The organism is Microbacterium sp. B19(2022) (assembly GCF_012030385.1).
Lineage (GTDB): Bacteria > Actinomycetota > Actinomycetes > Actinomycetales > Microbacteriaceae > Microbacterium > Microbacterium oxydans_B.
This window is the reverse complement of sequence record NZ_JAAUVO010000005.1, coordinates 170,273-227,943: the sequence shown is the minus strand read 5'-3', so window position 1 is coordinate 227,943 and position 57,671 is coordinate 170,273. Positions and strand designations below refer to the sequence as shown.

Here is a 57,671-nt window from a genome sequence, read left to right as displayed (position 1 = left end):
GTTGTTCGCGAGCATGTCATCCTTGATGTCCGTCACGCGGATGAACCAGCTCGACACCGCCTTGTAGATCAGCGGGTTCCGGCAGCGCCAGCAGTGCGGGTACGAGTGCTCGTAGCTCTGCAGACGGATCAGTCGGCCGTTCTCGCGGATCATGCGCACGAGCGGCGTGTTCGCGTCCATCCAGAGCTGGCCGGCGACGTCGGTGACGTTCGGGAGGAACTTCCCCCCGTCGTCGAGCGACAGGATCGTGGGGATGCCGGCGGCGCCCGCGACCCGCTGGTCGTCTTCACCGTAGGCCGGAGCCTGGTGGACGATGCCGGTGCCGTCGCTGACCGTGACATAGTCGTCGACCAGGATGCGCCAGGCGTTCTCGGTGCCGTAGGTCTCGGTGTCGGCGTAGTAGTCGAACAGGCGGTCGTAGGTGACGTCCTGCAGCTCGGCGCCGCGGACGGTGGCGTCGATCGCGGCGAGCGCATCCTCTGCACTCTCGTAGCCGAGGTCCTTGGCATAGCCGCCGACGAGCTCGCGGGCGAGCAGGTAGCGGTGTGCGGACGACTCGATCGCCGCATCCGTGGTTCCGGCGACCTGATGCACGTCGGCCGCGCCGAGGGGACCGGCGGGCAGCACGACGTACTCGATCTCCGGCCCCACGGCGAGCGCGAGGTTGGTCGGCAGGGTCCAGGGCGTGGTCGTCCAGGCGAGGGCGCGCACTCCCGTGAGACCGAGCGACTCGGCCTTGGCCCCGGTCAACGGGAAGGTCACCGTGACGGAGGGGTCCTGACGCATCTGGTACACGTCGTCGTCCATGCGCAGCTCGTGGGCGCTGAGGGGGGTCTCGTCGCGCCAGCAGTACGGCAGGACGCGGTAGCCCTCGTAGGCGAGGCCCTTGTCGTACAGGGTCTTGAACGCCCAGAGCACACTCTCCATGTACCCGAGGTCGAGCGTCTTGTAGCCGCGATCGAAGTCGACCCATCGCGCCTGACGGGTGACGTAGTCCTGCCATTCATGCGTGTAGGCGAGCACCGAGCTCTTCGCCTTCGCATTGAAGACGTCGATTCCCATCTCCTCGATCTCGGCCTTCTCGGTGATGCCGAGCTGCTTCATCGCCTCGAGCTCGGCCGGGAGACCGTGGGTGTCCCAGCCGAAGACCCGGTCGACCTTGTGGCCGGTCATGGTCTGGAAGCGCGGGAACACGTCCTTGGCGTAACCGGTGAGCAGGTGGCCGTAGTGGGGAAGGCCGTTCGCGAACGGCGGACCGTCGTAGAACACCCACTCCGGCGATCCCTCGCGCTGCTCGATCGAGGCGCGGAAGGTGTCGTCGTCCTTCCAGAACGCGAGCACCTCCTCCTCGATCTGCGGGAAGCGGGGGCTGGGCGCGACGGAATCGGCGGCGGGGCCGAAGGAGGAACGGGGGTAGGTCATCGTGTCTCGCAGTGGTCGTCGTGGCGGATGCTCCTGCGAGGACGACCCTCACGGACCGCGGTACCACCTCGCGTGCCACGCCTTGCGACGCGACCACTCTCACTGCGGCTGTGACGGGCCTGCCCCGCTCGGTTCTACTGAGCACTCCCCGAAGGATGCGCCGTTCTTCCGAGAGCTCCCCGGTGATGCCGGATCGATGCTCGTCCCTCCAGTGTACGCGGGTCCCGTGCGGTGGGCGGTCGCGCCGTTATGCGCTTGCTTCGGCCTTTCGCGCCTACCGCGGCCGAAATCGAAGGAATAGGCCGCGCGGAGCGCAGAAGGCCGCGGCAACAGCTATCCGGAAGAGACCGAGTCAACGGAGAGCCACGCGTTTGCGGGACGATTCGGCCTCGTGCAGCCCCTGCGCCACCGCACGCATGATCAGGTCCTGCACCATGGGCCAGTCGAACATCATCTGCGCGTACGAGACCCGGATGACGTGGTAACCCCTGAGCTTCAGCACCGCGTCGTGTCGGATGTCTTCGCTGCGTTGAGCACCGACATGATGCCCACCGTCGATCTGGATGACGAGGCGGCTGCCGATCAGAGCATCGACGCGATGCCCCGCGATCCAGATCTGAGCGCGCACCGGCACCCGGAGCCAGCGGATCCGCTCGCGGAGATACGTCTCCAACCCTGCATCCGAGAAAGGCACGGCGGTCGCGAGTATTCGACGTGCGGCCGGTCGCCAGGGGAGACCGTGGAGTTCCTCGATCGTCACGAGCGATCTGTTCAACGCGGACTCCCACGTGGCGAGCGCCTGTTCGAACGGTTCGCACTCCGCGATGTGCGCGAGCACGTTCTCGACCGGATCGACCAACGCGTCAGGGTGACGCTGGATGACCGGCGCTCCCCAGTGCACTTTGGCGCGGAGACCGCGTCGACTCGCAGAGTTCGTCCCGACCGCGACGTGCGGGATACCGCTCGGGTCATGCACCCAGAGCCCGAGGCGGTCGGCCTGCGTCCGACAGGTGAGCACCACCCCGTGTCGGGCTGCGCCCAGCAGGAGCGAGTCGGCCGTGGGCGAGGCGAGCCATCCACGGCGAGGGCGGGTGATGGTCCCGGCTCTGAGTGCAGCATCCACTGCCGTCCTACCGAACCCGAGATCAGCGACGCGAGCGGATCGCACGACACCACCGAGGTCGACGATTCGCTCCGTGAGTCCCTCTGCTGTTCGCCGCACCCGTCCAGTGTGAAGTTGATGACGCTCACTCTCCGAGCGCGAAAACGGCATCCGTGTACGACTTTGTGCTCTCGGGGCGGGTGGAGGAAGAGTAGAGCTCGCAGTTCCCCCGGCAATTCGCGCTCCCCTCGGCCGAGATCCTTGCGGGCGGCCGCACGGAGCGCAGAAGGCCGCGGCAACTGCGAGTCGAGAGCCGTCGGCGGTCCGTGGAAGACGGCCGAAGTGTGCGACTCGGGTGCGAATCTGCGATGCCGATGCCGATGCCGATGCCGGGGCTGTGTCGGTGCCAGGCCATAGCCTCGAGGGATGGCCCGCACCGCAGAGTCCCCCGCACCGCCCCGCATCAGCGATCCCGACCTGCCCCGGGAGTTCGAGCCCGCATCCCCCGCGCGCAGCGCCGACATCGTCGCCGCGAGTCTCGATCTCCACGGAACAGTCGACCTCGCCTACGCCACACTCGAGCAGTGCACCGTGTCGGCAGATGCCGAGGCGGTCGACCTCACCGGCGCGACGGTGGTCGACGTCGAGATGTCCGGGGCACGGGTCGCCTCCCTGCGTATGCGTGACGCCGGGGTACGAAGACTGCGGATCAGCGGCGGCCGCATCGGCACCCTCGACCTCAGCGAGGCGCGCATCTCGGAACTCGAGCTGCGCGATGTGCGGATCGACTACCTCAATCTCGGCGCCGCGAAGGTGACTGACCTCGAGATCTCCGGCTGCGCGATCCGCACGATCGACATGCCCCAGGCCGAGCTCACCCGCGTCCGGTTCAGCGCCACGACCAGCGATGAGGTCGACCCGCGGGGCATGCGCGCCAAAGACGTCGACCTGCGCGGCCTCGATGCGATGACCTACCTCGACACCAACAGCCTCCGCGGGACCACGCTCTCGTCGTTCCAGGTGCAGCAGCTGGCACCGGTGATCGCGGCGGGTCTGGGCATCCAGATCAAGGACTGACGGGACCGCTCGCCGCCAGCAGCTCCTGTGTGAACGGATGCTGCGGCGCCGCGAACACGTCGGCGGTCGCGCCCTGCTCGACGATCCGGCCGTCCTGCATGACGAGCACCTCGTCGGCGACGGCCCCGACCACATCGAGATCGTGCGAGACGAGGATCATCGTCAGCTGCCGCTCGCGCTGCAGTCGGGCCAGCAGCTGCAGCACGCGTTCACGTACCGAGGGATCGAGCGCTGAGACGGGTTCGTCGAGGACCAGCACCTCGGGATCGGCGGCGAGCGCCCTGGCGATCGCCGCACGCTGACGCTGTCCGCCGGAGAATGCACGGGGACGACGGTCGGCGAGCTCGGCTGCAAGGCCGACCTCAGCCATCAGTTCGACGACTCGCTCGGCCCTTCTGCCCCGTGGCACGCCGGCCGCCTCGAGCCCCTCGCGCAGGGAGCGGCCGATCGTCCATCGAGGGTCGAATGCGCCGAGCGGATTCTGATGCACGAGCTGCACCCGCGGCGCGCCGATCCAGCGCAGCGAGCCGGTGTCCGGCTGCTCGACACCGACGATCATTCGTGCCAGAGTCGTCTTCCCCGATCCGGACTCCCCCACGACGCCGAGCGTCTGCCCTGCCGTAACGGTGAAGGAGGCGCCTGTGACCGCCGGCACCGCGTCGAAGCTCTTCGAGAGTCCGTCCGCGACCAGCACCGGCAGGGAGTCCGACTCCACGGCCGCACGAGGTTCGTGGATTGTCGCCGCGATCAGCTGACGCGTGTACTCGTGCTGCGGGTTCTCCAGCACCTCGGCCACCGTGCCGGACTCGACCACCCGACCGCCCTTCATGACCAGCACCCGATCCGCGAGTCGTCGGACGGCCGCGAAGTCGTGGCTGATGAAGACGAGCGCCGTCCCCGCATCCGTGATCTCGCGCAACAGAGCGAGGATCCGTGCCTGCACGGTGGCATCGAGCGCGGTCGTCGGCTCGTCGGCCACCAGGACCACGGGGGCCGCGGCGATCGCGGAGGCGATCAGCGCCCGCTGCCGGAGCCCACCCGAGAGCTCGTGCGCATACTGCCGGGCGCGACGCTCCGCATCGGGCATCCACACGCGCCGCAGCAGTTCCCGCACCCGGGAATCGAGCGCCGCCCTGCCCCGCGCGAGGTCGTGCAGGCGCAAGGGCTCCGCCACCTCCGCACCGATGCGGCGGAGCGGGTCGAGCGAGACCAGGGCATCCTGCGAGACGAGGCCGATGCCGGAGCCGCGGAGTCCCCGCCAGCCGTGCTCGGAGAGCGTCGCCGCATCCCGCCCGTCGACGGTGAGGGTGTCGACCGTCACCGTCGCCTCCGACGGCGTGAGCCCGAGGAGTGCGCGCGCGGTGAGGGTCTTGCCCGCACCCGACTCCCCGACGATCGCGACGCACTCCCCCGGCTCGACCGCGAACCCGACGCCGTCGACCACCGGCTCCGCGCCGAACGCGATCCGCAGTCCCCGCACCTCCAGCGCACTCACGACGTCCGCCCTTCTGCGCGTGCCCGCAGGATGCGCCCGATGACGGTCGCCGAGATGACGGTGAGGGTGATGGCGATTCCGGGGAAGACCGCGATCCACCATGCCTGTCCGAGCACGTTGCGTCCTCCGGCGAGCATCAGCCCCCATTCGGGCGTCGGCTCGGACGGCCCGAGGCCGAGGAAGCTGAGGCCCGCTGCGGCCAGGATGCTCGACCCGATGCCGATCGTCGCGAGCACGCTCAGCGCTCCGAGCACACCGGGGACGACGTGACGTGTGAACGCTGTCACCCTCGGCACGCCCAGGATGCGCGCGGCTTCGACGTGCTCGGCGACCCGCAGCGTCTGCGTCTGCACGCGGGCGAGCCGGATGTACACGGGCACCGCGGCGAGCGTGATCGCGATCGCGATGTTCACCGGCCCCGGTCCGAGCACCGCGACCACTACCAGAGCGACGAGGAACTCGGGAAAAGCCATCAGCACGTCGTTCACCCGCATCACGGTGGTGTCGACCGCCCGGGGCGCGACCCCGGCGAGAGCACCGACGACGAGGCCGACCGCCAGCGCGACCGCCGTGGCGAGAAACCCGATTCCCAGCGAGCGCCCAGCCCCGTAGATGACGCGTGAGTAGACGTCGCGCCCGCTCTGGTCGGTGCCGAAGAGGTGCTCGGCACTCGGCGGGAGCAGCGCCGAGCGCACGTCGGTCTGCAGCGGATCGTGGGTCGCGAGCACGCCGGGGAAGACGGCGGCGAAGACGATCACGGCGAGCACTGCCGCGGCCGCCCACAGCAGCGCGCGCTGTGCGCGCTTCATCGGACGCCTCCGGATCGGGCCGCTCGGACGCGCGGATCGATCAGCGGGTGCACGAGCTCGACGACGAGGTTCACGACGACGAATACGAGTGCACTCAGGAGGATGATGCCGGTGATGACCGGAAGGTCCCGGTCGCTGATCGCGGCGAGCGTGACGCGACCGAGTCCCGGCCGGGCGAAGACGGTCTCGACGAGCACGGCCCCACCGAGCACGGAACCGGTGAGGTACGCGGCGAGCGTGATCGCGGAGGCCGCGCCATGACGCAGTCCATGCCGCACGGTGAACCACGAGGGGCTCGCGCCCCGCGCACGCACGGTCTCGGCGAACGGCATCCGCTCCGCCTGTATCAGGCCGTCCCGCAGCACCTGACTCAGCAACGCCGCGACCGGAAGGGCGAGGGTGATCGCCGGCAGCACGAGAGTGGCCGGATTCCGCGCCCCCGAGACCGGGAACCAGCCCAAGCCGAAGGCGAAGACGCTGAGCAGGATGAGCCCGATCCAGAACACGGGCGACGACAGCACGACCAGTTCGATGCCCGCGGCGACGGTCCGAGCCACCTGGCCGCGCACGAGCACCGCGACGGCGAGCGCCAGCACCAGGGCGATGAGGAGCGCGAGCACCGAGAGCTGCAGGGTCGCGCCGAGCTGCCGGCCGATGACCTCGGACACCGGCATCCGCAGCTGGTACGACTCGCCCAGGTCTCCGCGGGCCAGCTGCCCGATGAAGCCGAGGTACTGCTCGAACGGCGGCCGATCCAGCCCGAGGTCGGCGCGGATCCCGTCTTTCACCGCCTCGCTGACCTGCGCCTGGGGACCGAGCATCACCGACACGGGATCACCCGGGATCACCCGGAACGCGAGGAAAGCGACGGTCGCGGCACCCCACAGCACGATGACGACGGATGCAGCGAGGCCGACGATGCGGACGAGAGCAGCCTTCACCACCCCTGCCCTCCGCTCAGCCGGCGGTTCAGCCGACGGTCACATCGTAGAACAGCGGCCGACCGTAGAGGTCGTACTGCAGTCCCTCGACGCGCTCGCCGACGGCGGTGATCGCCGACGGGCTGTACAGCGGCACGATGGCGGTGTGCTTGGCGTTCCACTGCTGCAGCTGCGCGTAGAGCTCGTCGCGCTCGCCCTGGTCGCTGCTGGCCACAGCCTGCTCCAGGAGTGCGTCGATCTCGGGGTCGCTCACCTGCGACGCGTTCTGGACGCCGTCCGTGTGCAGGTGGCTGCGCAGCAGATCGGGGTCGACTCCCGAGAAGCCCCAGTCGGTGAGGTCGAACGTCTTGGGCTCGTACTGCTCGTTGTAGGCGCCCGGCTCGAGCACCTCGCGCTTCACCTCGAAGCCGATCCCCTTGAGGTCGGACTGGATCGCGTTGGCGAGCGCCGCGCGGTCGTCGGGAACCGGGGTCCAGGCGATCCAGCGCACCGACAGCCGCTCGCCGTCCTTCATGCGGATGCCGTCGGCGTCGCGCTCGGTCCATCCGGCTTCGTCGAGCAGCGCATTCGCGGCGTCCTGATCGAACGGCCAGCTGCCCTCGAGCGAGGCGTCATAACCCGGGGTCGTCGAGCCGAGGATGCTCCATGCACGCGGGAACTGTCCGAAGTAGATCTCCTCGACCGCCGCGTCGATGTCGATGCCGCGGGCGAAAGCCTGACGCACCTTCTCATCGGCGAAGACGCCGTACTTCTCGTTGAGGTACAGCGAGTACGGCAGGCCGGGGTACTCGATCGAGTCGACCGTGACGCCGTCGCCAAGGTCCTTCGCGAGGTTCGGCGGGATGTTGCTGGCGAGATCGGCCTCACCGCTGGTCACCACGCCCGTGCGCACCGACGCCTCGGGCTGGATCTCGACGCGCAGCGTCTCGAACTTCGGAGCCTTCGTGTCGTGCGGGCCCCAGGCGTAGTCATCGTTGCGGGTGTACACGAGCTCCTGGTCGGGCGTGTACTCGGTCAGCTCGAACGGACCGGTGCCCACGGTGATGCCGGGGCCGCCCGCCTTGAGCTTGTCGCCCGACTCCTCGAGCACGGCGGGCGAGTAGAACCCGAGCTGCGGCGTGCTGGCCGCCTGCAGGAAGGGTGCGTACGGCTGGGTGAAGGAGACCTTCACCGTGTGGTCGTCGATGACCTCGGTGCCCTCGTAGAAGGCCGCACCGAGCATGCTGGCCGCCTGGGCCGAGACCGTCGCGGGGTCGACGATGCGGTCGAAGTTCGCCTTGACCGCCGCCGCGTCGAAGGGCTCGCCGTCGGTGAACGTCACGTCATCGCGAAGGGTGAAGGTGTACTCGGTGCTGTCCGGCGAGACCTCCCACTCCTTCGCGAGCCACGGTGTGAACGTGCCGTCGTTCTCCTGGAAGACGAGCGAGTCGAGCACCGCCCGCTGCACCATGCCCGAGACATCGAGCTGGCTGATCTGCGGGTCCATGTGCCCGGCCGACAGGTTCGCGCCCTCGATCGACCACACGAGTTCTCCGTCACCCTCCCCCTCCGAGGCAGGAGCAGCGCAGGCGCTCAGCACCAGGGCGGTGGCGGCGGCGAGCGCGGCGAAGGGCAGGAGACGACGCACGGGGTTTGCGGGCATGACGATCCTCAGAACGAACGGGGCGGGATGCGTCCATTCTACGGCGGATTGTTGGACTGGGTCGATCTGTGTGTCCCCGCGGCTCTCGGGCTCCTCACTCCCCGTCGAACACAATGCGATGCCGGTCGGCGGGCGAGACGATCTCGTCCTCTGTACGCGTCTCATCGTGCGCGATGACGGTGAGACTCAGGCTCTGCACGCGAGGCCGGGGCACACCCACCAGGCGTGCTTCCACGCGCAGGTCCGCACTCGCTCCGGCGATCCGCCAGCGCAGCTCGGCCTCGGTGGCGGCTGCGATCACCCGCTCGGCGAACGGCTTCTGAACGGGGTGCATGCCGCCGATCGTGGCGATGTGCGCCGCGAGGCGGGAATCGCGGATGTCCGGCGGCACATCGTCGAGGACGTGGTCGGCCAGGCCCGGATACTCGGCGGCGGATCGGCCCTCTCGGATGGCGGCATCGATCGCCCGGGCCGCGGTCACGGTCTCCGGCCACGGGCGCACCACGGCCGACGGCGCGTCGGCCGTGTCGAGCGCGTCCTGCAGTGCGGCACCGGCCACACGCCGCGCACCGAACTCGTCCGAGTTCCCGAACGCCACCACGCCGATGCCGGTCGCCGCATGCCAGCGCATGTGGGCGGAGAAGCCCGGAAGGCCCCCGGAGTGCTGCACGATGCGGCCGAACCGCCGGTCCTGCTCCACGAAGAGTCCGTACCCGTAGCCGGCGCCGGCGAGGTCGCGTCCGTCGAACATCCCCGATGGCACGTCGATGGGTGTCCGCGGCTGCTGCATCTCCCTCCGCGAGGAGGGAGCGAGCACGTGCGGCGCGTGCGGATCGTCGGTGAAGGCCGAACCGAGGAACCACATCCAGGTGGCGATGTCGTCCACGGTGCTGAACATGCTTCCGATGCAGCCGAGAGCGCCGGTGCGCACGTAGGGCTCGGGGTGGAAGGTCGCGCCGTCGTCGAAGGTGCGGAAGCCACCGGCGAGGGTGTCGCGCGCATAGCCGTCGGCCGAATGGGCGGTGCGCGTCAGTCCCAGCGGCTCCAGCAGGGTCTCCCGCACCACGTCCTCGACAGCTCGTCCGGTGACGGCCTCGACCGCCGCGCCGACCAGCGACTGCCCGAGATTGGAGTACTGGTATGTGGTTCCGGGCGCGGCGGCGAGCAGCATCCCTTCGGAGAACAGCGCGGCGATCTCCGAACGGGAGTCCCCCAGGTGGCGGTCGACCCAGGCGTTGTCCTCGCCGAGCCCCGATCTGTTGGACAGCAGCATGTCTCCGGTGAGCACGGCATCGGCGCCCCTGTGCCTGGCGCGCACGGCGGGGAGATACTCCGTGATCGGGGCATGGAGATCGAGGGCACCGCTGTCGCGCAGCGCGAGTGCTGTCGCGGCGAGAAAGCTCTTCGACATCGAGGCGATCCGGAACACGGTGCCCCGACTCGTCGTCGAGTCGTCGGCGCGCGGGTGTCCGTGAGTGCGGACACCTCGCACCTCCCCGCGCTCGCACAGGGCGACGATCGATGCCGGGGCGGTCCGACGCGCCCTCTCGTCCCGCCCGTGCCGGAGGGCACGGGCTACCGCCGTCGCCGTCACCGGCGTCGTCGCGAGCGGAGGGGTCGCCCTGTTCACGCGCGCCCTCCGACCAGGACCTCGTCCGCGAACGCCTCGACGAGAGCACGGCTGACCTCGGTGTTGTGCGCGTCGACCTCCTCGGCGGAGGCGATGAGGCGCGCCAACGATCGTCCTTCTCCGCGCAGGGCGGCGTCGTCCCAGCGGGCGAGATCGGCAGCCGAGGCCTCGGGGTGGAACTGCACACCGCGCACGTGCCGCCCCAGGCGGAAGGCCTGGATCTCGATCGCGTCGCTGGATGCGAGCAGCACCGCCCGCGGAGGCAGACGGGTGATCATGTCCTGGTGGTTCTCGATCATCGGGGCACCGTCGCCGAGCGTCGCGATCACCGCATCCTCCCGGCCGGACGGGGTCGGACGGATGGGCGTCGCCCCGCGCTCGACGGGACCGGTCTTCGCCTTCACCTCGCCGCCGGCGACGTACGCGAGCACCTGCGCGCCCAGACAGATGCCGAACGTCGGGAGGTCGCGGTCGATGGCCTCGGCGGCGAGCGCGCGCTCGGCCACGAGCCAGGGTGCACGATCGTCCTCGTCCGGCATCAGTCCGCCGCCGAGGAGCACCAGCCCGGAATAGCCGTCGAGAGTGACGGGGAGCTCCTCCTCGGCGCCCACCACGGCGTCGATCGCGATGCCGCGATCGACGAGCCAGTCCCCGAGGCGTCGTGGTCCGGAACTCGCCGAGTTGATGACGACGAGCACGCGCGGGCTCACAGCGCTCCCTCCCGCGTCGACACATCGACGGCGGGCACCAGCGCGACGGTGGCGGGCGGTGCCGCCCGCCCCGCCAGGAAGGGCTCGTGGTCGCGATCGGAAGCCTCGAGGACCCGGAGCACGTTCTCGTGCGCGAGGGCGGCGAGGTCGGCCTCCGACCATCCCCGCGCTCGCAGCTCTGCGAACAGCGCCGGGTAGCCGGAGACGTCGGCGAGCCCGTCCGGCATCACGTCGGTGCCGTCGTAGTCCGCGCCGATGCCGACGGCGTGCGGTCCGGCGACCCGTCGGATGTGGTCGAGGTGATCGGCGACGTCGCCGACGCCCACGACCGGCGCATCACCCTCGCCGCCGGCCTCCCACCAGTCGCGGCGGGCCTGCGAGACGAACGTGGGCACGAAAGCGACCATCACCACTCCGCCCTGGGCTCCGATCGTGGCGAGCACGTCGTCGGGGACGTTGCGCGGGTGATCGCAGAGGGCGAGAGCACCGGAGTGGCTCACCATCACGGGGCGGGTGGTCTCCTCGAGGGCGTGACGCATGGTGGTCGGGGCCACGTGGGAGAGATCGATGAGGACACCGATGCGGTTCATCTCGCGCACCACCTCGCGGCCCCATGCACTGAGACCGTCGTGATGCGCGTCGTCGGTCGCGGAGTCGGCCCAGGCGGTCGTCCGCGACCAGGTGAGCGTCATGTACCTCGCGCCCAGACGGGCGTACTGGCGCAGCACCGCGAGCGAACCGCCGAGCTGGCCGCCGCCTTCGATGCCGATGAGCGAGGCGATCCGTCCCTCCGCCATCGCCTGGCGCACATCCGCAGCGGTCCGCGCGAAGGCGAGGCGCTCGGGATGCGCGTCGACCAGGCGGTGCACGAAGTCGATCTGCTCCAGCGTTCCGACGACCTGTTCTGCGCCCTGCAGCACCGGATCGACCCATACCGACCAGAACTGTCCGGCCACCCCGCCGATCGCGAGCCGGGGAAGGTCGGTCTGCGTCGACGGCACGCCGTCCGCGAGCTCCTCCACCCCGTACCCGAGCAGGGTCCTGCTCGCCCATGCCAGGTCGTTGTGTCCGTCGATCACCCTGTCGAGCATCCGCCGTGCCCCTCTCTCAATCCTCGCGCGCGTCAAGCGCCGCGTTCATCCGCGCGGTCAGGTCATGGTCGATGGCCCGCTCCGCGCCGTCGAGCTGCGCCACCGGCACCGCGCCGCGCGTGCTGGAGCACAGCCACAGCGCATCCGCCCGATCCAGATCGTCGCGTATGAGCACCCCGATCCGCGTCGGGACGTCGGTGATTCCCGAGAATGCATCGGCCTGGGTCGTTCCGGGGAGGACGCCGAGCTCGGCGGGTGGTGTGACGAGCTCGCCGTCGATGCGGGCGATCAGCGTCGAGCGCGGGCCTTCGAGCACGAATCCGTCTCCGCTCACGAAGATCACGTCATCGGCGCCGCGCCGGGCCGCCTCCCGGAGAGCGGCCTGATTCACCGCGTAGGCGAGCGACTTCGCTCCCTGCAGCAGCCAGGGAGCGGTCTGCATCGCATCGTGCCGGTAGCCGCGATCCAGCACGACGGCGCGGACGCCGCGGACCCGCACGCCGGAGGGGTCGCTGCCGGCGAACCCGAGCACCCATCCGGTCGGCCCTGCCGGGTCGAATTCGTCGCCCCGGGTCATGACGAACTTGACGGACGCGATCTCCCCCTCCTCCAGCGCTCCGGGAAGGGACACCTCCGCGGCCGCCCGCAGCACGGCGGCTCGCCACAGGTCGCGCCGGGGCGCGGGCAGCTCCATCAACGCCGCCGAGCGTTCGAGCCGCGTCAGATGGGCTTCGAGCGCCTGCGGCCTGCCGCCGCGGACCACGGCCGTCTCGAACACGCCGTCGCCGCGATTGACGCCGAGGTCGGTCGCCCTGACGATCGGCTCACGCGGGTCGATCGGGTGGATGCTCTCCTCGACGGCGGACGTGCCCGACAGGTCGAGGCGAAACAGCAGCAGCGCACGCATGATGGTCCTCTCCGGGACGGGCGTCTCACCCATGCGTGAGCGCGGGGTCACGGACGGCGGATTCGGCGGAATCCCAGGTGCGAGAAGCGGCCCGCTCGATCCGCTCCACGAGCACGTCGTGGCCGATGCCCGCTCCGCGAGGAACCTGCACCCTGCCCTCCACCGCGGTGACGGGTGGGGCGATGATGTCGTCGACGTAGTACTTGTCGGAGCCGGAGACATCCGACGGGAGCAGGAACCCGGGCAGTGCCGAGATCGCGACGTTCGCCGCTCGACCGATCCCGAACTCGTGCATGCCCCCGCACCAGACGGGGACGCCGGCGTCGACGGCGAGGTCGTGCGCCGCCTTCGCGACGGTGAGTCCCCCCATCCGCGACACCTTGATGTTGAGGATGCGCGCGGCGGAGAGCCTGATCATCGTGCGCAGATCGCCGAGCCCGACGACGGACTCGTCCAGACACACCGCCGTTCCGATGCGGGCCTGGAGCGTCGCGTGCGCCACCATCTCCCGCGGGGCGAACGGCTGCTCGATCATCGTCAGACCGAGCGCGTCGAGCTGTGTGAACACGGCGGCGGAGTCGTCGTCGTCGGGATACGCGCCGTTCGCGTCGACGTGGAGGTCGAGGTCGGGGTGCGCGTCGCGTACCGCTCGCACCGGCTCCACGTCCCACCCGGGGGCGATCTTGAGCTTCACGCGCGGATAACCGGCTGCACGCTGCAGCTCCACCTGGGCCAGGAGCTCGTCGATCGACGGCTCGATGCCGAGCGAGACTCCCGCCACGACCTCGTCGCGGGTGCCGCCCAGCGCCGTCGCGAGGGCGATTCCCCGGCGGCGGGCGAAGAGATCCCACACCGCGCCGGAGAAGCCGGCTCTGGCGAACTCGTTGCCGCGCACCCGCGCCCACGTCCTCTCCAGGTCGGCGGGCTCCTCGCCCTCTGCACCGACGAGGGCCGGTACGAGGTAGCGGGTGGCGATCTCCCACGCCGTCGTGGTCGTCTCCGCGCCGAAGTACGGGTCGCTGGGCGCGGCGATCTCTCCCCAGCCACGGCGGCCTTCCTCGTCGGTGGCCTCGACGAGGATGTGCTCGATTCCCGACTTGCGATGCGAGCTGGTCTCGAAGCTGTGCCGCAGTTCCTGCCGCAGCGCGAACAGACGGATGCGGGTGATCCTCACGCCTCCGCCTCCTCGTCGACCTCGGGTCGCGAGGGATCCGAGCTGTAGAGGCCCAGTCGCGCGACGAGCCGATCGCGCTCAGCCAGGCGGCGGCGGGCTCCCTTCGCGCTCGCCGTCGTGAGCGCACTCAACAGGTGGCAGACGGCCGCGACCGGGGTGGGCGAGTCCGCGTAGGACGCCGACCCGGTGCGCACGCGGATGAGCGACGTCGCGAGCGGTGCCAGCGGGGCGTCCTCGCTGTCGGTGATCACCACGAGCTGCCCGCCCGCCTCCCGGAACAGCTGGCCGAGCCGCACGGTCTCCTCCCGGTAGCGCCGGAGGGAGAAAGCGATGAGCACGTCCGAGGCCCGCACATCGGTCAGCACGGTCAACGGCTGCAGCGCATGCCCGTCGACGAGGAAGACGTTGGACAGCGTCGCGGACAGGTCGGCGTTGAGCAGCTGCGCGTAGGCGGCCGCCTTTCCCTCACCGGCGACGTAGCGTCGTCGTGCGCCCAGCAGCAGCGCCGCGGCCTGCGGCACCTGGGCCGAGGTGCTCAACTCTTCGAAAGTGAGCGCGAGCGTGCGCAACTCGGTCTCGATGATGCGCGCCTGGATGCTCTCCGCCGAGAGATTGGTCCGGATGCGCTCGCCGAAGCGGTCCCGCGGCGAGACGAGCTCGCGATCCTCGTGCTGCTGGTCGCTCATGCGATGGCCTCCCCTGATGTCGCGCGGTAGACCGCGGTGTGCTCGTCGACGCGGGAGGCCGCGACGAGCACGTCGCCTCGCCGGAACACCTCCGTCATCGCACTCTCCAGCTGCCGACGCAGCGCCGACCGCTCGCCGGGCACGAGCTCATCCGCACGCGCGGGGATCGCGATCCAGTCGGCGTCGCCGGCGTGCACGACGCGCCCCCAGTCCTCCCTGCCCAGTCCTGTCGGAACGCCCGATCGCGGCACCCGGGGCACGGTCGCGGTCAGATCCCAGGAGACCACGAGCCGGTCGGTGTCGGGCCGGGCGTAGTAGTCGCGTTCGAACGCGATGCCGACCGCACCGAGGGAGCTGAGGTTGAAGTGCGCGTTCCGCGCCAGCAGCGGATCGAAGGTCCAGCGCATGGACTGCTGCCCCCACCGGAGCGCGACGTCGCGTTGGGCGAGCTTGAGTGCCTGACCGACCCCGCGGCCCTGCTGCGCGGCATCGACCGCGGCGGCCTGCGAGTAGTGGAAGTGGGTCCCGCTCGCATCGCAGCCCGCGAAGCCGTAGGCGAAGCCGATGAGCCCACCATCGTCAGCGAAGGCCCCCACCGCGGATCCCCCGTTACGGGCGAGCGCGGTGAGCAGATTGGCGTTGAGCGCGTACTCCTGCTCGGTGTACGCGAAGACGCGCGCGTAGAGTGCCGCCGCCTCACGGAACTCGGAGTACTGGGTCAGTTCGCGGCAGTCGTAACCGACGCCCGCGTCGGCGGCCACCGAAGAGTGAGGCACGATACGTTTCCTAAGATCGAACGAGTGATGCAGCTGGGAGCGATGTTATCGGCGGGTTGCACGTCAATCAAGAGGCAGATACGGTTCGTAACTGTGACCACTTTCCCGGCAGCTCCCGGAGCGGACCACCCTTCAGACGACATCATCGCACTCGTGCGCGAACTTGTGACCTGCGAGTCGCCCACCCGCGATGTCGTCGCGAGCCGCACCATCGCCGATCTCCTGACCGGATGGTTCGAGGGCGTCGGCGGGGAGGTCCGTCAGGAGCCGACCGCCGCGGGAACGGATCTCGTCATCGACGTCGCCGGAGCCGGCGATCCGTACCTCCTCATCGGTCACACCGACACCGTGTGGCCGGAGGGCACCCTCGACGGCACACTGCCCTGGTCCCAGCAGGGCGACATCGTGCGCGGGCCCGGCGCCTACGACATGAAGGCCGGGATCGTGGTCATGCTCGAGGCCTTGCGGCGACTTCAGCCGCTCCCCCGCGAACGCCGGAGAGCCGTGCGCATCGTCCTGGTCGCCGACGAGGAGGTCGGCTCGCCCGAGTCCGGCCCCCTGCTCACCGAACGCGCACGCGGAGCCGTCGCCGCCATCGGATTCGAATCGCCGCATCCGGACGGCGCCCTCAAGGTCGGCAGGCGCGGGAGTGCACGGCTCAGGATCGCGGTCACCGGGCGCGCCGCACACGCCGCCCTCGACCCCGAGCACGGCGTGTCCGCCGTGGACGAGCTCGTCGATCAGTTGCTGCGCGTGCGGGAGATCGTCGCGGATCCCGCCTTGCCGGGGCCCGTGCTCTGCAATGTCGGGACGATCTCCGGCGGGGCTCGCGCCAATGTGATCCCCGCGCAGGCGCAGGCGGAGATCGGTCTCCGCTTCACCGATCCGGTCACCGAGGAGCGCGTGATGCGGGCACTCGCCGCGCTGCCGCCCGTCCGCACCGGTGCGGAGATCGTCGTCGAGACCCTGAGCTCCCGCCCTGCCTGGGCCGCCTCCGCGCAGGACGCCGCGCTGGTGGCGGCCATCGAGCGGTCCGCCGCCGGCGTCGGGCAGCACGTCGAGGGACGTCCGGCGGCCGGCGCGGGGGACACCAATCTTCTCGGCGCCCTCGGGCTGCCGACGGTCGACGGATTCGGACCCCGCGGGGGCGGCGCGCATGCGGAGGACGAGCACTTCCTGCGCTCCTCCCTCGGCGAGCGCATCGAGCTCCTGCGTGCCGTACTCACCCTGCCCGCGGAGTGAGGATACGATTCCCGTTTGTGCCCTGATCACGATGATCCGAGGGATACGTTCCGGATCTCGGGACGGGAATACTGCCTCATCGAACCCCCTTCGCGTGGGGCGCATCCTTGCATCCGCATGTTTCCGCGCTGTTACACGCGGAAAGCAACCTGCGCCCAGATGCCGACTTGCGAAAAATCTTCGACGATACGCAACGAATCCCTTGACCCAGGGGCAGACTTCCGCTTGCATGGTCTCCACCGACCCGGCTTCATCGTGGATCCGGGCGGCGCCCGAAGGGACTTCTTCTATGCGTCTTGCCCCCCGCTCCAGAACAGCACGAAGTCTGACCGCCGCTGCGATCGCCTCCGCGCTGCTCATCGCTGCTCCCGCCGGTGCCGCTCAGGCGCAGTCCGTGAGTGCCGCGACCGAATCCCCCGCCTCCGAGACCACGTTGCGCATCGCGACGTCGGGCTTCGTCGACACGTTCAACCCGTTCATCTCGATCTACCTGACGCCGACGAACATCATCCGCTACGTGTACGAGTCCCTCGTGCAGAACGACGCCGAAGACGGCTCCCCCACCAAGGGCCTCGCCGACTCCTGGGATGCCACCGACGGCGGTCAGACCTGGACCTTCACCCTGCAGGATGACCTGAAGTGGTCGGACGGCGAGCCGATCACCTCGGCCGACGTGAAGTACACCTACGACCAGATGATGACCGTGCCGGCCCTCGGAACCGCGAACGGCAACCTCGTCTCCAACTTCGACTCGGTCGAGACCCCCGATGACAAGACCGTGGTGATCTCGCTCAAGACGCCGCAGGCACCCAACCCCGGCTCCGAGATCCCGATCGTCCCGCAGCACATCTGGGAGGCGGTCGACGACCCGACCACGTTCGCGAACGACTCCGAGGTGGTCGGCTCCGGCCCCTTCGTCCTGGACAGCTACTCGGCGAACCAGTCGATCGTGCTCAAGGCGAACAAGAACTTCTGGCGCGGCGCCCCCAAGATCGACGCGATCCAGTACGTGTACTACACGAACTCGGACGCCCAGGTGCAGGCGCTGAAGGCCGGTGACGTCGACCTCGTCTCGGGTCTCACCCCGACGCAGTTCGAGGCGCTCGACGGCGTCGAGGGCATCACGACCCATTCCGGGATCGGCCGCCGCTATCACTCGATCAGCATCAACCTGGGCCAGCAGACCCGCGAGAACGTGCCCTACGGCACCGGCAACGCGGCGCTGAAGGACCTCGAGGTCCGCCAGGCGATCCGCCTCGGCACCGACACGGAGACGCTGCTCGACAAGGTGCTCTCCGGCGAGGGCGTGCAGGCCACCAGCTTCATCCCCGCGTCCTTCCCGAAGTGGCACCTGTCGGACGACGACGAGGTGATCGTCGGATTCGCCCCCGACTCAGCGAAGGCGAAGCTCGACGACGCAGGGTGGGTGCCTGCTGCCGACGGCATCCGGGAGAAGGACGGACAGCGTCTGAGCCTGCGCCTCCTCACGGACGCAGACGACTCGAACGAGCAGTCCATCGCCGAGTTCTTCGTCCCGTGGATGAAGGACATCGGGATCGAGATCGCCGTCGAGTCGACCGACTCGGACACCATCAGCGCGAAGGCCACGTCAGGCGACTACGACCTGTACTTCAGCGGATGGTCGGTCAACCCCGACCCCGACTACCAGCTCGGCATCAACACCTGCATGAACCTGCCCACGGCGACCGACGGCACCGGCGGCACCACACAGGACGGCTACTGCAACCCCGAGTTCGACGAGCTGTACGCTCAGCAGCGCTCGGAGACCGACGAGGAGAAGCGCCAGGAGATCGTGCACGACATGCTGGCGCTGAACTACACCGACACGGCACAGGTCGCCACCTGGTACGCCAACTCGCTCGAGGCCTACCGCTCCGACCGCTTCACCGGCTTCACCCTGCAGCCCAAGGACGGCGGCATCATCGCGAACCAGGCCGGCTACTGGGGCTACCTCACGGTCGAGCCCGTCGAGGGCGCGACCGCCAGCGGCACCGGCACGAACACCGGACTCATCATCGGAGGCATCGTGGTGGGAGTGGTCCTCATCGGAGGGCTCGTCTTCTTCCTGATCCGTCGTCGCAACATCGCCGACGTCGAATGAGCCCAGCGAGACGCCGCGGGCGGCGGACGTCCGTCCCCGCGGCGTCTCCCGGTCCGCTGTAAGGAGACTCCATGTCGAACGCGGTTCCCCCATCCACATCCGCCATCGCCACCAGCGCCGCAGCCGAGGAGCAGCCGCGCGGCCTCGGCGGCCTCCGCTACTTCCTGGTCAAGCTGGGCGGCGCGGCCATCAGCATGGCGATGGTCATCCTCCTCGGATTCTTCGCCTTCAAGATCCTGCCGGGAGACCCGGTCGCATCGATCGCGCGCGAGCGCGGCATGAGTGCCGAGCAGGTAGCGCAGCTGCGCGAGCAGCTCGGCCTGAACAAGCCCCTGTGGCAGCAGTTCTTCGACTACCTCGGCAACGTCTTCACCCTGAACTTCGGGACGAGCTACGTCTACCGCACCTCGGTCTCCGAACTCATCGGCATGTACTTCTGGAACACGATCCTCCTCACCGGTACCGCGGCGATCATCGCCATCGCCCTCGGCCTGTGGCTCGGGCAGAAGGCCGCGTGGAAGCACGGCTCCACGTTCGACCGCATCGTCTCGGGCACCTCGCTGGTGTTCTGGTCGGTCCCGACGTTCTGGCTCGCCCTGTTGCTGCTGATGATCTTCGGCGGCACGCTGCACTGGTTCCCCACCGGCGGGATGGTCTCCCCCAACCCGCCCACCGACCCCGTCGGCGCCGTCCTCGACGTGATCTCGCACATGGTCCTGCCCGTGATAACCATGGTCGCCGTCGTCTATGCGCAGTATCTGATGGTGATGCGCAGCTCGCTCCTGGAGGAGATGGGCGCCGACTACCTCACGACCGCGCGGGCGAAGGGGTTGCGGGAAGACCTCGTGCGTCGCCGCCACGCCGTCCCCAACGCCCTGCTCCCGACCGTCACGCTCGTCTTCATGCATATCGGCGGGCTGATCGCCGGTGCGGTGACGGTGGAGACCGTGTTCTCTTGGCCCGGTCTGGGCAAGCTCACCTTCGAGGCCATCTCCGGTCCCGATCTCCCCCTCCTGCAGGGGACCTTCGTGGTGTTCTCCACGATCATCATCGTGATGAACCTCATCGCGGACCTCATCTACCGTCAGCTCGACCCGAGGGTGAGGCGCGCATGAGCACGGCATCCACTTCCATCCGCTCGCCTCGCGCGCTCGCCTGGCACCGTCGCGGCGCGGCGTTCGCCGACTTCTGCCGCCAGTTCGTGCACTACCGCGCGGGCATGGTCGGTCTGATCTTCCTGATCATCGTCGCGGCGGTGGCCATCCTGGCGCCGGTGATCGCTCCGTCGAGCATGCTCGACGTCACCAAGCTCGTCGACCCGGAGCGGTTCGCGCCGCCCTCGTGGCAGCATCCGCTCGGCACCGATCAGCAGGGCCGGGAGATCTGGGTCCGTATGGTGTGGGGGGCGCGCGTCTCCCTTCTGGTCGGACTCGCTGCCACCGCCATGTCGATGGTCATCGGCACACTGGTCGGGCTCTCCGCCGGTCACTTCACCGGCTTCTTCGGCGGCCTGATGATGCGCATCATCGACTTCTTCCTCGTGCTGCCCTCGCTCATCCTCGCGATCGTGCTCTCCTCGGTGCTCAGCCGCGGTGTCTGGACGATCATCATCGCGATCGGGCTCACCTCCTGGGCGGGCACGGCGCGCGTGGTCCGGGCGCAGACCCTGTCGATCGAATCGCGCGACTACATCGAGCGCTCGCGGGCTCTCGGCGCCGGTCATTGGCACATCATCATCAAGCACCTCCTCCCCGGCGTGCTGCCTCTGGTGCTCGCCAACACCACACTCACGGTGGGTTCGGCGATCATCTCCGAGTCCACGCTGGCGTTCCTCGGGCTCGGCGACACCACGTTGCAGTCCTGGGGCTCGATCCTGAAGAACGCGATGGACGTGTCCGCGGCGACCAGCGGCTACTGGTGGTACGTGCTCGTACCCGGTATCGCGATCGTCCTGGTGGTGCTGTCGTTCACCCTGATGGGCCGCGCCGTCGAGAACATCACGAACCCGACGCTGAGGAGCCGATGACATGCCCGATCTGATCTTCGACGACGTCTCGATCACCTACCGCACCGCCGGGCGCGCAGGCCGGGACGAGGTCGCCGCCGTCCGCAACGTCTCGCTGACGCTACCGGCGGGCCAGACGCTCGGCATCGCCGGGGAGTCGGGTTCCGGCAAGTCGACACTGGCGATGAGCGTGCTGCGCCTGCTCCCCCACAACGCACGTCTGAGCGGCCGCGTGCTCCTGGGCGACCAGGACGTCGCCGAGTTCTCCTTCGGCCAGCTGCGCGCGGTGCGCTGGGCACAGACCTCCATCGTGTTCCAGGGGGCGATGCACTCGCTGAACCCGGTGCGCACGGTGGGCTGGCAGCTGCTCGAGGCCCTGGAGCTGCATGCGTCGGATCGCTGGAAGTCCGAGAAGGGCCGCAAGCAGCGTATGGCGGAGCTGCTGGATGTCGTCGACCTCCCGCAGCAGAAGTCCGAGTCGTACCCGCATGAGCTCTCCGGCGGCCAGAAGCAGCGGGTGATGATCGCGATGGCACTCGCGTGCGACCCCGAGATCATCATCGCCGACGAGCCGACGACCGCTCTCGATGTCATCGTGCAGAAGCAGATCCTCGACATGATCTCGCGGCTCGTCTCTGAGCGCGGCATCTCGATGCTCATGATCAGCCACGACCTGTCGGTCCTCGCGACGGCGTGCCAGCGCATCGCCATCATGCGCGACGGCGAGCTCGTCGAGGTCGGTGAGAGCTATGCCGTCTGCACGCGTCCGACGCAGGACTACACCCGACAGCTGGCCGACGCCTTCCCCACCATCGGCGATCCGGCCTCCCGCCTGGCGCCGGTCACCCGGCACGGGCAGGGTGCCGACGAGGTGCCGGACATCGCCCATGGCGACGAAGTGCTGCTGGAGGCCCGTGGGGTCAACGTCACCTATCGCTCGGGCAGTCGTCCCGTGCACGCCGTGCGCGACGTCGACCTCACCGTGCGTCGGGGCGAGATCGTCGCGCTGGTCGGCCAATCCGGATCAGGCAAGTCGACGCTCGCCCGGGCGCTCATGGGTCTGCAGCCCGCCGACCCCGGCTCCCGGATCCTGTTCGACGGAGCCGAGATGCCGACGAAGGGCCGCGACCTCGCGCACTTCCGCTCCCAGGTGCAGCTCGTGCTCCAGGACCCCTGGGCCGCGCTCAACCCGAAGCACAGCGTGTACGAGTCGGTCGCCGAAGGTCTGCGAGTGCAGCGCTTCACGGGCGACGAACGCGCGCGCGTGGCTCAGAGCCTCACGGATGCGGAGATGACCCCGCCGGAGAGATTCTTCAGCGCCATCCCGCAGGAGCTCAGCGGCGGGCAGCGCCAACGCGTGGTGATCGCCGGGGCCCTCGCCGTGCAGCCCCAGATGCTCATCGCCGACGAACCCGTCGCTTCGCTCGACGCCTCGGTGCGCGGCGAGATCCTCGGGCTGCTGCTCGACCTGCGCCGGCGGCTCGGACTCTCCGCGCTCGTCATCACGCACGACCTGGGCCTCGCCTGGAACATCGCCCACAGCGTCGCCGTGATGTACCGCGGCGAGATCGTCGAACGGGGCACGACCGAGGAGGTCCTGTTGAATCCGCAGCACGAGTACACGCGGCATCTGCTCTCCGCCGCACCGCGCATCGAGGAGCAGCCGGCGTGACCCGCACGACCTCTCCCTACCTCGACTCCGCCCCGCTGCACCCCGGAGACACGGTGGCGATCGTCTCGCCGTCAGGGCCGGGCAACGAGGAGAACACACAGCGCGCCGTCGACTACTACGAATCGTGGGGTCTGCGGGTACGGGTGGGCGATCACGTGCTCACCCCGCATCCGCGCGCGTCGTACCTCGCCGGTCCCGACGATGTGCGCCGTTCGGATCTCGTCGATGCGTGGATGGACCCGGACGTGGACGCCGTCGTGGCCGCCCGGGGCGGGTACGGGGCGCTGCGGCTGCTCGACGGCATCGACTGGGCGGAGATGCGCCGCGGAGCGTTGCGGCGCGACGGTCGTCCGAAGCTTCTCACCGGCTCCTCCGACATCACCGCGCTGCACGAGACCGTACGCGCGCACCTGGACCTGGCAACGCTGTTCTGCCCGATGGCCGGCAACAACGTCTTCCGCGACTCCGAACAGGTGCGCGACGACGTGCAGCGGTGGTTGTTCGAGCCCTGGCGCGGACGCGAACTGATCGGCCCGAAGACCGAGGTGATGAGACCGGGGCGTGCGTTCGGGCGGTTCACCGGCGGCAACCTGAGCCTGCTCGCCGCCGGGCTCGGCGCCCCCGAGGCGGCCGTGCCCGCTCCCGGCATCCTGTTCCTCGAGGACATCACCGAGGAGCCGTACCGTCTGGACGGCTTCGTGACGCAGCTGCGGAGGGCGGGGCGGCTCGCGCAGGCGAACGGCATTGTGCTGGGCTCCTGGCACGAATGCGGCGACCTCGAGCTCGTGCACGCCCTCATGCGCGACGAGTTCCAGGATGCGGGCGTGCCCGTGCTGTGGGAGCAAGGCTTCGGACACGACCCGCACGCCCTGACGATCCCCCTCGGCGTCGACGGCGTCCTCGATGCGATGGCGGACGAACCGCGACTCACGGTGGGAGTGCCCGGATGATCGCCGTGCCGACGCTCGATCCCCGCGTCACCTGGTCGGTGCGGGTGATCGATGCCGACAGCGGCGCCACCGTCGCCGAGCACGAACCGCACGTGCAGTGCGAGACCGCCAGCATCGGCAAGGTCTTCCTCCTGCTCGAAGTCGCGCGCCGACTCGAAGACGGCACGCTCGATCCGGATCAGCCGGTCGCCATCCCGGAGGAGCACCGGGTGGAGGACTCCGGCTTGCTCTACCGGATGCGGGGCCAGCGCATCGGGGTGCACGACGCCGCCCTCCTCGTCGGCGCGGTGAGCGACAACCTCGCCACGAACGCCCTCATCCACCTGTGCGGCCTCGAGTCCGTGCGCGCCGTCGCGCCGGCCCTCGGATACACGCAGACCTCGCTGCACGACTACATCCGCAACGAGCGCACACCCGACCTGCCCTGGACGCCGTCGTACGGCACCGCGGCGGAGCTGGCCGACCTGATGCGCCGCCTCGGTACCGGTGAGGCCTTCTCCCCCGCGGTGAGCGCACGCGTGCTCGACTGGCTGGCCGCCGACACCGACACGTCCATGACCGCCGATGCCTTCCTGCTCGACCCGCTCGCCCACGTGGACGCCGAGTACCAGGGCATGGTCTTGCGGCACAAGACCGGCAGCGTCGGATTCGCCCGCGTCGATGCCGGCCTGCTCCGCGGCCCCGTCGCCGCCGTCGCCTACGCGGTGGCCGCGAACTGGAAGCACAGCCCGACCGATCTGCGAGCACCCGTCATCGACGGCATGCGAGACATCGGAGAACGGATCCGGCTGCACGTCACCGGACTCGCGCGTCATGAGGGGCTCGCATGAGCGTCATCGGCACAGAGCTGCCCGCCGACCACGGCGCGGTGTGGTCGGTCCTGGTGAAGGACATCGACTCCGGCGAGGTGCTGCTCGAGCATGCGCCCGAGACGGTGCTCGACACCGCGAGCGTCGGCAAGATCTTCCTCCTGCATCGGCTGCTCACCGAGGTCGATGCAGGCACACGGAGCCTGGAGGAGCGCGTGACGCGCCGCCCCGTGGAGTCCATCGATGACTCCGGGCTCTGGTATCTGCTGCAGGCGGCCGAGCTGTCGCTCTACGACGTGGCCGCACTCATCGGCGCGGTCAGCGACAACGCCGCGACGAACACGCTGGGTCGGGTGATCGGGATCCCCGTGGTCCAGGAGCACACGCGCGCCCTCGGCTACACGTCCTCCGCGCTGGACGACATCGTGCGATGGCCGATCCCGCCCGGCGCTCCGACGACGCTGTCGCATGCGAGCGCCACCGAGCTGGTGCGATTCATGACCCGTCTCGCCGACGGGACCGACCTGACTCCGGCATCAGCCGACACCCTCCGACGCTGGCTCGGCGCGGGGATGGACCTGTCGATGGTCGCGTCCGCCTTCGACCTCGACCCCCTCGCACACTGGGGCTTCGACCGTGGCATCTGGCTGCTCAACAAGACCGGCACGATCTCGCGGGTACGCGCCGACACGGGCATCGTGATGTCCCCGGATCGCCGGATCGCCTATGCAGTGCTGGCCAACTGGGACCACGGCGCGGACGGGAGAGGGCCGGTGCTGGGCGCGATGCGCAGGATCGGCGAGGGCATCCGCAGCGCGCTCGCCGGGTGAGTTCAGAGCTCAGGAATTCCGCGTGTGGTCGGGGCGAAACGCCGCCCCGACGCGAATCGGCGCTGCGTTCTTCCTGAGTTGCGCACGCGGGTCAGACGGCCCCGGCGCGGGTGAGTCGCGCCCGGACCCCGTCGATGGGCACCGCACGCGCGGTCCGCCCCTCGGGGCCGACGGTCGTCTCGGCAGCGAGCACGGAGTTGATCAGGGCCTCCTCCACGGCATCCATCGTGGCGGCGAACAGCGGCGACAGTACATCGTCGGCCACCGGCCCGCCGAGCGCCGGGTCGTGCACCGAGAACGCGATCGCGTAGTCGCCGCTGCCCTGCGCGTAGTCGGCGCCGACGCCCCGCATCGCGAACACCGCGCGATTGGCGACTCGCCCGAGCTGCCGACCATCCATGGCCGCATCCGTCGCGACGACGATCATGCACGAGTTGCCGACGGGCTGAGCTGCGGCCCCGGACAGCAGCTCCTCCGCGGGAAGCGGCACTCCCGCGATCCGCAGCGTCCCGCTGAAGTTGGTCTGCACCAGGGCACCGACCGTACGCGTCTGTCCCGCGACGTCGACGAGCCGGGATGACGTGCCGATGCCGCCCTTGTAGCCGAGAGCGACCGTCCCCGCGCCGGCCCCGACACACCCCTCCACGACGGGACCGGCGGCCGCCGCCTCCAACGCCTGGACCACCTGCTCCTCGCCGACGGCCCGGCGTCGGATGTCGGAGAGGAAGCCGTCGTTCGTCTCCCCGACGACCGGGTTCAGCGTCGTCGTCCGCGCGTGCGCCGGGGTCGCCAGCAGGTGTCCGAGCAGCGCGTCGGCGACGCGGAAGACCGACAGGGTCGAGGTGAGGAGGATCGGGGTCTCCAGCGCGGCGAGCTCACGAAGTTGCGTGGCGCCGACGAGCTTGCCGTAGCCGTTGCCGACCGAGAGGTTCGCGGGGAGGCTGCGGCGCTCCCCGGTCAGGGTATCGGGCACGATCGCGGTGACCCCGGTGTGGAGACCGTCGCCGTGCAACGTGGCATGCCCGATCCGGACACCGCCGACATCGGTGATCGCGTTCTCCGCACCGCGCGCGAACGCCCCCGACGGGACGCCGAGGTCGGCGAGGCGGGGACGGGAGGAGGCGGACGACAGCGGTGTCATGCTCCGATCCTTCCAGGGGCGGAGGAGCGGACATCCGCGCCGCGCCGGGCGACTCCGCCGTGTCCAGCCGGCCTTCCGCTCGCTCGATAGACTGGTGCGCACACCCACACTCAGGCACGCTCACACAGTGCCGCATACATCGCTCGAGGAGATCCCCATGCCTGCTTCCGAATCGATTCCCACCGGGATTCCCGACAAGCCCGCACTCGAAGGTCTCGAAGCGAAGTGGGACGCCGCCTGGGCGGATCAGGGCACCTATCTGTTCGACCGTCTGCGCGCGGCACAGTCCGGCCGCGAGGGCGTGTACTCCATCGACACCCCGCCGCCGACGGCATCCGGAAGCCTGCACATCGGGCACGTGTTCTCGTACACGCACACCGACGTGAAGGCGCGCTACGAGCGCATGCGCGGCAAGACCGTGTTCTACCCGATGGGATGGGACGACAACGGCCTCCCCACCGAGCGCCGCGTGCAGAACTACTACGGCGTGCGCTGCGACCCCTCACTCCCCTACGACGCCGACTTCACGCCGCCGTTCGAGGGCGGCGACAACAAGTCGAGCCGCGCGGCCGACCAGCAGCCCATCAGCCGCCGCAACTTCATCGAACTCTGCGAGCGCCTCACGATCGAGGATGAGAAGCAGTTCGAGGCGCTGTTCCGTCAGCTCGGGCTGAGCGTCGACTGGACGCAGACCTACCGCACGATCTCCGACGACACGATCCGCCAGAGCCAGCTCGCTTTCCTGCGCAACATCGAGCGCGGCGAGGCGTACCAGGCACTCGCACCGACCCTGTGGGACATCGACTTCCGCTCCGCGATCGCCCAGGCCGAGCTCGAAGATCGCGACCAGCAGGCCGCGTACCACACCATCGAGTTCCCCTTCGCGGACGGATCGGGCACGCTGGCGATCGACACCACGCGTCCGGAACTGCTGCCCGCGTGCATCGCCCTCGTGACGCACCCGGAGGGCCCGCACAAGCACCTCATCGGCACCAAGGTGCGCACGCCCTTCTTCGACGCCGAGATCGAGATCCACGGTCACCACCTCGCCCAGCCCGACAAGGGCACGGGCGCGGCGATGGTCTGCACCTTCGGTGACGTGACCGACATCGTGTGGTGGCGCGAACTGCGCACCACCGAGAACGAGCCCCTGCCGAACATGACGACGATCGGACTGGACGGACGCTTCCTCCCGGAGGCCCCGACATCCGTCACGAACCCCGCGGCGATCACCTGGTACGCCGAGGAGCTCGCGGGCAAGACCGTCTTCAGCGCACGCAAGGCCATCGTCGAGAAGCTGCAGGAGACCGGCGACATGACCGCGGTCGGCAAGCCGTTCAACCACGCGGTGAAGTTCTTCGAGAAGGGCGACCGTCCGCTCGAGATCGTGTCCACCCGCCAGTGGTACATCCGCAACGGTGCCCGCGACGGCGAGCTGCGCGACACGCTCATCGCCCACGGCCAGGAGCTCGCCTGGCACCCCGAGTTCATGCGCGTGCGCTACGAGAACTGGGTCGGCGGCCTCACCGGCGACTGGCTCGTGTCGCGCCAGCGCTTCTTCGGAGTGCCGATCCCGCTCTGGTACGCCCTCGACGAGAACGGCGAGCGTGACTACGACCGGGTGCTCGCTCCCGACGCGGCGACGCTCCCGATCGATCCGACGACCGATGTCCCCGCCGGATACACCGAGGACCAGCGCGGCGTGGCCGGCGGGTTCGACGCCGAGGCCGACATCCTCGACACCTGGGCGACGTCGTCCCTGACTCCGCAGCTCGCGGGCGGCTGGCAGCGCGACGAGGAACTCTGGAACCTCACCGCGCCGTTCGACCTGCGCCCGCAGGGTCAGGACATCATCCGCACCTGGCTGTTCTCGACCATGCTGCGCTCCACTCTCGAAGACGGCAGGACTCCGTGGCGCAACGCCGCGATCTCCGGCTTCATCGTCGACCCCGACCGCAAGAAGATGTCGAAGTCGAAGGGCAACGTGGTCACCCCGGCCGACGTGCTCGAAGCACACGGCTCCGACGCGGTGCGCTACTGGGCCGCCTCCAGCCGCCTCGGCATGGACGCCGCGTTCGACCCGCAGAACCCCACGCAGGTGAAGATCGGCCGTCGTCTGGCCATCAAGGTGCTCAACGCCGCCAAGTTCGTGCTGTCGTTCCCCGTGCCCGAGGGTGCGCAGGTCACGCACGCCCTGGACGCATCGATGCTGACCGCGCTCGACGGTGTGGTGGCCGAGGCGACCAAGGCCTTCGACCGCTACGACGCCGCCCGCGCGCTCGAGCTGACCGAAGCGTTCTTCTGGACCTTCTGCGACGACTACCTCGAGCTCGTGAAGGAGCGCGCCTACAACCAGGCCGACGTGGGGCAGGCTTCCGCGGCACTCTCGCTGCGTCTGGCCCTCTCGACGCTGCTCCGCCTGCTGGCACCGGTGCTCTCCTTCGCCACCGAGGAGTCCTGGTCGTGGTTCGAGGAAGGGTCCGTGCACACGGCGGAGTGGCCCACGCCGCTCGGCATCGACGGCGACCCGGCGGTGCTCTCCGCCGCGAGTGAGGCACTGATCGGCATCCGCCGAGCCAAGACCGAAGCGAAGGCGTCGCAGAAGACCCCGGTCTCGCGCGCCGCGATCGCCGCTCCCGGCACGAAGCTCGAGGCGCTCCGTGCCGCTGCAGACGACCTCCGCGCCGTCGGCCGCATCGCCGACCTCGAGTTCAGCGAGGCCGAGGAGTTTGCGGTCACCGCTATCGAGCTCGCGCCGGTCGAGGGCTCCTGATGCAGCTCGGCACTCGATGGGCGGCCGGATCCGAGGCACCGGCCTCGGTCCCCGCATCGCTGCGGCCGGCGATCTCCGCGGTGGAGGCGAAGGGCCTCACCGGCCACTGGACCCTCACCTGGCTCGAGGGTCGCGCCATCGCGGAGCTCGACGCCGGCTGGGAGGTCTTCCAGGCCGCGTCCGGCGAGGTCGTCGCCCGCCCCTTCGCGGACTGAGCAGGCCCGCGCGGAGATACTTCGGGCTCCTTCAGAACCGAGGGATGTCGAGCTGCGCGAGCGCGCGGGTCAGCGACCGCGGGTCCTGCGCCGGCGTCTGCTGCTGCCGCAGCCTGTCGAGAACCCTCGCGCGCCGCTCGGCCCGACGGGCGACGCGGCGCGCGACCCATGTGGTGAGCGTGTCGGCCAGCCGGAGCACACGAACCTCGGTGTGGGTCGGAGCCATCAGGTGAAGCGTCGCACTGGTCATGATTCCTCCTCCATTTCGGCGGCGGGGACGGATGTCGGTGCCGACGGCGTCGACAGGTCGAAGAGCTCGGTCCGCAGCGACACCCGCCGGACGTCCGGGCCCGTCTGACCCCGGTAGCGCTCGATCGCGCGCTCGACGATCACCTCGAGCTCATCGCGGAGCGACGTCGCCTGCTCCGGCGTCAGGTCCAGGTGCGTGGTCATGATGATGCCGGTGTCGCGCCAATCCTCCGGCACGTCCGCCTGAGGGCGATTGACGTAGGCCATCAGGGTCTCGTGACGCAGCCGGAAGAACTCCGAGTTGACGATCTGGGCTGCGGCGCGGTTGGCCGGCGAGGTCATATCGTCAGGACCGGGAACGTCGATGCGTCCCTTCGGCCGCTCCCACCACCGCTCGCGGGCGGTGCCGCGCCCCTCCACCTCGCGGATGAGGTCGTGGGCGGCGAGAGCTCGAAGGTGGTAACTGGTCGATCCGGAGGTCTCCCCCACGAGCGCCGCCAGCGAACTGGCGGTCTGCGGGCCACGAGCCGCGAGCAGGTCGAAGATCTTCACCCGAAGCGGGTGCGCCAGCGCCTTCAGCGCCCCGGCATCGAGCGTCCGTACCTGCGTCTCGTTCGTCATGATGCAAAGATACCTTTGCAAAACTTTCTTTGCAAGTATTTCTTTGCAACACTGTCTGCACGGTTCCCGACCTCTGCCCGCATCGGTGGTTAGGCTCGGAGGATGACCGACGCCACGAATCCGCTGCTGCAGCCGTCGACGCTCCCTTTCGGGCTTCCCGATTACCCCGCGATCCGCCCCGAGCACTATCTCCCGGCGTTCCGAGCCGGGTTCGAGGAGCAGCTCCGCGAGGTCGCCCGCATCACGATGGTGCGATCGATGCCGACCTTCGAGAACACCCTCGAGGCGCTCGAACGCTCCGGCGAGTTGCTCGACCGGGTCGCCCACGCCTTCTACACGGTCAGCTCCGCGGATGCGACGCCCGAGATCCAGGAGATCGACGAGCAGCTCGCACCCCTGATGGCCGCTCATCAGGACGCGATCACCCTCGATGCCCAGCTGTACTGGCGGGTCCAGCACGTATTCGAGCAGCGGGATGCTCTCGGTCTCGATGCCGAGCAGCGCTATCTGGTCGAGCGCCACCACCGTGAGATGACGCACGCCGGTGCCGCCCTCGACGATCAGGCCAAAGAACGACTGACGGCGCTGAACCAGAAGCTCTCGACGCTGACGAACACGTTCGAGCGCAACCTGCTGAACGACACGAACGACCTCGCCGTGGTGTTCGACTCCCCCGCGGAGCTCGATGGTCTGAGCACTGGAGAGCTGTCGGCCGCGGCGCGTGCCGCGACGGACCGCGGGCTCGACGGCAAGCTCCTCATCACTCTCCCGTTGTTCACCGGACACCCCGCCCTCGCCCAGCTGCGTGTGCGGGAGTCACGACGGCGCATCATGGCGGCGTCCCTCGCTCGCGGGTCACGTGACAACGCGAACGACAACCGCCCGGTCCTCCTCGAGATCGTACGGCTGCGTGCCGAGCGTGCGACGCTGCTCGGGTACGAGTCGCATGCGGCGTATGTCACCGCCGATGAGACGGCCGGGACTCCGGATGCCGTCGAGCAGATGCTGCGTCGGCTCGCCACCCCCTCCGCGCGCAACGCGAAGGCCGAGCACGCCGCCCTGCAGGCGATCGTCGACGAGACCGAATCCGCCCCGTTCGCCGTGGAGGCCCACGACTGGGCGTATTACACCGAACGGGTGCGCACGGCCCGGTACGACATCGACTCCAGCGCGCTGCGCCCCTGGTTCGAGGCGGAGCGCGTCCTGCAGGACGGCGTCTTCTACGCCGCGACGCAGCTGTACGGTGTGACGTTCGCAGAACGCGACGACCTCGTCGCGTACCATCCCGGCGCTCGGGTGTTCGAGGTGAGCAACGAAGACGGCACGCCCGTCGGTCTGTTCATCCTCGACCTGTACACACGCGACTCGAAGCGCGGCGGCGCCTGGATGAACCCGATCGTGAGTCAGTCCCGCCTGCGCGGTACCGCAGCCGTCGTCGTCAACAACCTCAATGTGCCACTGCCCGGCGACGGCGAGCCCACGCTGCTGACGCTCGACGAGGTCACCACCCTGTTCCACGAGTTCGGTCATGCCCTCCACGGACTCTTCGCGACGGTGACCTACCCGCACTTCGCCGGCACGAACGTGTTCCGCGACTTCGTCGAGTTCCCGAGTCAGGTGAACGAGATGTGGATCCTGTGGCCGGAGGTCCTCGACAACTACGCCCGCCACCACGAGACCGGCGAACCGCTCGACCCCGCCATCGTCGAGCGCCTGCGCGCGACCGAGACCTTCGACCAGGGCCACGCGACGAGCGAGTACCTGGCCGCCGCATGGCTGGACCAGGCCTGGCACCGCGTGGGCGTCGACGCGGAGATTGGTGACGTCGCCGCGTTCGAGGCAGCCGCCCTCGCCGACATCGGGCTCGACGACCCTGCCGTCCCCACCCGCTACTCGTCCACGTACTTCGCACACATCTTCTCCGGTGGCTACAGCGCGGGCTACTACTCGTACATCTGGAGCGAGGTGCTCGACGCCGACACGGTCGACTGGTTCCGAGAGAACGGCGGACTCACCCGCGCCAACGGTGACCGGTTCCGGGGGCGCCTGCTCGGTGTCGGCGGCGCGAAGGACCCGCTGGAGGCGTACCGCGACTTCCGGGGTCGCGACGCCGAGATCGAGCCGCTGTTGAAGCGCCGTGGCCTCGGCGACTGAGTCGTGAGAACCTGGGCGGATGAACGCATTCCCCGACGCACCGTTCGGCCCCGCTGACCGCCTCGACCTCGACGCCACTCCGGTCGCCGTCATCCGCCACAACGGCATCCGCATCGCCGATCTTCAAGACGCGTTCGACGCGGGCTACTCGGCGATCGCCCTCACGTTCGCCGGCGACGTGCTGACCCCGACCGGACCCGCGCTCGCGATCTACCACGGCGACCCGATGGGTGTCTTCGACCTCGAGCTCGGCTTCCCCGTGGACTCCCCGCCGCAGAATCCGATCCCGACGGCGAGCGGGAGTGTCATCGTCGGCTCGGCCCTGCCGTCGGGGGCGGCGGTCGCGACCACCGTGCTCGGTTCCTACGACGAACTGGGTGCCGGGTGGGCAGGGCTCGTCGAACGGGCCGGAGCGCAGGGGCTCCGCCCCGGAGGTGTCTGGATCGAGGTGTACGTCTCCGATCCGAGCACCACGCCGGCAGACCTGCGCACCGACCTCATCATGCCGCTGACCTGATCGAGGTCACGCGCTCTTGCGCTTGCGCTCCATCACGATGGTGGGCGGGGCGCCTTCGTCGACGGCCGCGCGGGTCACGATGACCTTGGCGACGTCTTCTGCCGACGGGATCTCGAACATGATCGGCCCGAGGACGTCTTCGAGGATGGCACGGAGTCCGCGCGCACCGGTCTTGCGACCGACGGCGAGGTCGGCGATCGAACGCAGCGCGTCTTCTTCGAACTCGAGCTGCACGCCGTCGATCTCGAACATGCGCTGGTACTGCTTCACCAGCGCGTTGCGCGGGCCGGTGAGGATGTCGATGAGCGCAGCCTGGTCGAGCGGCGAGACCGAGGTGACGACCGGAAGACGGCCGATGAACTCGGGGATCAGGCCGAACTTGTGCAGGTCTTCGGGAAGCACCTCGCTGAACAGGTCGAGGTCCTTGCCCTTGTCGTGCAGCGGCGCGCCAAAGCCGATGCCGTGCTTGCCGACGCGCGCGGACACGATGTCTTCGAGGCCGGCGAAAGCGCCCGCGACGATGAACAGCACGTTCGAGGTATCGATCTGCAGGAATTCCTGGTGCGGGTGCTTGCGTCCGCCCTGCGGCGGAACCGACGCGACCGTGCCCTCGATGATCTTCAGGAGCGCCTGCTGCACGCCCTCGCCCGAGACGTCACGGGTGATCGACGGATTCTCGGCCTTGCGGGCGATCTTGTCGACCTCGTCGATGTAGATGATGCCCTGCTCGGCGCGCTTGACGTCGTAGTCGGCGGCCTGGATGAGCTTGAGCAGGATGTTCTCGACGTCCTCGCCGACATACCCGGCCTCGGTGAGGGCGGTGGCGTCGGCCACGGCAAAGGGCACGTTGAGGCGCTTGGCGAGAGTCTGCGCGAGGTAGGTCTTGCCGCAGCCGGTCGGACCGATGAGCAGGATGTTGCTCTTCGCGATCTCGACCTCTTCGGCCCGCTGCTCGGCGGACTGCAGAGTGCCGAGTGCACGAACGCGCTTGTAGTGGTTGTAGACGGCGACGGAGAGAGCGCGCTTGGCGGGCTCCTGACCGACGACGTACTCCTCGAGGAACGAGAAGATCTCACGCGGCTTGGGCAGCTCGAACTCGGCGACACCGTCGCCGGAGGACTCGGCCATGCGCTCTTCGATGATCTCGTTGCAGAGCTCGACGCACTCGTCGCAGATGTACACGCCGGGTCCGGCGATCAGCTGCTGGACCTGCTTCTGGCTCTTTCCGCAGAAAGAGCATTTGAACAGGTCAGCGCTTTCACCGATGCGGGCCATGCGCGTCCTCCTATGGGGGGATCAGAGATCGTTCTTCGAGCCTAACCGCTGCATACGACACTGGGCCGCATTGGACCGCACTCGGCATCGGGTCGCGACACATGAGGAGTCAGGAACCGCCGCTACCCCCGGTTCCGGGGCGGCGATTCCCGACCCCTCACGAGATCGACAGAGGGCGTCAGACCATGCTCTTCGTGTGCCAGACCGTCTTCACCTCGGTGAAGGCGCCGATCCGCTCGGGCGAGGCGACGACCTCACCGGGCGTGAGAACGCGCTTCAGGGTGTCGGCGGCCGCGATCTGCATGTCGACCCAGTCGAGGTCGCCGGCACCGGCGAGGTCGAGGGCGTTCACATCCTGGTGCGAGGCCAGCCACGGAGCGATCTCCACGGGTGAACCGGTGAGCACGTTGACGACGCCACCGGGGACGTCGCTCGTGGCCAGGACCTCGGCGAGGCTGATGGCCGAGAGCGGATGCCGCTCGCTGGCCACCACCACGACCGTGTTGCCCGCGACGAGAGCCGGAGCGACGACCGAGACCAGGCCCAGCAGCGCGGAGTCCTGGGGCGCGACGATCGCCACGACGCCCGTCGGCTCCGGAACGGAGATGTTGAAGTACGGCCCCGAGACCGGGTTCGCGTTACCCGCGACCTGCGCGTACTTGTCGCACCACCCGGCGTACCAGACCCAGAGATCGATGGCCTCCTCCACCTGCGTGGCCGCAGCGGAGGACGAGATCCCCTGCTGGGCGACGATCTCATCGATGAACTGCGCGCGCCGCCCCTCGAGCACCTCGGCCACACGGTAGAGCACCTGGCCGCGGTTGTAGGCGGTCGCACCGGACCAGCCCTTGACCGCCGTGCGCGCGGCCACCACCGCGTCACGGGCGTCCTTGCGGGAACCCTTCGCCGCGTTGGCGAGGAACGTGCCCTTGGGCGAGAGCACCTCATACGTGCGGCCCGACTCGCTGCGCGGGAAGGCACCGCCGATCGCCAGCTTGTATGTCTTCGGAACGGTCAGACGCTTACTCATGCTGCGGCTCCCTTGAGGTAGGCGGTGAGGCCCTGACGTCCGCCCTCGCGGCCGTATCCGGACTCCTTGTAGCCGCCGAACGGGCTCGACGGATCGAAGCGGTTGAAGGTGTTGGCCCAGATCACTCCGGCGCGCAGCCGGTCGGCCACCGCGAGGATGCGGGATCCCTTGTCGGACCAGATGCCCGCCGAGAGCCCGTAGGGCGTGTTGTTCGCCTTCGCCACGGCCTCGGCCGGTGTGCGGAAGGTGAGCACCGAGAGCACGGGGCCGAAGACCTCGTCACGGGCGATGCGGTGCGACGCCTCGACTCCGGTGAAGATCGTCGGAGCGAACCAGAACCCCTGCTCGGGGATAGCGCAGTCGGCCGTCCAGCGCTCCGCGCCCTCGGCCTCGCCGATGTCACTCAGCTCACGGATGCGGGCGAGCTGGGCGGCGGAGTTGATCGCACCGATGTCGGTGTTCTTGTCGAGCGGGTCGCCGAGGCGCAGCGTCGACAGGCGCGCCTTGAGCCGGTCGACGACCTCGTCATGGATCGACTCCTGCACCAGGAGGCGGCTCCCTGCGCAGCAGACGTGGCCCTGGTTGAAGAAGATGCCGTTGACGATGCCCTCGACGGCCTGGTCGATCGGCGCGTCGTCGAACACGATGTTCGCAGCCTTGCCGCCGAGCTCGAGGGTCACCTTCTTGTTCGTCCCGGCCACGGCGCGCGCGATGTCGCGACCGACACCGGTCGAACCCGTGAAGGCGACCTTGTCCACATCGGGGTGACGCACGAGCGTCGAACCCGTGGCTCCCGCTCCGGTGACGATGTTCACGACACCGGCCGGAAGGTCGGCCTGCTGCAGGATCTCGGCGAAGATCAGCGCCGTCAGCGGCGTGGTCTCGGCGGGCTTGAGCACGACGGTGTTGCCCGCGGCGAGAGCGGGCGCGATCTTCCACGCGAGCATGAGCAGCGGGAAGTTCCACGGGATGATCTGTCCGGCGACGCCGAGAGCGCGGGGGTTCGCGCCGAGCCCGGCGTGATCGAGCTTGTCCGCCCAGCCCGCGTAGTAGAAGAACCAGGAGGCGACGAGCGGCACGTCGACGTCGCGGCTCTCCTTGATCGGCTTGCCGTTGTCGAGGCTCTCGGCGACGGCGAGCTCGCGGGCACGCTCCTGCACGAGGCGGGCGATGCGGAAGAGGTACTTGCCGCGGTCGCGACCGCTCATCCGCGACCAGGTCTTCTCGTAGGCGCGACGCGCCGCCTTGACCGCACGGTCCACGTCGTCGTCACTCGCGGAGGCGATCTCCGCGATGTGCTTCTCGGTCGCCGGCGAGATGGTGGTGAAGGGCGTGCCGGACCCGTCGACGAACTCGCCGTCGATGAACAGCCCGTAGCTGCTCTTCAGGTTCAGGACCGCAGTGGACTCCGGTGCCGGAGCGTATTCCAGAAATGACATGTTCGTCTTCCCGTCAGTCGATCGTGACGTAGTCGGGGCCCGAGTAGTGGCCGGAGCTGAGCTTCTGACGCTGCAGGAGCACATCGTTGAGAAGGCTGGACGCACCGAAGCGGAACAGGTGCGGCTGCAGCCACTCCTCCCCCACGGTCTCGGCCACCGTGACGAGGTACTTCACCGCGTCCTTCGACGAGCGGATGCCGCCGGCCGGCTTCACGCCGATCTTCTCGCCCGTGCCGCGGTGCCAGTCGCGGACCGTCTCGAGCATCAGCAGGGTGGTCGGCAGGGTCGCCGCCGGCTGCACCTTTCCGGTCGACGTCTTGATGAAGTCGCCTCCCGCCAGGATGCCGAGCCAGGAGGCGCGCTTGATGTTGTCGTAGGTGTTCAGCTCGCCGGTCTCGAGGATCACCTTGAGGGAGGCGTACGAACCGTCTTCCCGGCGGCAGGCTTCCTTCACCTGGGCGATCTGGTCGAAGACGAGGCCATAGCGCCCGGAGAGGAAGGCTCCCCGATCGATGACCATGTCGATCTCGTCTGCGCCCGCGGCGACCGCCTCGGCGGTGTCGGCGAGCTTGATCGCGAGCGACGCGCGGCCGCTCGGGAACGCCGTGGCCACTGCCGCGACCGAGATCAGACCGTCGTCGGGGTCGCCGTGCAGGCCGCCGAGGGCGGTGACCGCGTCGCCCACCATGTCGCCGTACACGCACACGGCCGCGACCCGAGGGGTCGAGGGGTCGGCGGCGTCCGGGGTCTTCGCCTTCGCGACGAGCGAGCGCACCTTGCCGGGAGTGTCCGCACCCTCGAGCGTGGTGAGGTCGATCAGCTTGATGATCGTGTCGAGGGCCCAGGCCTTCGACGTGGTCTTGATGGAGCGGGTGCCGAGCCCCGCCGCACGCTGCTCCAGGCCGACCGCGTCGACACCGGGGAGCCCGTGCAGGAAGCGACGGAGGGTGGCGTCGTCCGGCTCACCGCCGAGGACATCCACCGCCGTCCTGCGGCTGATTTCTGTGGTCGTCACTGTTCCTCCAACAATGCTCGTGCTGTGGTCTCATCGGTCACCAGTACGCCGCACAGGCCACTGGTCACGACCGTACGTGCGATGTCGTGCTTGGCAGGTCCCGCCGTGACGAAGATCGCGTGGGCGGATCCGCGCAGCCGGTCGAGCGACACGCCGACCGTCCGGGCGTCGAGCTGCGAGTCGACGATGTTGCCCTCGGCGTCGACGTAGCGGCCGAGGACGTCGCCGACCGCGCCGCGCCGCGCCAGTTCCTCGACCTCCTCGCCCGTGAGGTAGCCGTTCTCGACGTGGGCGGACGAAGCATCGCAGGGTCCAGCGGTGAACAGGAACGCCTGCGCCTCGGCGGCTTCTTCGAGAACCGCCGCGACCGTGCGGTCGGACTCGATGGCCTGTTTGGTCTCCACGCGCTCGAGGATCGCCGGGCTCGGCAGCAGCGACACCTGGCCGGAGGCGCGCTGGGCGATCGTGACGGCGAGGCCGGCCGCACCGCCGGATCGGCGGTTCAGGCTGACGCCGCCGTTGAGCTGCACGACGGTGACGCCGTTGGCCCATCCGTCGGGAAGCGCCTCGGCGACGGCACGGAGCGTGCGTCCCCAGCTCACCCCGAGCGTGCGCGGAACAGGTCGCAGCGCGGTCAGGAAGTCGGCGGCAGCCTGGGCTACGCGTTCGAGCGTCCCGTCATCGCCCTCGGGCGCGGGAACGACGACGGCATCGGTGAGGCCGAACCGCTCCACCAGGAGCCGCTCCAGACCGAGTCGGCGAGCACGCGGGTGCACGATCTCGATGCGCACGATGCCGCGTTCCTTGGCCTGGACCAGAAGCCGGCCGACCTTCCAGCGGGAGATCTTGAGGAGTCCGCCGATCTCGTCCTGGGTCTTGTCCTCGTCGTAGTAGAGCTCGGCGACGCGAACCATGAGCAGATCTTCTTCCACGGCTTCCTCCTTCCTCACCCAGAGTATGCCGGAATCCGCGTTCGCGCATCCACATGCTCATATGCGCACTATGCGCCGAGCGCGTGCACATTCGCCGGAGACGACGAAGGGGCGCCCGTCATGATGACGGACGCCCCTTCAGGATCGGAAGGCCTCAGACCCGCTTGCGGGTGGTGAGCACCTGGTCGACGATGCCGTACTCCAGTGCCTGCGCGGCGGAGAGGATGTTGTCGCGATCGATGTCGCGGTTCACCTGCTCCGGGGTGCGCTTGGTGTGCCCGGCCAGGGTCTCCTCGAGCCAGGTCCGCATGCGGAGGATCTCCGCGGCCTGGATCTCGATGTCCGAAGCCTGGCCGTGGCCGGCCTCGCCCATCGCGGGCTGGTGGATCAGCACTCGGGCGTTCGGCAGCGCGAGACGCTTGCCGGGCGCGCCGGCCGCGAGCAGCACGGCCGCGGCTGATGCCGCCTGGCCGAGCACGACGGTCTGGATCTGCGGCGCGACGTACTGCATCGTGTCGTAGATCGCCGTCATCGCGGTGAAGGAACCGCCGGGCGAGTTGATGTACATCGTGATGTCGCGCTCGGAGTCCTGGCTCTCCAGGACGAGGAGCTGCGCCATCACGTCGTCGGCCGACGCGTCGTCAACCTGCACGCCGAGGAAGATCACGCGGTCTTCGAACAGCTTGTTGTACGGGTCCTGACGCTTGAATCCGTAGGCCGTGCGCTCCTCGAACTGCGGGAGCACGTAGCGGCTGGAGGGCAGATCACCGGCAGCGCGGAAGGTGGGTGTGTACATGAGCGTCCTTTCGCTTTCCGTTACTCGGTGTCCTGGTCGGTTCCGCCGCCGCCGATGACGTCGGAGGCCGATTCGCGGATGTGGTCGACGAAGCCGTACTCGAGCGCTTCCTCGGCGGTGAACCAGCGGTCGCGGTCACCGTCGGCGTTGATCTGCTCGACAGACTTGCCGGTCTGCGCCGCGGTGATCTCGGCGAGGCGGTTCTTCATCGACATGATGAGCTGCGCCTGGGTCTGGATGTCACTCGACGTACCGCCGAAGCCACCGTGCGGCTGGTGCAGCAGCACTCGGGCGTTGGGCGTGATGTAGCGCTTGCCCTTGGTGCCCGCGGTCAGCAGCAGCTGGCCCATCGAGGCGGCCATTCCGATGCCGACGGTGACGATGTCGTTCGGCACGAACTGCATCGTGTCGTAGATCGCCATACCCGCGGTGATCGAGCCACCCGGCGAGTTCACGTAGAGGTAGATGTCTCGCTCGGAGTCCTCTGCGGCGAGAAGAAGGATCTTCGCGCAGATCTCGTTCGCGTTCTCGTCTCGCACCTCCGAGCCGAGCCAGATGATGCGGTCCTTCAGCAACCTGTCGAAGACGCTCGTTGCGAGGAGGGGTTCTGCAGCCATGTCAGCTCCTGATTCCGTGTTTCAGTGATTCGAATCTACCGGCGACAACGCAGCGCTCAGGCCGTGTTCGCCGTCGGCATATCAGGTGTCGGTGCCGGCAATCTCGTGGGCATAGGCCGTCATCGAGCGGTGGTACCGCGGGAGGTGCGGCACGAGGGCGAGCAGTGCCACCGAGAGCCCCTGCGCCGGTCGCCCGGCGCTCGCGAGGATGAGCGCGTGAACCGTCGCGACGGCGTCACGATAAGGACCGTCCGCCGACAGCTCCTCCTCGGCGCGGATCACGGTGAGAGCCTCGTCGTACTCCCCCAGGTTGCGCAAAGAGCTCGCCAGCTGGATCACGCACTGCGGACGGTGCTCATCGTCGAGGCCCAATGTGAGCGCCCGGCGGTACAGTTCCACCGCCTCGGCAGGCTTCCCCGCCGAGTCCCGCGCGCCGGCACGTTCGAACTCCGCGCGTGCGTCGTCCGATCCGCGCTCGGCGGCCAGGGCGTCGATCCGCGCGATGGTGTCGTCGCCGACCTCTTCGCCCGTCGCGTCGTCCCACACCTCGTCGATGCGCTCATCCCACGTCTTCATCGCTGCTCTCTCCCTGGATGGAAAAGAGGGCGGATGCCGCAGCATCCGCCCTCTTCATTGGATCGTTTGCGATCACTCAGCCTTGTCGGCAGCCTTCTTGGCCGGAGCCTTCTTGGCGGCAGGCTTCTTGGCAGCCGGCTTCTTCTCGGCGGGCTCGTCCGCAGCGTCGGCGTCGGCCTTCTTGGCCGGAGCCTTCTTCGCGGGCGCCTTCTTGGCGGGAGCCTTCTTGGCCGGCTTCTCCTCGGCTTCGGTCTCTGCCTCGGCGGCCTCGTCGTCCGTGACGATGAAGTCGGAGAGGTCGACGGCCTTGCCGTTGCTGTCGACGACCTTGACCTTGCCGAGCGCGATGGCGAGGGCCTTGTTGCGGGCGACCTCACCGACGAGCGCGGGCAGCTGGTTCGAGGACTGCAGCGCCTCGACGAACTCCTGCGGAGCCATCCCGTACTGCGCGGCCGACTGGATCAGGTACTGGCTGAGCTCTTCCTGCGAGACCTGCACGTCGGCCTGCTCGGCGATCGTGTCGAGCAGCACCTGCGTACGGAACTGCTTCTCGCTCGCCTCGGTGACCTCGGCGCGGTGCACGTCGTCCTCGAGACGGCCTTCGCCCTCGAGGTGGTTGTGCACCTCGTCCTCGATGAGCTGCGGCGGAACCGGGATCTCGATCTTCTCGAGCAGCGCCTCGACGAGCTTGTCGCGCGCGGCGGAACCCTGCGTGAAGACACCCTGCTGTGCGACGCGCTCGGCCAGGCTCTCGCGGAGTTCCGCGATGGTGTCGAACTCGCTCGCGATCTGCGCGAAGTCGTCGTCGGCCTCGGGAAGCTCGCGCTCCTTGACGGCCTTCACGCTCACGGAGACCTCGGCCTCGGAGCCGGCGTGGTCGCCGCCCACGAGAGCCGAGCGGAACGTGGTGTCCTCACCGGCGGTGAGCGACTCGATCGCGTCGTCGATGCCCTCGAGCAGCTCGCCGGAGCCGATCTCGTAGGAGACACCCTCGGCGCGGTCGATCTCGGCGCCGTCGATCGTCGCGACGAGGTCGAGTTCAACGAAGTCGCCCTTCGCTGCGGGACGGTCGACGGGGACGAGCGTGCCGAAGCGCGCGCGCATGTTGTCGAGCTCGGCGTCCAGTGCGGCCTCGTCGGCCTCGACGGCGTCGACCGTCACGGTGATGTCGTCGTAAGCGGGCAGATCGATGTCGGGGCGGACGTCCACCTCGATGTCGACGAGCAGGTCTCCGGAGAAGTCCTTCTCGTTCGGCCACTGCGTGATGTCAGCGGCCGGACGGCCGACGACGCGCAGCTTGTGCTCGACCGTGGCGTCACGGAAGAACTTGTCCAGGCCCTCGTTCACCGCGTGCTCGATGACCGCACCGCGGCCGATGCGCTGATCGATGATGGGCGCCGGGACCTTGCCCTTGCGGAAGCCGGGGATCTGCACGTCCTGAGCGATGTGCTCGTAGGCGTGAGCGATGCTGGGCTTGAGGTCGTCCGGGGTGACCGTGATGCTGAGCTTGACCCGGGTCGGGGTCAGCTTCTCGACGGTGCTGTTCGCCATGCTGGTGTGTTCTCCTTGTGATTTCCGCGCGGTATCGCGGCTGTAAGGTCCGTGGGGCCGTGTCGGGGCGACAGGAGTTGAACCTGCGACCTCCCGCTCCCAAAGCGGGCGCTCTACCAAGCTGAGCTACGCCCCGGGGAATCCGCACGCAGATTCAGCCCCACCGAGTCTAACGGACAAGAGCACTCCCGACTGTCCGGTATGATCGATGAGTCCGGAGATACGACTCCGGCCCGACCCCGAGATTCCGCGGGGATTCGGGGCTGTAGCTTAGTGGTAAAGCCTTAGTCTTCCAAACTAATGATGCGGGTTCGATTCCCGTCAGCCCCTCCGGATCAGAAGGCCCTCATCGAATACGGTGGGGGCCTTCTCGCATGCTCGGCGGTCGGTCCAATACGCTGACAGCACCGACCACGCAGTCTCCGACCGGAAGGCACCATCGAATGGGCACGACGTGACCGCCCCGCTTCGGCCCGACCTGGAGACTTCGACGCCTTCGACACGCGGCCCCCACGAGCTGCCGGTGCGCTTCTCCTCGAGTCCATACGCGACCGCGAAGCCCCGTGCTCGCCGTCGCCCGCGTCGGGGGCTCGTCATCGGCGTTCTCGGGGGCGCCGCGGTGATCGCCGCCCTCGGCATCACCCAGCTGACCGCGAACCTCGGCTACGACGCTGCCGCGGACCGATTCGCCGACACACTGCGAACCGCGACGGCGGTCACGTCGGAGACCGCTCACACCCGAGACGTGCTCGCCCGGGCGACCGATGCCGGTCACGTGATCCGAGACGCCGGCAGCGCACCGATCGCCGTGCCGGAGGACATCGTCTCGGCGCTGTCGACCGCCATCGCCGAGGGCGAAGAAGTCGGAGCTGCCGCGGAGAAGCTTCTCGCCACCGCATTGCCGTCCCCCGGGACGAAGCCGATCTGGTTCTGGGAGCTGTTCGGAGCCTCTTCGGAGCTCGTCGAGGACGAGAGCTCGCTCGACGACCTGGTGCAGGACCTCGAAACCGCGTCCGAGAGCGCCGTCGAGGCCGAGGATGCCGTCCAGGAGAGCGGCCTGGCCGTGCTCTCCTCCGCCGGCGAGTCAGCCGCGGCTTTCGAGGCCGCACATCCCTCAGCCCGCAACGATGCCGTGATCGCGCTCCGCAACGCCGCTGCGGATGCGCTCGCAGCGACCACCATCGACGACGACGCGGCGACGACCTATGTCGCACTGCAGGACGCCGGCGCGCAGGTCGTCGCGACGGAGTCCGAAGAAATGGCGGAGAAGTCGGGGCCGTTGCGAGGTGCTCGCCTGGAGATCGAGGCCTTCGCCCGCTCCCTTGCCCCCGGCGTGCTCCTCGAGTTCGACTGGTCCCCCGTGGTCAACGGCGCGGGTTACAACGGCAGCATGGGCGGGTACACCACGTGGTGGTGGGACGACCCCGGCCGCGCCCACATCGAGCTGTCGGACTCCGTCGCCGAGCAGTGGCCGGCGGAGCGGAGCAAGGCACTCGTCGCGCACGAGGTGGGTCACGCGATCAGCGTGAAGTGCGAGGACATGTACGACGCGTCGACGCAGGACAGCATCGAGAAGTGGGCCACCGCGTGGGCCATCAGTATGGGATACACCGACGATGCCAACGGGGTCTGGGCCTACGGATACCCGCCCCAGGAGTACGTCGACGCCGCCGCAGGCTGCCGCTGAGCCACGAAGCAGACCCGGGAACGGAAGAAGCCGCCGTGATCGCTCACGGCGGCTTCTTCGATGTCAGCTCGAAGTCACTGTCCCCGACGCTCGCGCAGCTGCGTGAGTGCGTCGTCGAGAAGCTGGACGGCTTCCTCGTCGGTGCGACGCTCCTTCACATACGCGAGGTGCGTCTTGTACGGCTCCGGCTTCGCGAGAGCAGGAGGGTTCTCCTTGTCGCGCCCGGCCGGGAGACCCGACTGCGGGTGGTCGATCGTCTCGGGGATCTCTTCTTCGGGAAGTCCCGCGGCGAAGTAGCGCACGGTCTCGTTGCCGAGCCCGTCCCAGTACGAGACGGCGATGCGGTCGGCGTGATAGCCGTGATCCTGTTCGCCCATCGGGCCGGAACCCACACGGGTGCCGCGGATGGCGTTTCCACCGGTAGCCATCAGATGACCTCGAATTTCGTGATGAGGCCCAGCGCGACGATGGCGACGAACCATGTCAGTGCCAGGACGACGGTGAAGCGGTTCAGGTTCCGCTCCGCAAGACCGGAGGAGCCGACCGCAGAGGTCATGCCTCCACCGAACATGTCGGACAGTCCACCGCCCCGACCTTTGTGCAGAAGGATGAGGAGGGTCAGCAGAACGCTGGTGATGCCCAGCACGACCTGCAGGACGAACTCGAGAATTGCCACGAGAAAGAGCCTTTCGCTGGGGCCGGAACGCCCCCGTAACGGTCAAGTATACGGTGCAGCGGGGCCGCAGCCCCGCTGCACTCACACTCCGACGTGCTTCTCGAAGCGGATGATCGCTGCGAACTCGTCCACGACGAGGCTCGCCCCGCCGACCAGTGCGCCGTCCACGTCGGGCTCACGCATGAAGCTGGCGATGTTCGCCGCCTTCACGGAGCCGCCGTAGAGGATGCGCGTGCGCGCGGCGGCCTCGTCGCCCAGAACCTTCGCGACGACCGCACGCAGAGCGGCGCAGACATCCTGCGCCTGCTGCGGCGTCGCGGCCTGGCCGGAGCCGATCGCCCACACGGGCTCGTACGCCACGACGATGTCCGCCTTCGGGGACACGCCCTGAAGCGCGGCCTCGAGCTGGGACACCGGAACGGCGCTGGCACCGAACTTCTCGAGGTCACCCGCGGTCTCGCCGACGCAGATCACCGGCACGAGACCGTGCTTGAGCGATGCCTGCACCTTGGCCGCCACGACATCGTCGCCCTCGGCGTGGTACTCACGACGCTCCGAGTGGCCGATGATGACGTACTTCGCGTCGAGCTTCGCCAGGAAAGCCCCGGAGACCTCGCCGGTGTACGCACCGGAGTCGTGTGCCGACACGTCCTGTGCACCGAGCGCGAACGGGATCTTGTCCGCGTCGATGAGCGTCTGCACGCTGCGGATGTCGGTGAATGGCGGGAAGACCGCCACCTCGACGGATCCGTCTTCGTGCTTGGCATCCTTCAACGTCCAGTGCAGCTTCTGCACGAACGCGACCGCCTGCAGGTGGTCGAGATTCATCTTCCAGTTTCCCGCGATCAGCGGGGTACGGGAGTTCACGCCCATCCGAGGACCTCCAGCCCAGGTAGTTTCTTGCCCTCGAGGAATTCGAGGCTCGCGCCGCCGCCGGTCGAGATGTGACCGAACTGGTCGTCGCTGAATCCGAGCTGACGCACAGCCGCGGCGGAATCGCCGCCGCCGACGACACTGAGGCCGTCGACCTCGGTGAGCGCCTGAGCCACGGTCTTCGTGCCGGCCGCGAACGCCGGGAACTCGAACACGCCCATCGGGCCGTTCCAGAACACGGTCTTCGACTCGCGGATGACCTCGCCGAAGTGCGCGGCCGTCTCCGGACCGATGTCGAGCCCGATGCCGGAGGCACCGAACGGCGTCGACTCGATCGCGTCTGCGGCGACGACTTCGTGCGCGGCGTCCGCACCGAACGATGCGGCGACGACGACATCGGTGGGGAGTACGAGCTCCACACCGCGTTCGGCCGCTTCCGCGATGTATCCGCGGACCGTCTCGAGCTGATCCTCTTCCAGCAGGCTCGAAGCCACAGCGTGACCCTGCGCCTTCAGGAAGGTGAAGAGCATTCCGCCACCGACGAGAATCTTGTCGACGCGCGGCAGCAGGTGCGAGATGACGCCGAGCTTGTCGCTGACCTTCGACCCGCCGAGCACGACCGCGTACGGGCGCTCGGGATTCTCGGTCAGGCGGTCGAGCACGTCGAGCTCGGCCGCGATCAGCAGACCGGCCGCAGACGGGAGCAGTTCGGCGAGCTCGTAGACGCTCGCCTGCTTGCGATGCACGACTCCGAACCCGTCGGAGACGAGCACGTCGCCGAGCTTGGCGAGCTCAGCCGCGAAGGCTCCGCGCGCGGCGTCGTCCTTCGCGGTCTCGCCCGGGTTGAACCGCAGGTTCTCGATGACGACGACCCCGCCGTCGTCGAGCGATGCCACGGCCTCCTTCGCCGACTCGCCGACCGTGTCGCGTGCGAACGCGACCGGAGCGCCGAGCAGCTCGGACAGCCGCTGAGCAACCGGCTCCAAGCTGTACTGCGGGTCGGGCGCGCCATCCGGCCGCCCGAGGTGAGAGCACACGACGACGCGGGCGCCCGCGTTGATGAGTGCGTTGAGGGTCGGCAGCGAGGCGCGGACACGGCCATCGTCCGTGATGATCCCGTCCCGGAGCGGGACGTTGAGATCACAACGGACGATGACGCGCTTGCCCTCGAGCGACCCCAGTGTGTCCAGGGTGCGCAGAGTCATGTTTCTGAGCTTAGAGGCGCTCGGCCACGTACTCGGTCAGGTCGACGAGACGGTTGGAGTAGCCCCACTCGTTGTCGTACCAGCTCGAGACCTTGATCAGGTTGCCGCTCACGTTGGTGAGCGTCGAGTCGAAGATCGAGGAGTGCGGGTTGTGCACGATGTCGCTCGAGACGATCGGGTCCTCGTTGTACTGGAGGTAGCCGGCGAGGCGACCATCGGCAGCAGCCTTCTTGTACGCCTCGTTGACCTCGTCGACCGTGAGGTTCTCGCGGTCGGTGATGAGGGTGAGGTCGACGATCGAGCCGGTGGGAACCGGAACGCGGTACGACGAGCCGCTCAGCTTGCCCTGGAGCTCCGGGAGCACCTCGCCGATGGCCTTGGCGGCTCCGGTCGAAGCAGGGGTGATGTTGATCGCGGCAGCGCGGGCACGACGGAGGTCGCTGTGCGGGCCGTCCTGCAGGTTCTGGTCGGCGGTGTACGCGTGCGCGGTCATCATGAAGCCGCGGTCGATGCCGAACGCGTCGTTGAAGACCTGTGCCAGCGGCGCGAGGCAGTTCGTGGTGCAGGACGCGTTGGAGATGATGTGATCCGTCTCCGGGTTGTACGTGTCCTCGTTCACGCCCATGACGAACGTGCCGTCGACACCGGTTCCCGGAGCCGAGATGAGGACCTTCTTCGCGCCGGCCTCGATGTGCTTCTTGGCGAGCTCGGCCTTGGTGAAGAAGCCGGTCGACTCGATGACGATGTCGACACCCAGCTCGCCCCAGGGGAGGCCTGCGGGGTCGCGCTCGGCGAAGGCCTTGATGACCTTGCCGTTGACCGTGATGCTCTCGTCGTCGTAGCTGATGTCGGCGTCGAGGACGCCGCCCACCGAGTCGTACTTCAGCAGGTGCGCCAGGGTCTTGTTGTCGGTGAGGTCGTTGACGGCGACGATCTCAAGGTCCGCTCCCTGCGCGAGAGCCGCGCGGAAGTAGTTGCGTCCGATGCGGCCGAAGCCGTTGATACCGATCTTGACAGACACTCAGGTCTCCCTGTTTCTCGTGCGCTGCACACAGCTTTCCAGCATGAGTGAAGCGCGGGGTTTTTTGGCTGAGAGGGCGTCCCGACGAGCCGGAGCCCGTCGGGACGCGACCCGATTACGACAGTACCAGCAGGCCGTTCGTCTGCTTGCGGGCGACGTCGAGGCGCTGGGCGACGTTCTCCCAGTTCGCGATGTTCCACGCGGCCTTGACGTAGTCGGCCTTGACGTTGAGGTAGTCGAGGTAGAACGCGTGCTCCCACATGTCGAGCTGGAAGAGCGGGATCGTGCCCTGCGCCGTGTTCGACTGCTGGTCGAACAGCTGCTGGATGATCAGGCGCGAGCCGATCGAGTCCCAGCTGAGCACGGCCCAGCCGGAGCCCTGGATGCCGGTCGCCGCTGCAGTGAAGTGCGCCTGGAACTTCTCGAACGAGCCGAAGTACTCGTCGATGGCCGCCTTCAGCTCGCCCTCGGGCTGGCCTCCGCCGTTCGGCGAGAGGTTCGTCCAGAAGATCGAGTGGTTGACGTGGCCGCCGAGGTTGAAGGCGAGGTCCTTCTCGAGCTTGTTGACGTTCGCGAGGTTGCCGCTCTCGCGGGCCTCGGCGAGCTGGTCGAGCGCGGTGTTCGCGCCCGCGACGTAGGTCGCGTGGTGCTTGTCATGGTGCAGTTCCATGATCTTGCCGCTGATGTGCGGCTCGAGGGCTGCGAAGTCGTAGGGAAGGTCGGGGAGCGTGTAGGTCGCCATATCGCTTTCATCCAATCCGCGCCGCGCCGCGGCGCTTGCCGATCCTCCGCGCCGCCGATGTGCGGCGTAGAGCGGACAACTTTCATCCTACTGACGACAACGCGGGTGCGCCCCGGAACCTTCCGCCATATGACGGTTCGGACCGATCGCGGTCGGATCAGACGTTCAGCCCCAGGTGCGGGATGCCGAGAGCGAATGGGCTGAGCGCGAGCTTGCGACGGTCGACGTACATCAGGGAGTCCTGTCGCAGTGCCGCCGGAGTCGGCGCCCCCGTGGCCACGATCTGCTCCAGGAGGGCGTCCGCCGCGGTCGACGCGTTCGGGGTGGTGGCGGGGAACGAGATCCGCTCTGCGAGCGCCTTTCCGCCCACCGGCATCACATGGATGTTTCCCGCTCCCGCCTTGAACGCGATGGTCAGCGAGGTCTTGCGACGCGCCGCCCACCGTTCGGCCCTGGCGAGGGCGTCATGCGCCGGGTCGGCATACCAGACGTGCAGTTGCGCCTCCGACCGCCCATCCCCCAGCGCCGCCGTCGCCTCGTACAGCGAGACGAGCGTCTGGGTCAGGACGGGAGCCAGGGCATCGAAGTCCTCGACGGACCGCTCCCCCGGCAGATAGCTCCCGTTCGGGAGGAGGGCGATGTCATCCGCGCGCCACCGGTAGGGAAGAGCGGAGTCGGGCAGCGACTCGAAGTTCCGATACTCCTCGTCGGCCGCCGCATCCGCCTGCTCGACGAGGATGTGCGCGCCGCCGCTGCCCGAGGGACGCACGGTAACGAGCCGCGCACCGTCGTACCAGCGGACAAAAGGCCCCTCGGCGATCGTGGGAGCGACGCCGAGCACGATGACCGCATCGCGGATCGCCTCCGCGAACGGCGTCCCGACCGTCGCCTCACCGAATTCTGCGCTACGCCAGTCGAAGACACTCATACGGCGAGTCTCTCAGACGTCGAGTCCCACGGGCACGGCGGCCTCGGTACCCGGAATGCCCTCCTGCTGAGCGCGCTTGTCGGCCATCGCCAGCAGACGGCGGATGCGTCCGGCAACGGCATCCTTCGTCAGCGGCGGGTCGGCGTGATGGCCGAGCTCGTCGAGGCTGGCGTCCCGGTGAGCCAGACGCAGCTCTCCGGCGACCTTCAGATGATCGGGCACCTCGTCGGCCAGGATCTCGAGCGCGCGCTCCACACGGGCACAAGCGGCGACAGCAGCCTGCGCCGAACGGCGCAGGTTCGCGTCGTCGAAGTTCACGAGGCGGTTGACCCCGGCCCGGACCTCGCGGCGCTGACGGAGTTCTTCCCACGCGATGGCGGTCTTCTGCGCGCCCATCTCGTTGAGGATGGTGCGGATCGCCTCACCTTCGCGCACGACGACGCGCGGCATGCCGCGGACCTCGCGCGCCTTGGCGGCCACGCCGAGCCGGTGCGCTGCACCGACGAGAGCCATCGCCGCTTCCGACGACGGGCAGACGACCTCGAGCATGGCCGAACGGCCCGGCTCGCTCAGCGTGCCCGCGGCGAGGAACGCGCCACGCCACAGGCCGGCGACCTCGGCCCGAGAGCCGGTCGTGAGGCGGTTCGGGAGCCCCCGCACGGGGCGCCGCCGCTGGTCGAGGAGCCCCGTCTGACGGGCGAGCGTCTCGCCCTGGGCGATCACCCGCACGGCCCACCGGGCACCATCGTTCGCGGTGCTCGACTGCACCTGCGCGATCTCGGGACGCACGCCATAGATCTCGGCGAGGTCACGTGCGACGCGGCGCGCGAGCGTCTCGGCGTCCACCTCGGCCTCCACGGCCACACGGCCGGCGATGGAATGCAGACCACCGGCGAACCGGAGGATCGCGGTGACTTCCGCAACTCGCACCGTCGGGGGTGCATTGCGGATGCTGACCAGCTCGGCCTTGACGTCGGTGGTTAGTGCCACGACACTCCTTCACGTTCACGCGCCGGGTCGCGGCGCAAACGTCCAGCTTACTCGGCCGGGCGGACCGCTATTCTCGGCCGAGGTCCCGGTGGCGGACGTTGACGGCGACGCCGGGGATCGCGGACAGCCTGCGCGCGAGCTCCTCCGACATCGCGACCGAACGGTGTTTTCCGCCCGTGCAGCCGATCGCGATCGTGGAGTGGCTCTTGTTCTCGCGCTGATACCCCTCGAGGACAGGCACGAGGGCCGTCGAGTAGGCGTCCAGGAACTCCATCGCACCCGGCCGCGAGAGGACGTACTCACGGACCGTCTCGTCCTGGCCGGTCAGGCCGCGGAGTTCTTCGTTCCAGAACGGGTTGGGCAGGAATCTCATGTCGGCGACGATGTCGACGTCGGTCGGCAGGCCGTACTTGAATCCGAAGCTGAGGAGCGTCACTCGGTGACGCGCCGCGCCTTCCTCCGAGAAGATGTCCGAGACCTGTGTCGCCAGTTGATGGATGTTGAGTCTCGAGGTGTCGATGACCAAGTCCGCTGCCTCGCGGATCGGTGCGAGCCGGGTGCGCTCGATGCGGATCCCGTCGAGGAGAGTCCCATCCCCCTGGAGCGGATGCGGTCGCCGGACGGACTCGAAGCGCCGCACGAGGACGTCGTCCGAGGCGTCGAGGAACAGGACACGGACGGAACCGCGAGACCGGAGAGCGCGCGCGACACCGGGGAAATCATCGAAGAGGTTGCGTCCTCGGACATCGACCACGGCGGCGACCTTGGGAAGCGCATTGCCGCCCATATCGGTCAGATCCAGCAGCGGCCGGAGGATCTGGGGCGGGAGATTGTCGACGACGTACCAGCCGAGATCCTCCAGCGCATTCGCCACCGTGGTCCGGCCCGCGCCGGACATTCCCGTGACGATGAGGAACTCGCCCTTTTCCTCGTCAGACATTGCTCAGTGCTCCCTCTCCCCCTCGGCTACCAGCCTAGCGAGTGGACAGGTGCGAATGGATGTTCTGGGCGAGCACGGGCCCGATTCCCTGCACTTCTTCGATCTGTCCCGGTTCGGCGGCGCGGAGTGCCGTCACCGAGCCGAAGTGCTTGAGAAGGACCTTGATGCGCGATGCCCCGAGCCCCGGCACCTCGGCGAGCACGGACGAGATGTCGTTGCGCCGTCGCTTGCGCTGGTGCGTGATCGCGAAGCGGTGCGCTTCATCACGAAGACGCTGCAGCAGATAGAGCGCCTCGCTGGTGCGCGGCAGGATCACCGGGAAGTCGTCACCGGGGAGCCAGACCTCCTCCAGGCGCTTCGCGATGCCGCACACCGCGATCTCCGGGTGCCCGGCATCGCGGAGGGCACGGGCCGCCGCTTCCACCTGTGGTTGTCCGCCGTCGACGAGCAGCAGCTGCGGCGGGTAGGCGAACCGTGGCTTGCGGCGCACCGTCGCCTCACCCAGATCTTCTGCGACGACCGCCTCGGTCGTCGGATCGATGACCTCCGGTTCCTCGGGACGATCGAGGTAGGCGAGCCGACGACGAAGCACCTGGTACATGGAGTCGGTGTCATCCGTCGTCTCGGCGATGTTGAACGAGCGGTACTGGTCCTTGCGAGGAAGACCGTCTTCGAACACCACCATCGACGCCACGACGTTCGTGCCGCCGAGATGCGAGATGTCGAAGCATTCGATGCGCAGCGGGGCCTCGGACATCCCGAGCGCCTCCTGCAGGTCTGTGAGGGCCTGTGTGCGGGCGACGTAGTCGCTCGTGCGACGGGTCTTGTAGCGGATCAGCGCCTGCTGCGCGTTCAGCGTCGCGGTGCGCATGAGGTCGGCCCGCTGGCCGCGCTGCGCGACCGCGATCTCGACCTTCTTGCCACGACGCTCGCGCAGCCACACCTCGAGCTCGGCAGCGTCGTCGGGCAGTGTCGGGACCAGGATGCGGCGAGGGACGTCCTGCGCCTCGCCGTACGCCTGCTGCAGGACCTGTTCGACGAGATCGCCACTCGAGATGTCGATCTCCTTCTCGATGGTCAGCGCACGCACACCGCGCACCCGGCCGCCGCGGATCACGAAGTGCTGCACCGCCGCCGCCAGCTCGTCCTCGGCGATCCCGAAGAGATCGGCATCCTCGTCGGAGGGGAGCACGAGTGCGCTCTTACCCAGCACCGCTTCGATCGCCGTGAGCTTGTCCCGGTACTTCGCCGCCGCCTCGTAGTCCATCGCCGCCGAAGCAGCCAGCATCCGTTTGGTGAGCTCGCGGGTGAAGCGCTCATCACCGCCGGCCATGAATGCCACGAAGTCATCGACCATGGCCCGGTGCTCCTCGATGCTCACCGTCATCGAGCAGGGGCCACCGCACTTGCCGATCTGCCCCGGGAAACAGGGCCTGCCGGTCTGCATCGCACGTTTGTAGCTGGAGTCGCTGCAGGTGCGGATCGGGAACGCCTTGATCATCAGATCGATGGTCTCGTGCACCGCCCACACCTTCGGGAACGGACCGAAGTACCGCGCACCGGGGATCTTGCGATTGCGCGTGACGATCACCCTGGGCGCTTCGTCGGCGAGCGTCACCGCCATGAAGGGATACGACTTGTCGTCCTTGTAGCGCACGTTGAACGGCGGATCGAACTCCTTGATCCACATGTATTCCAGCTGCAGCGAGTCGACGTCCGTCGACACGACCGTCCACTCGACGGATGCCGCCGTCGTGACCATGCGCCGGGTGCGCTCGTGGAGCGTCCGCAGCGGGGCGAAGTAGTTCGACAGGCGCTGACGCAGGTTCTTCGCCTTGCCGACATACAGCACCCGGCCGGACGCATCACGGAAGCGATACACGCCGGGATCGGTCGGTATCTCCCCCGGCCGCGGCTTGTACGGCAGCACGTCGGCCATCAGCTGGCCTTCCGCGCGGAGCGCCCCTCACCCAGGATCTCGCCGAGGAACAGGCCGGTGTGGCTCGCCTCGACGCGTGCGATCTGCTCCGGGGTGCCCGTGGCGACGATCTGGCCACCGCCGGAACCGCCCTCGGGGCCGAGATCGATCACCCAGTCGGCCGACTTGATCACATCGAGGTTGTGCTCGATGACGATCACGGTGTTGCCCTTGTCGACCAGTCCGTTCAGCACCTCGAGGAGCTTGCGGACATCTTCGAAGTGCAGACCCGTCGTCGGCTCGTCGAGCACGTAGATGCTGCGTCCGTTGCTGCGGCGCTGGAGCTCGGTGGCGAGCTTGACGCGCTGCGCCTCCCCACCCGAGAGCGTCGTCGCCGACTGTCCGAGTCGGACGTAGCCGAGCCCCACGTCGACGAGCGTCTTCATGTATCGGTGGATGGCCTGGATCGGCTCGAAGAACTCCGCCGCCTCTTCGATAGGCATCTCGAGCACCTCGGCGATGTTCTTGCCCTTGTAGTGCACGGCCAGCGTGTCGCGGTTGTACCGCTTGCCGTGGCAGACCTCGCAGTCGACGTACACGTCGGGCAGGAAGTTCATCTCGATCTTGATCGTGCCGTCACCGGAGCACGCCTCGCAGCGGCCACCCTTGACGTTGAAACTGAAGCGGCCGGGCTGATAGCCGCGGACCTTCGCCTCCGGCGTCTCGCTGAAGAGTGTGCGGATGCGATCGAACACGCCCGTGTACGTGGCGGGGTTCGACCGCGGGGTGCGGCCGATCGGTGCCTGGTCGACGTGGACGACCTTGTCGAGGTTGTCGAGTCCGGTCACGCGCGTGTGCTTGCCGGGGACCGTGCGAGCACCGTTCAGCCGCGACGCGAGCACCTGGTACAGGATGTCGTTCACGAGCGAGGACTTGCCGGAGCCGCTGACACCGGTGACGGCCGTGAGCACACCCAGCGGGAAGTCGGCTGTGACGTTGCGGAGGTTGTTGGCCCGAGCGCCCACGACGCTCAGCATCCGCTTCTTGTCGATCTTGCGGCGCTTCGTCGGCATGGGGATCTCACGGCGACCCGAGAGGTACTCCCCCGTCATCGAGTCGCTGTCCTCGAGCAGTGCCGAATACGGACCCGAGTGCACCACCTCGCCGCCGTTGACGCCGGCGCCGGGACCGATGTCGACCACCCAGTCGGCCGCTTCGATCGTCTCCTCGTCGTGCTCGACGACGATGAGCGTGTTGCCGAGGTCGCGCAGCTTCAGCAGGGTGTCGATGAGGCGTCGGTTGTCACGCTGGTGGAGTCCGATCGACGGCTCGTCGAGCACGTAGAGCACCCCGGTGAGGCCGGAGCCGATCTGCGTCGCCAGGCGGATGCGCTGCGCCTCTCCACCGGACAGGGATCCGGCCGAGCGGCTGAGGTTGAGGTAGGAGAGTCCGACCTGGAGCAGGAAGTCGAGACGCAGACGGATCTCGCGCAGCACCTGAGCGGCGATCTTCGCCTCACGGTCGGTGAGGGTGAGGGTCTCCATGAACCCGCGGGCGTCGGCGAGGCTGAGGTGCGAGACCTCGGCGATGGAGTGACCGTGCACCTGTACGGCGAGCACCTCGGGCTTGAGGCGGTTGCCGTCGCAGACCGGGCACGGCACTTCGCGGAGGTACTCGCCCCACCGGCTGCGCTGGTTGTCGGACTCCGCCTGCAGGTACTGCCGCTCGATGTAGGGGACGACGCCCTCGAAGCCGGAGGCGTAGCGCATCTCGCGTCCGTAGCGGTTCTTCCACTTGACGGTCACCTTGTAGTTCTCGCCGCGCAGGATCGCGTTCTGCACATCGGAGTGCAGCTTGCGCCACGGGGTGTCCAGCGAGAAGTCCAGATCGCGCGAGAGTCCCTCGAGCAGGCGCTCGTAGTACTGGAAGAGGCCCTTGCCCTGGGTGGTCCAGGGGATGATGACGCCCTCACGGATCGAGAGATCTTCGTCGCCCAGCATCAGGTCGACGTCGACCGACATGCGGGTGCCGAGCCCGGAGCAAGCCGGGCACGCACCGAACGGCGCGTTGAACGAGAACGTGCGGGGCTCGATCTCGGTGAGCGTGAGCGCGTGCCCGTTCGGGCAAGCGAGTTTCTCGGAGAACGTCTGCCACGCGTCGTCGCCCTCGCCGTCGACGTAGTTGATCTGCACCACTCCGCCGGCGAGACCGAGCGCGGTCTCGACCGAATCGGTCACGCGGCCGAGGATGTCATCAGACGCCACGAGGCGGTCGACGACCACCGCGATGTCGTGCTTGTAGCTCTTCTTGAGCGTCGGCGGCTCGGCGAGTTGGACGAGATCTCCGTCGACGATGGCACGCGAGTAGCCCTTCGCACCCAGTTCGCGGAACAGGTCGACGAACTCACCCTTCTTCTGAGAGACGATCGGTGCGACGACCTGGTATCGGGTGCGCTCCGGAAGCTCCATGAGCTGATCGGCGATCTGCTGCACCGTCTGACGCTGGATGCGCTCCCCGCATTCGGGACAGTGCGGGATGCCGATGCGCGCCCAGAGCAGGCGCATGTAGTCGTAGATCTCGGTGATGGTGCCGACGGTCGACCGCGGGTTGCGGTTGGTCGACTTCTGGTCGATGGAGACGGCCGGGCTGAGGCCCTCGATGAAGTCGACGTCGGGGCGGTCGACCTGCCCGAGGAACTGGCGCGCGTACGCGCTCAGCGATTCGACGTAGCGACGCTGCCCTTCGGCGAAGATCGTGTCGAACGCGAGACTCGACTTGCCCGACCCGGACAAGCCGGTGAACACGACCAGTGAGTCGCGCGGGATGTCGATGTCGACGTTCTTGAGATTGTGGACGCGGGCACCGCGGACACTGAGTTTTCCTGAGGAAGCAACGGGGACGATGGGCACCGAACAAGTCTACGAGGGACCACGGACATCGGCTCCGACTCCGGCTTCCACGACGGCATCTCCCCCGCCTGGGGCCGTGTGCGCCGGCTCCGCATCCGCCCGCTTCGAAGCCCGCAGCGCGAGCAGTACGCCCACGACCAGGGCCGCGGCGGCGACCGGCGCGAGCCATGCCGTTCCTCGGTCGACACCGCCCGGAGCGAGCAGCCACATCGCGAAGACCAGCGGCTGCGAGAGGAGCTGCACGACGAGGAACCGCAGGAGAGTCGGCCCCAGCACCCGCAGAGCGAGGCGCGACCGCAACGGCACGACCAGGCTGAGCGCGGCGAGGACGTGGATGGCGTGCACGAGCAGGAGCGCAAGAGCCGTCCGGCCGGGAGACGGCTCCGTGAGGATCACGCCGAACGGGAGGCATGCCGCAGCCGCCCACGCCGTGAGCGTGCGAGGGATGACGACGGCAACCAGGGCCGCGACCACCGCGATCCCCTGCCAGAGGGGGAACGGGACCAGCACCACCGCGCCGACCGAGACGACGCCGAGGAGGAGCAGCCGGATCGTGATCCCGGGTACGGCACCCGGCACCCGGATCCGCCGGATCGTACGACTCATCGTCGCACCGCCCTCATCCGCTGCTGGCGCAGGGCCGCCAAACGCATCGCGGCATCGACATCCGGGGCCGCCCACGACACCACCTCGATACCCGCATGGCGCAGCTCGGTCAGGATGTCGGTCCGTTCCGCGAGAACGGTGCGCAACGCGATGTGCTGCTCCCGCGTGAGGCGTGATGCGTCCGGCGTCGGGAGCACATCCACCGCGACGACGGCGTGGCCGGCCGCCCGCCATCGGGTCGCCAGCTGGGCAGCCACCCCGTCGAAGAAGGTCGAGAGCACGTACACGATGGAGCCGGACGGAACGACGGGCGAACGGCGATAGGGCGAGCCATCGGTGCTCGGACCGGTCGCGGCGATGACGTCGCGCATCCGGGCCAGGTGTCGCGCTCCTCCGCCCGAGGGGATGCTCCGTCCCCCGCTCGACAGCGCGTGGTAGGCGATCCTGTCGCCCGCACCGACGGCCGTGGTCGCGATCGACAGCGCCGCTTCTCGGGCGAGGTCCAACGAGGTCACGCCGGACCGGTCGGGGTCGGCGGCGCCCCAGCCCGCGACCACAGCGCCGAGATCCTCTGCCGTATCCACCGCGATGACGACCGACGAGTCGCTCAGGGTGTTGTTCCGGCGCACGAGGAGCTCACCGGGCCGCCGGGCAGCCCGGGCGGTGGCACGCCAGTCGACGCGGCGCAGCTCATCACCCGGCGCGAACGGATGGATGTCGCGGAAGCCGCCGCCCTGGCCCGGGCGCCCGCCCTCATGAGCGCCGTGAAGACCGGTGAGCCGCGGCGCCACGGGGAGTCCGCCGATGTGGCGCACGCGCGGCGGCGTGTTCCATCGGATCCCCACGGGCGGAGCCTCGTCCGTGATCCACGCACCGTCCAGCGCCACGCACCGGGCCGTCACGCTCAACAGATCCACCGGACCGGAGTGCTGAAGGCGGGTTCTCGTGGTGACCACGCATCGACCGACGCCGACGTCTGCGAGTCGCTGCGGGCCCTTGTCCTGTGCGACGGCGAGCTGCACCCAATCCGCATCGACGTGGACGTCGACCTCGCCCCGTGCCTCCGCCTGCTCACCGTCCGCACCGGCCTGCGCGCGCAGTTCGACGCGCAGCTCGGCCGCGGTAGGTCGGCGCACCAGCATCCAGGCCGTCGTCAGCGCAAGAGGCAGACCGATGCCGACGA

52 protein-coding genes and 2 tRNA genes (2 of these 54 running past the window's edge) are annotated in these 57,671 nt (G+C 68.7%); 15 read left to right on the top strand and 39 right to left on the bottom strand.

Annotated features, from left to right (window positions below; genetic code table 11):
• Together ileS and HCX50_RS06535 are read right to left on the bottom strand one after the other, a co-directional pair.
• On the bottom strand, positions 1 to 1,422 hold the start of the coding sequence (gene ileS, locus HCX50_RS06540; protein ID WP_167633387.1) for an isoleucine--tRNA ligase. It extends 1,959 nt beyond the left edge of the window; the window shows 1,422 of its 3,381 coding nt (coding positions 1-1,422); the start codon lies at positions 1,420 to 1,422; its stop codon lies off the left edge, out of view.
• A 352-nt stretch (positions 1,423 to 1,774) separates the two neighbouring features.
• On the bottom strand, positions 1,775 to 2,545 hold the full coding sequence (locus tag HCX50_RS06535) for an endonuclease domain-containing protein (RefSeq protein ID WP_337749048.1): 771 nt from the start codon (positions 2,543 to 2,545) through the stop codon (positions 1,775 to 1,777).
• A gap of 405 nt (positions 2,546 to 2,950) precedes the next feature.
• Here HCX50_RS06535 and HCX50_RS06530 point away from each other — a divergent pair, with 405 nt between their 5' ends.
• The gene (locus HCX50_RS06530) at positions 2,951 to 3,601 is read left to right on the top strand and encodes a pentapeptide repeat-containing protein (RefSeq protein ID WP_167633385.1); all 651 of its coding nucleotides are present in this window, start codon (positions 2,951 to 2,953) and stop codon (positions 3,599 to 3,601) included.
• Here the strand turns inward: HCX50_RS06530 and HCX50_RS06525 are convergent.
• The 11 genes from HCX50_RS06525 to HCX50_RS06475 form a co-directional block, all read right to left on the bottom strand.
• A complete protein-coding gene (locus tag HCX50_RS06525) occupies positions 3,591 to 5,096 on the bottom strand; it encodes a dipeptide ABC transporter ATP-binding protein (RefSeq protein ID WP_167633384.1) in 1,506 nt (501 codons plus the stop codon). The genes HCX50_RS06530 and HCX50_RS06525 overlap by 11 nt on opposite strands.
• Positions 5,093 to 5,905: an ABC transporter permease gene (locus HCX50_RS06520; RefSeq protein WP_167633383.1), complete on the bottom strand. Its 813-nt coding sequence runs from the start codon at positions 5,903 to 5,905 to the stop codon at positions 5,093 to 5,095. Before HCX50_RS06520 ends, HCX50_RS06525 begins: the two co-directional genes overlap by 4 nt.
• On the bottom strand, positions 5,902 to 6,849 hold the full coding sequence (locus tag HCX50_RS06515) for an ABC transporter permease subunit (RefSeq protein ID WP_167633382.1): 948 nt from the start codon (positions 6,847 to 6,849) through the stop codon (positions 5,902 to 5,904). The genes HCX50_RS06520 and HCX50_RS06515 overlap by 4 nt, the downstream gene beginning before the upstream one ends.
• Before the next feature lie 25 nt (positions 6,850 to 6,874).
• Positions 6,875 to 8,488, bottom strand: a complete 1,614-nt coding sequence (locus tag HCX50_RS06510) for an ABC transporter substrate-binding protein (protein WP_167633381.1) — start codon at positions 8,486 to 8,488, stop codon at positions 6,875 to 6,877.
• Between the two features lie 94 nt (positions 8,489 to 8,582).
• Positions 8,583 to 10,118, bottom strand: coding sequence for a serine hydrolase domain-containing protein (locus HCX50_RS06505; protein ID WP_244176046.1), 1,536 nt, complete (start codon positions 10,116 to 10,118; stop codon positions 8,583 to 8,585).
• Positions 10,115 to 10,828, bottom strand: a complete 714-nt coding sequence (locus tag HCX50_RS20160) for a glutamine amidotransferase-related protein (RefSeq protein WP_167633380.1) — start codon at positions 10,826 to 10,828, stop codon at positions 10,115 to 10,117. The genes HCX50_RS06505 and HCX50_RS20160 overlap by 4 nt, the downstream gene beginning before the upstream one ends.
• Entirely contained in the window at positions 10,825 to 11,919 is a 1,095-nt protein-coding gene (locus HCX50_RS06495; RefSeq protein ID WP_167633379.1) for a dipeptidase, read from the bottom strand. Before HCX50_RS06495 ends, HCX50_RS20160 begins: the two co-directional genes overlap by 4 nt.
• A gap of 16 nt (positions 11,920 to 11,935) precedes the next feature.
• Positions 11,936 to 12,877: an aminotransferase class IV gene (locus HCX50_RS06490; RefSeq protein WP_244176047.1), complete on the bottom strand. Its 942-nt coding sequence runs from the start codon at positions 12,875 to 12,877 to the stop codon at positions 11,936 to 11,938.
• Positions 12,852 to 14,000 carry an o-succinylbenzoate synthase gene (gene menC, locus HCX50_RS06485; RefSeq protein ID WP_091037088.1) on the bottom strand — a complete coding sequence of 383 codons (1,149 nt, stop codon included), beginning with the start codon at positions 13,998 to 14,000 and terminating at the stop codon, positions 12,852 to 12,854. The genes HCX50_RS06490 and menC overlap by 26 nt, the downstream gene beginning before the upstream one ends.
• Entirely contained in the window at positions 13,997 to 14,686 is a 690-nt protein-coding gene (locus tag HCX50_RS06480) for a MurR/RpiR family transcriptional regulator (protein ID WP_091037090.1), read from the bottom strand. Before HCX50_RS06480 ends, menC begins: the two co-directional genes overlap by 4 nt.
• Positions 14,683 to 15,462, bottom strand: coding sequence for a GNAT family N-acetyltransferase (locus tag HCX50_RS06475; protein WP_140403382.1), 780 nt, complete (start codon positions 15,460 to 15,462; stop codon positions 14,683 to 14,685). The genes HCX50_RS06480 and HCX50_RS06475 overlap by 4 nt, the downstream gene beginning before the upstream one ends.
• Before the next feature lie 153 nt (positions 15,463 to 15,615).
• Between HCX50_RS06475 and HCX50_RS06470 the strand changes: the two genes are divergently transcribed.
• The 8 genes from HCX50_RS06470 (at position 15,616) to HCX50_RS06435 (ending at position 25,092) form a co-directional block, all read left to right on the top strand.
• Complete coding sequence (locus HCX50_RS06470; protein ID WP_337749038.1) at positions 15,616 to 16,704, top strand: M20/M25/M40 family metallo-hydrolase; 1,089 nt, start codon at positions 15,616 to 15,618, stop codon at positions 16,702 to 16,704.
• Positions 16,705 to 16,993: 289 nt separating this feature from the next.
• Complete coding sequence (locus HCX50_RS06465) at positions 16,994 to 18,826, top strand: ABC transporter substrate-binding protein (RefSeq protein ID WP_167633378.1); 1,833 nt, start codon at positions 16,994 to 16,996, stop codon at positions 18,824 to 18,826.
• A 71-nt stretch (positions 18,827 to 18,897) separates the two neighbouring features.
• Complete coding sequence (locus tag HCX50_RS06460; protein ID WP_105710141.1) at positions 18,898 to 19,941, top strand: ABC transporter permease; 1,044 nt, start codon at positions 18,898 to 18,900, stop codon at positions 19,939 to 19,941.
• Entirely contained in the window at positions 19,938 to 20,852 is a 915-nt protein-coding gene (locus HCX50_RS06455; RefSeq protein WP_205828842.1) for an ABC transporter permease, read from the top strand. Before HCX50_RS06460 ends, HCX50_RS06455 begins: the two co-directional genes overlap by 4 nt.
• A 1-nt stretch (position 20,853) precedes the next feature.
• Complete coding sequence (locus tag HCX50_RS06450) at positions 20,854 to 22,503, top strand: ATP-binding cassette domain-containing protein (protein ID WP_167633377.1); 1,650 nt, start codon at positions 20,854 to 20,856, stop codon at positions 22,501 to 22,503.
• Positions 22,500 to 23,453, top strand: coding sequence for an LD-carboxypeptidase (locus HCX50_RS06445; RefSeq protein ID WP_167633376.1), 954 nt, complete (start codon positions 22,500 to 22,502; stop codon positions 23,451 to 23,453). The genes HCX50_RS06450 and HCX50_RS06445 overlap by 4 nt, the downstream gene beginning before the upstream one ends.
• The gene (locus HCX50_RS06440; protein WP_167633375.1) at positions 23,450 to 24,283 is read left to right on the top strand and encodes a serine hydrolase; all 834 of its coding nucleotides are present in this window, start codon (positions 23,450 to 23,452) and stop codon (positions 24,281 to 24,283) included. Before HCX50_RS06445 ends, HCX50_RS06440 begins: the two co-directional genes overlap by 4 nt.
• A complete protein-coding gene (locus tag HCX50_RS06435; protein WP_167633374.1) occupies positions 24,280 to 25,092 on the top strand; it encodes a serine hydrolase in 813 nt (270 codons plus the stop codon). Before HCX50_RS06440 ends, HCX50_RS06435 begins: the two co-directional genes overlap by 4 nt.
• A 91-nt stretch (positions 25,093 to 25,183) precedes the next feature.
• Here HCX50_RS06435 and HCX50_RS06430 read toward each other — a convergent pair whose 3' ends face one another.
• Positions 25,184 to 26,233, bottom strand: a complete 1,050-nt coding sequence (locus tag HCX50_RS06430) for a P1 family peptidase (RefSeq protein WP_167633373.1) — start codon at positions 26,231 to 26,233, stop codon at positions 25,184 to 25,186.
• 157 nt (positions 26,234 to 26,390) lie between these two features.
• Here HCX50_RS06430 and valS point away from each other — a divergent pair, with 157 nt between their 5' ends.
• Positions 26,391 to 29,006: a valine--tRNA ligase gene (gene valS, locus HCX50_RS06425; protein ID WP_167633372.1), complete on the top strand. Its 2,616-nt coding sequence runs from the start codon at positions 26,391 to 26,393 to the stop codon at positions 29,004 to 29,006.
• Positions 29,006 to 29,221 (top strand): hypothetical protein, encoded by a 216-nt coding sequence (locus tag HCX50_RS06420; protein ID WP_091037118.1) that lies wholly within the window; start codon positions 29,006 to 29,008, stop codon positions 29,219 to 29,221. Before valS ends, HCX50_RS06420 begins: the two co-directional genes overlap by 1 nt.
• Positions 29,222 to 29,252: 31 nt before the next feature.
• On the opposite strand, the gene HCX50_RS06415 is transcribed toward HCX50_RS06420, so the two are convergent.
• Together HCX50_RS06415 and HCX50_RS06410 are read right to left on the bottom strand one after the other, a co-directional pair.
• Positions 29,253 to 29,471 carry a hypothetical protein gene (locus tag HCX50_RS06415; protein ID WP_091037121.1) on the bottom strand — a complete coding sequence of 73 codons (219 nt, stop codon included), beginning with the start codon at positions 29,469 to 29,471 and terminating at the stop codon, positions 29,253 to 29,255.
• Complete coding sequence (locus HCX50_RS06410) at positions 29,468 to 30,091, bottom strand: ArsR/SmtB family transcription factor (RefSeq protein WP_167633371.1); 624 nt, start codon at positions 30,089 to 30,091, stop codon at positions 29,468 to 29,470. The genes HCX50_RS06415 and HCX50_RS06410 overlap by 4 nt, the downstream gene beginning before the upstream one ends.
• A gap of 102 nt (positions 30,092 to 30,193) precedes the next feature.
• Between HCX50_RS06410 and HCX50_RS06405 the strand changes: the two genes are divergently transcribed.
• Both HCX50_RS06405 and HCX50_RS06400 read left to right on the top strand, forming a co-directional pair.
• On the top strand, positions 30,194 to 32,245 hold the full coding sequence (locus HCX50_RS06405; protein WP_167633370.1) for a M3 family metallopeptidase: 2,052 nt from the start codon (positions 30,194 to 30,196) through the stop codon (positions 32,243 to 32,245).
• Between the two features lie 19 nt (positions 32,246 to 32,264).
• Entirely contained in the window at positions 32,265 to 32,762 is a 498-nt protein-coding gene (locus HCX50_RS06400) for a GyrI-like domain-containing protein (RefSeq protein ID WP_167633369.1), read from the top strand.
• Between the two features lie 6 nt (positions 32,763 to 32,768).
• Here HCX50_RS06400 and clpX read toward each other — a convergent pair whose 3' ends face one another.
• The 10 genes from clpX to HCX50_RS06350 form a co-directional block, all read right to left on the bottom strand.
• Entirely contained in the window at positions 32,769 to 34,037 is a 1,269-nt protein-coding gene (clpX, locus tag HCX50_RS06395; protein ID WP_091037133.1) for an ATP-dependent Clp protease ATP-binding subunit ClpX, read from the bottom strand.
• A gap of 178 nt (positions 34,038 to 34,215) precedes the next feature.
• A complete protein-coding gene (locus HCX50_RS06390) occupies positions 34,216 to 35,067 on the bottom strand; it encodes an aldehyde dehydrogenase family protein (protein WP_167633368.1) in 852 nt (283 codons plus the stop codon).
• Positions 35,064 to 36,506, bottom strand: a complete 1,443-nt coding sequence (locus HCX50_RS06385) for an aldehyde dehydrogenase family protein (RefSeq protein WP_091037138.1) — start codon at positions 36,504 to 36,506, stop codon at positions 35,064 to 35,066. The genes HCX50_RS06390 and HCX50_RS06385 overlap by 4 nt, the downstream gene beginning before the upstream one ends.
• A 13-nt stretch (positions 36,507 to 36,519) precedes the next feature.
• Positions 36,520 to 37,521, bottom strand: a complete 1,002-nt coding sequence (gene deoC / locus HCX50_RS06380; protein WP_167633367.1) for a deoxyribose-phosphate aldolase — start codon at positions 37,519 to 37,521, stop codon at positions 36,520 to 36,522.
• Positions 37,518 to 38,453: a sugar-binding transcriptional regulator gene (locus HCX50_RS06375; RefSeq protein WP_337749022.1), complete on the bottom strand. Its 936-nt coding sequence runs from the start codon at positions 38,451 to 38,453 to the stop codon at positions 37,518 to 37,520. The genes deoC and HCX50_RS06375 overlap by 4 nt, the downstream gene beginning before the upstream one ends.
• A gap of 154 nt (positions 38,454 to 38,607) precedes the next feature.
• Complete coding sequence (locus HCX50_RS06370) at positions 38,608 to 39,249, bottom strand: ATP-dependent Clp protease proteolytic subunit (RefSeq protein WP_029261627.1); 642 nt, start codon at positions 39,247 to 39,249, stop codon at positions 38,608 to 38,610.
• 20 nt (positions 39,250 to 39,269) lie between these two features.
• Entirely contained in the window at positions 39,270 to 39,866 is a 597-nt protein-coding gene (locus HCX50_RS06365; protein WP_017830295.1) for an ATP-dependent Clp protease proteolytic subunit, read from the bottom strand.
• Positions 39,867 to 39,947: 81 nt separating this feature from the next.
• Complete coding sequence (locus tag HCX50_RS06360) at positions 39,948 to 40,442, bottom strand: tetratricopeptide repeat protein (protein ID WP_091037143.1); 495 nt, start codon at positions 40,440 to 40,442, stop codon at positions 39,948 to 39,950.
• Positions 40,443 to 40,514: 72 nt separating this feature from the next.
• Positions 40,515 to 41,993 (bottom strand): trigger factor, encoded by a 1,479-nt coding sequence (gene tig, locus HCX50_RS06355; RefSeq protein WP_091037145.1) that lies wholly within the window; start codon positions 41,991 to 41,993, stop codon positions 40,515 to 40,517.
• Positions 41,994 to 42,055: 62 nt separating this feature from the next.
• A tRNA-Pro gene (locus HCX50_RS06350) sits at positions 42,056 to 42,129 on the bottom strand.
• A gap of 123 nt (positions 42,130 to 42,252) precedes the next feature.
• On the opposite strand from HCX50_RS06350, the gene HCX50_RS06345 reads away from it, so the two are divergent.
• Both HCX50_RS06345 and HCX50_RS06340 read left to right on the top strand, forming a co-directional pair.
• Positions 42,253 to 42,323, top strand: a tRNA-Gly gene (locus tag HCX50_RS06345).
• A 124-nt stretch (positions 42,324 to 42,447) separates the two neighbouring features.
• Positions 42,448 to 43,680 carry a hypothetical protein gene (locus tag HCX50_RS06340; protein WP_140403383.1) on the top strand — a complete coding sequence of 411 codons (1,233 nt, stop codon included), beginning with the start codon at positions 42,448 to 42,450 and terminating at the stop codon, positions 43,678 to 43,680.
• Between the two features lie 74 nt (positions 43,681 to 43,754).
• On the opposite strand, the gene HCX50_RS06335 is transcribed toward HCX50_RS06340, so the two are convergent.
• The 13 genes from HCX50_RS06335 to HCX50_RS06275 all read right to left on the bottom strand — a co-directional run.
• Complete coding sequence (locus HCX50_RS06335; RefSeq protein WP_091037150.1) at positions 43,755 to 44,108, bottom strand: RNA polymerase-binding protein RbpA; 354 nt, start codon at positions 44,106 to 44,108, stop codon at positions 43,755 to 43,757.
• Positions 44,108 to 44,356 (bottom strand): preprotein translocase subunit SecG, encoded by a 249-nt coding sequence (gene secG / locus HCX50_RS06330; RefSeq protein ID WP_029261623.1) that lies wholly within the window; start codon positions 44,354 to 44,356, stop codon positions 44,108 to 44,110. The genes HCX50_RS06335 and secG overlap by 1 nt, the downstream gene beginning before the upstream one ends.
• Positions 44,357 to 44,437: 81 nt before the next feature.
• Positions 44,438 to 45,229, bottom strand: coding sequence for a triose-phosphate isomerase (gene tpiA / locus HCX50_RS06325; protein ID WP_167633366.1), 792 nt, complete (start codon positions 45,227 to 45,229; stop codon positions 44,438 to 44,440).
• Entirely contained in the window at positions 45,220 to 46,434 is a 1,215-nt protein-coding gene (locus HCX50_RS06320; RefSeq protein ID WP_167633365.1) for a phosphoglycerate kinase, read from the bottom strand. Before HCX50_RS06320 ends, tpiA begins: the two co-directional genes overlap by 10 nt.
• Before the next feature lie 10 nt (positions 46,435 to 46,444).
• A complete protein-coding gene (gap, locus tag HCX50_RS06315) occupies positions 46,445 to 47,455 on the bottom strand; it encodes a type I glyceraldehyde-3-phosphate dehydrogenase (protein ID WP_091037157.1) in 1,011 nt (336 codons plus the stop codon).
• A 115-nt stretch (positions 47,456 to 47,570) separates the two neighbouring features.
• Entirely contained in the window at positions 47,571 to 48,197 is a 627-nt protein-coding gene (locus HCX50_RS06310; protein WP_091037159.1) for a superoxide dismutase, read from the bottom strand.
• Positions 48,198 to 48,354: 157 nt separating this feature from the next.
• The gene (locus tag HCX50_RS06305) at positions 48,355 to 49,125 is read right to left on the bottom strand and encodes a hypothetical protein (RefSeq protein WP_091037162.1); all 771 of its coding nucleotides are present in this window, start codon (positions 49,123 to 49,125) and stop codon (positions 48,355 to 48,357) included.
• Positions 49,126 to 49,137: 12 nt separating this feature from the next.
• Positions 49,138 to 50,115 carry a DNA-binding protein WhiA gene (whiA, locus tag HCX50_RS06300; RefSeq protein WP_017202788.1) on the bottom strand — a complete coding sequence of 326 codons (978 nt, stop codon included), beginning with the start codon at positions 50,113 to 50,115 and terminating at the stop codon, positions 49,138 to 49,140.
• A 67-nt stretch (positions 50,116 to 50,182) separates the two neighbouring features.
• Positions 50,183 to 51,055, bottom strand: a complete 873-nt coding sequence (gene rapZ / locus HCX50_RS06295; RefSeq protein ID WP_091037165.1) for an RNase adapter RapZ — start codon at positions 51,053 to 51,055, stop codon at positions 50,183 to 50,185.
• A 34-nt stretch (positions 51,056 to 51,089) separates the two neighbouring features.
• Positions 51,090 to 52,994: an excinuclease ABC subunit UvrC gene (gene uvrC, locus HCX50_RS06290; protein WP_167633364.1), complete on the bottom strand. Its 1,905-nt coding sequence runs from the start codon at positions 52,992 to 52,994 to the stop codon at positions 51,090 to 51,092.
• Entirely contained in the window at positions 52,994 to 55,882 is a 2,889-nt protein-coding gene (gene uvrA, locus HCX50_RS06285; protein ID WP_167633363.1) for an excinuclease ABC subunit UvrA, read from the bottom strand. Before uvrA ends, uvrC begins: the two co-directional genes overlap by 1 nt.
• A gap of 9 nt (positions 55,883 to 55,891) precedes the next feature.
• Entirely contained in the window at positions 55,892 to 56,488 is a 597-nt protein-coding gene (locus tag HCX50_RS06280; RefSeq protein ID WP_167633362.1) for a hypothetical protein, read from the bottom strand.
• Positions 56,485 to 57,671, bottom strand: partial view of a DUF58 domain-containing protein gene (locus HCX50_RS06275; protein WP_167633361.1) — the 3' portion only. 127 nt of this gene lie beyond the right edge of the window; only the last 1,187 of its 1,314 coding nucleotides appear in the window; its start codon lies beyond the right edge, outside the window; the stop codon is at positions 56,485 to 56,487. The genes HCX50_RS06280 and HCX50_RS06275 overlap by 4 nt, the downstream gene beginning before the upstream one ends.

Coding starts and splice junctions, on each gene's coding strand:
- HCX50_RS06335 (WP_091037150.1), bottom strand. CDS start 44,108: ATGGCTACCGGTGGAAACGCCATCCGCGGCACCCGTGTGGGTTCCGGC.
- HCX50_RS06495 (WP_167633379.1), bottom strand. CDS start 11,919: ATGCTCGACAGGGTGATCGACGGACACAACGACCTGGCATGGGCGAGC.
- HCX50_RS06400 (WP_167633369.1), top strand. CDS start 32,265: ATGAACGCATTCCCCGACGCACCGTTCGGCCCCGCTGACCGCCTCGAC.
- valS (WP_167633372.1), top strand. CDS start 26,391: ATGCCTGCTTCCGAATCGATTCCCACCGGGATTCCCGACAAGCCCGCA.
- HCX50_RS06455 (WP_205828842.1), top strand. CDS start 19,938: ATGAGCACGGCATCCACTTCCATCCGCTCGCCTCGCGCGCTCGCCTGG.
- HCX50_RS06430 (WP_167633373.1), bottom strand. CDS start 26,233: ATGACACCGCTGTCGTCCGCCTCCTCCCGTCCCCGCCTCGCCGACCTC.
- rapZ (WP_091037165.1), bottom strand. CDS start 51,055: ATGTCTGACGAGGAAAAGGGCGAGTTCCTCATCGTCACGGGAATGTCC.
- uvrC (WP_167633364.1), bottom strand. CDS start 52,994: ATGGCCGACGTGCTGCCGTACAAGCCGCGGCCGGGGGAGATACCGACC.
- HCX50_RS06435 (WP_167633374.1), top strand. CDS start 24,280: ATGAGCGTCATCGGCACAGAGCTGCCCGCCGACCACGGCGCGGTGTGG.
- HCX50_RS06480 (WP_091037090.1), bottom strand. CDS start 14,686: ATGAGCGACCAGCAGCACGAGGATCGCGAGCTCGTCTCGCCGCGGGAC.
- clpX (WP_091037133.1), bottom strand. CDS start 34,037: ATGGCCCGCATCGGTGAAAGCGCTGACCTGTTCAAATGCTCTTTCTGC.
- HCX50_RS06420 (WP_091037118.1), top strand. CDS start 29,006: ATGCAGCTCGGCACTCGATGGGCGGCCGGATCCGAGGCACCGGCCTCG.
- HCX50_RS06370 (WP_029261627.1), bottom strand. CDS start 39,249: ATGTACACACCCACCTTCCGCGCTGCCGGTGATCTGCCCTCCAGCCGC.
- HCX50_RS06305 (WP_091037162.1), bottom strand. CDS start 49,125: ATGAGTGTCTTCGACTGGCGTAGCGCAGAATTCGGTGAGGCGACGGTC.
- HCX50_RS06465 (WP_167633378.1), top strand. CDS start 16,994: ATGCGTCTTGCCCCCCGCTCCAGAACAGCACGAAGTCTGACCGCCGCT.
- HCX50_RS06405 (WP_167633370.1), top strand. CDS start 30,194: ATGACCGACGCCACGAATCCGCTGCTGCAGCCGTCGACGCTCCCTTTC.
- tig (WP_091037145.1), bottom strand. CDS start 41,993: ATGGCGAACAGCACCGTCGAGAAGCTGACCCCGACCCGGGTCAAGCTC.
- HCX50_RS06360 (WP_091037143.1), bottom strand. CDS start 40,442: ATGAAGACGTGGGATGAGCGCATCGACGAGGTGTGGGACGACGCGACG.
- HCX50_RS06460 (WP_105710141.1), top strand. CDS start 18,898: ATGTCGAACGCGGTTCCCCCATCCACATCCGCCATCGCCACCAGCGCC.
- HCX50_RS06415 (WP_091037121.1), bottom strand. CDS start 29,471: ATGACCAGTGCGACGCTTCACCTGATGGCTCCGACCCACACCGAGGTT.
- tpiA (WP_167633366.1), bottom strand. CDS start 45,229: ATGGGCGTGAACTCCCGTACCCCGCTGATCGCGGGAAACTGGAAGATG.
- HCX50_RS06320 (WP_167633365.1), bottom strand. CDS start 46,434: ATGACTCTGCGCACCCTGGACACACTGGGGTCGCTCGAGGGCAAGCGC.
- HCX50_RS06280 (WP_167633362.1), bottom strand. CDS start 56,488: ATGAGTCGTACGATCCGGCGGATCCGGGTGCCGGGTGCCGTACCCGGG.
- HCX50_RS06385 (WP_091037138.1), bottom strand. CDS start 36,506: ATGTCATTTCTGGAATACGCTCCGGCACCGGAGTCCACTGCGGTCCTG.
- HCX50_RS06410 (WP_167633371.1), bottom strand. CDS start 30,091: ATGACGAACGAGACGCAGGTACGGACGCTCGATGCCGGGGCGCTGAAG.
- HCX50_RS06510 (WP_167633381.1), bottom strand. CDS start 8,488: ATGCCCGCAAACCCCGTGCGTCGTCTCCTGCCCTTCGCCGCGCTCGCC.
- HCX50_RS06365 (WP_017830295.1), bottom strand. CDS start 39,866: ATGGCTGCAGAACCCCTCCTCGCAACGAGCGTCTTCGACAGGTTGCTG.
- HCX50_RS06450 (WP_167633377.1), top strand. CDS start 20,854: ATGCCCGATCTGATCTTCGACGACGTCTCGATCACCTACCGCACCGCC.
- HCX50_RS06520 (WP_167633383.1), bottom strand. CDS start 5,905: ATGAAGCGCGCACAGCGCGCGCTGCTGTGGGCGGCCGCGGCAGTGCTC.
- HCX50_RS06310 (WP_091037159.1), bottom strand. CDS start 48,197: ATGGCGACCTACACGCTCCCCGACCTTCCCTACGACTTCGCAGCCCTC.
- HCX50_RS06440 (WP_167633375.1), top strand. CDS start 23,450: ATGATCGCCGTGCCGACGCTCGATCCCCGCGTCACCTGGTCGGTGCGG.
- HCX50_RS06390 (WP_167633368.1), bottom strand. CDS start 35,067: ATGAGTAAGCGTCTGACCGTTCCGAAGACATACAAGCTGGCGATCGGC.
- HCX50_RS06530 (WP_167633385.1), top strand. CDS start 2,951: ATGGCCCGCACCGCAGAGTCCCCCGCACCGCCCCGCATCAGCGATCCC.